Genomic DNA, 57143 nt, shown 5'->3' with positions numbered 1-57143 from the left:
CGTCCGCGACCTGTCCGTCGCGTTCACCCGGAAGGGCAGCCCCGACGTACGCGCCGTCGACGGGGTCACGTTCACCGTCAGCCCGGGGGAGACCGTCGGGCTGGTCGGAGAGTCCGGCAGCGGCAAGAGCGTCACGTCGCTGGCCGTCATGGGCCTGCTGCCGCCCCGGGGGGTGCGGGTCGGCGGTCAGGTCCTGTTCGACAGTGACGACCTGCTGACGCTGCCGCGCGACCGCATGCGCGACATCCGCGGCCGCGACATCGCGATGGTGTTCCAGGACCCGATGTCGTCGCTGAACCCGGTCGTGCCGATCGGCGTTCAGGTCGCCGAGGTGCTGGAGCGGCACCAGGACCTCAAGGGCGAGCCGGCGCGCCGGGGGGCCGAGGACCTGCTGGCCCGGGTCGGCATCCCGGACCCGCGGCGCCGGCTCAAGGAGTACCCGCACCAGCTCTCCGGCGGGATGCGTCAGCGCGCGCTGATCGCCATGGCGCTGGCCTGCAAGCCCCGGCTGCTCATCGCCGACGAGCCGACGACGGCGCTTGACGTCACCATCCAGGCGCAGATCATCGAGCTGCTCAAGGAGCTGGTGCAGGACACCGGGGCCTCGCTCGTGATGATCACGCACGACCTCGGCATCGTCGCCGGGCTGTGCGACACCGTGCACGTCATGTACTCCGGCCGGGTCGTGGAGTCGGCCGGACGGCGGGAGCTGTTCGCCGAGCCCCACCACCCGTACACAGGCGGGCTGCTCGCGTCCGTGCCCAGGCTGGACGCGCCACGCGGCGCGCCGCTGCACCCGATCCCGGGCTCGCCGACCGACGTGCTGCAATGGTCCGACGGGTGCGCGTTCGCGCCGCGCTGTCCGAACCGCATCGAGCCCTGTACCGGCGGCCCGCCGCCGCTGGAGTCGATCGGCGGCCGGTCGCTGCGCTGCCTGAACCCGCTGACGGAGTCCGAGGAGGTCCCGGCATGACGAGCGAGGCCGCAAACGCGCCGGCCCCGGAGCCGACCGACCCCCTGCTGTCGGTGCGCGGACTCGAGGTGCACTTCCCGATCAGGTCCGGCATCGTCTTCGAGCGCCAGGTCGGCGCGGTCCGGGCCGTGGACGGCGTCGACCTCGACATACCGCGCGGTGCGACCGTCGGCCTCGTGGGGGAGTCCGGCTGCGGCAAGTCCACGCTCGGCCGGGCGATCCTGCGGCTGGTCGAGCCGACCGGCGGACGGGTGTCCTTCGACGGCGTCGACCTGCGTCCGCTGGAAGGCGAGGAGCTGCGCCGGATGCGGCGGCAGATGCAGATGGTGTTCCAGGACCCCATGGCCAGCCTCGACCCCCGGCAGAACGTGCAGTCGGTCCTCACCGAGCCGCTGCGGGCGCACGGCATCGGCGGCGACCACAAGGCTCGGGTGCGCGAGCTGCTCGGCCTGGTCGGGCTGCCTGCCTCGGCGGCGTCGCGGTACCCGCACGAGTTCTCCGGCGGCCAGCGTCAGCGCATCGGGATCGCTCGTGCGATCGCGCTGGAGCCGCAGCTGATCGTCGCCGACGAGCCGGTGTCCGCGCTCGACGTGTCGATCCAGGCGCAGGTGGTGAACCTGCTGGAGGAGCTGCAGGACCGGCTCGGACTGACCTATCTGGTGATCGCGCACGACCTGGCCGTCGTCCGGCACATCGCCGACGTCGTGGCGGTCATGTACCTCGGCACCCTGGTCGAGCAGGCCCCGTCCGACGACCTCTACGCCCGGCCGCTGCATCCCTACACGAGGGCACTGATGTCGGCGGTGCCGATCCCGGACCCCGTCGTCGAGGACACCCGCGAGCGGATCCTGCTCAGCGGCGACCTGCCCTCGCCGGCGAACCCGCCGTCCGGCTGCCGCTTCCACACCCGTTGCCCGTTCCGCCAGCCGACCCGCTGCGACGACGAGCGACCGGTGCTGCGGACGGTGGCCGGGCATCCGCAGGCGCACCGGGTGGCCTGCCACTGGGCCGAGGACATCGAGGCCGGACGCATCCAGCCCGTGGCATCGGCCGTCGTGGAGCCAGACGCGCCCGCGGCGTGACGTCTCGGGCCGCGGCCTCGCCCCGTCATCATCGGGGATCGGCCCCGGTATGACGACGAGGCCGACCGCCGATGCCGATGAGGCGAGGCGAGTCACTCCGTGGTGATCGCCCGGAGCACGTCGAGCTTGGCGGCCCGGCGCGCCGGCCACACCGCGGCCAGCACCCCGATGACGGCTGCGAGCAGCACGAACACCAGCAGCTGGCCACCCGGGATGGACAGCACCTCCAGCCCGTCGTCGGCGATGGCCCGCTGCAGCGACACGCCGAACAGGACCCCCAGCGCGACGCCGAGGACGGCACCGAGCACCGCGATCGCGATGGACTCCAGCCGGATGGTGCGGCGCAGCTGGCGCCGGCTCAGGCCGACCGCTCGCAGCAGGCCGACCTCGCGGGTACGCTCCATGACCGACAGCGCCAGCGTGTTGACGATGCCGAGCACCGCGATCAGGACCGCCAGCCCGAGCAGGGCGTAGACCAGGAACAGCAGTTGGTTGACCTGGTCGCGGGACTGCTGCTTGAACTCCTCCTGGTCCTGGACGGTGACCGTGGGAAGGTCCGCGGTCGCCTCATCGAGGCTGTCGTGCAGTGCGGTGAGGTCCGCGCCGTCCTCGACCACGACATAGAGCAGGGAGTCGACCGCCGGGACGGCGCCGTCCTCCAGCGTCTGCTGGTTGACGATCATGCCGCCGGACAGCAGCGGGGACTCCGCGTAGATGCCGGTCAGCTCGATCTCCTCGTCGGAGCCGGGCAACGTCAACCGGACGGTGTCGCCGACGGAGAGGCCCTCGGACTCGGCCTGGTCCTCGCCGATGAGGAAGCCCCCGTCGCTGAGGTCGTCGCTGCCGTCCACGATCTCCAGGTCCGCGGCCCGGCTGTAAGCCACCGGGTCGAAGGCCTGCAGCGCCGTCTGGTCGCCGTCGACGAGCCCCGGCGCCGCCCGCACCGACACGACCTCGTCGACCTCGTCGACCTGGCCGACGGACTGCGCGATTGCCGGCGAGAACGGCTGGCCCACGGCGTTGGAGACGACGAACTGGGCGCGGACGCCGTCGTCGAGAGCGCGGTCGACCGTGGCGTTGGCCGACGCGCCGACGATGGAGATGGCCGTCACCAGCGCCATCCCGATCATCAGCGCCGACGACGTGGCCGCCGTCCGCCGCGGGTTGCGCAGCGCGTTCTCGCGGGCCAGCCGGCCCACGGTGCCGAACGCCGACGGGTACCACCCGGCCAGCACCCGCAGCAGCGGCGGCGCCAGGACCGGGGCGAGCAGCGCCACCCCGACGAACACCCCGAGGATGCCGCCGCCCACCAGCAGTGCCGCGTCGTCCACGCTGCCGAACAGGCCGACCGCCATGACGCCGGCGCCGATCACCAGGAGGCCGCCGCCGGCCCAGCCGTGCACTCGCCGGGACGAGTCGGGCATGACGACGTCGTCGCGCATCGCGGCCACCGGCGGCACCTTCGCCGCCCGCCGGGCGGGCACGTAGGCCGCGACCATGGTGACGACGATGCCGACCACGTAGGACACGATGACGGTGCGCGGCGCGAGCACCAGCCCGCCGCCGAGCTCGAGGCCGAACGCCCCGAAGACCACCTTGAGCAGCTGCGCCACCCCCAGCCCGAGCAGCAACCCGAGCGTGGAGCCGACCACACCGACCACGGCGGCCTCGAGCATCACCGACCGCGTGACCTGCTGGCGTCCCGCGCCCAGCGCCCGGTAGAGCGCCATCTCCTGCGAGCGCTGAGCGACCAGGATGGAGAACGTGTTCAGGATCAGGAAGATGCCGACGAACAGCGCGATCGCGGCGAACACCAGCAGGAACGTGGTGAAGAAGCCGAGGCCCTCCTCGATGGCCGACGCGGTCTCGTCGTCGACCTCGGCACCGGTGAGGGCCTCGAAGTCGCCCGGCAGGATGGCTGAGATCTCGTCGCGGACGTCCTCGGCGCTGGCGCCGCCGGCCGCGGTCACCGAGATGCGCGAGTAGGCGTCCTCGCCGTCGAGGAACAGGTCCTGGGCGGCGCCGGTCTCGAAGACGGACAGGCTGGCACCGGCCAGGCTGCCGGACTCGCCGAACCGGACCACACCGACAAGCTCGGCGCTGACGCGGGGCTCGTCGCCGGTGCTGACGAACTGGACCTCGTCGCCGATCTGGTAGCCGGAGTCCTCGAACGTGCGGTCGTCGAGCGCGACCTCGCCCGCGCCTTCCGGCAGCTCGCCGTCGACCAGCTCGAGCACCGGGTCGCCCTCGGCGTTGGGGCCGTCGTGCCAGTTGACGGCGATGCCGGGGGCGCCCTGGGTGGTCATGACGTCGCCGTCGGTGTCCAGGACGAACATGCTCTGGCTCTCGATCTCGCCGTCGGCACGGTCGACATCGGGCAGCGCGGCGACCTCGTCGACCAGGTCGGCCGGGATGGTCGTGGTGGTGCCGGCGTTGAAGCCGGACATGAGGTCGACCTCGCCGGGGAGGTCCGGCCGGACGACGACGTCGGAGGACAGGCCGCCGAAAATGTCGTCGAACGTGCGGTCGATGGTGTCGGTGAAGACATAGGAGCCGGCCACGAACGCCACGCCGAGCACGATGGCGAACGCGCTCATGGCCAGCCGCAGCTTGCGCGCGGCCAGGCTCTTGAGGGTCGCGCGGATCATGGGTGCTGCCCCACGGCGTCGAAGCCCTTCATCCGCTCGAGGACCTTCTCGGCGGTGGGGTCGGTCATCTCGTCGACGATGCGGCCGTCGGCGAGGAACAGCACCCGGTCGGAGTACGCGGCGGCGTTGGGGTCGTGCGTGACCATGACGATGGTCTGGCCGAATTCGCGCACCGACCGGCGCAGGAACGACAGCACCTCGGTGCCGGACCGGGAGTCGAGGTTGCCGGTGGGCTCGTCGGCGAAGATGATCTCCGGCTGGCTGACCAGGGCGCGGGCGCACGCCACCCGCTGCTGCTGGCCGCCGGAGAGCTGGTTCGGCTTGTGGCCCAGCCGGTCGGCGAGACCGACGGTGGCGATGACGGTGTCGAACCAGTCCTTGTCGATGTCGCGCCCGGCGATATCGAGCGGGAGCGTGATGTTCTCGCGCGCCGTCAGCGTGGGCACCAGGTTGAACGCCTGGAAGATGAAGCCGATCTTGTCGCGGCGCAGCCGGGTGAGCTCCCGGTCGTCCAGCTCGCTCAGCTCGGTGTCACCGATGAACACCTGGCCCGACGTCGACGAGTCGAGCGCGGCCATGCAGTGCATGAGCGTGGACTTGCCCGATCCTGACGGCCCCATGATCGCGGTGTACCGCCCGGCGGTGAACTCGACCGTCACGCCACCGAGCGCGACCACCTTGGTGTCACCCGTTCCGTAGATCTTGGCCAGGTCAACGGCGCGGGCCGCCGTGCGCGGCGAGCTGGTATCCGTCGTCACCGATGTGCTCCTCGTCAGCTGGTCGTTCGATCGTCTTCAACGCTATGGCCACCGCCAGGCCGGATGATCGGCGAACGGCACGGTGTGCGGGCTCCGCCGTGGGGACGACCCGGGCTCAAGGGTCGTCCGCGAGGAGTACGCCCCACCTCGGCTGGTCAGCCGGACGACCCCTGACCCGCTACGGCCACCGCGTCCCGCCTGCTGCTTCGCGTCGGGCGGCGGGGGTGACGCTCAGAGGGCGCCGGGCTGGACCAGGCCGCTCTCGTAGGCGTACACGGCGGCCTGGACGCGGTCGCGCAGTCCGAGCTTGGTGAGGACGTTGCCGACGTGGGTCTTCACCGTCGTCTCCGAGACCACGAGCTCGGCGGCGATCTCGGCGTTGGAGTACCCGCGGGCCACCAGCGTCAGCACCTCGCGCTCCCGGTCGGTGAGGTGCTTGAGGTTGGCCGGGGTGGGAGAGTCGGCGGCGGGGAAGCGGCTGGCGAACATGTCCAGGAGCCGGCGGGTGATGCTCGGCGCCACGACGGCGTCGCCCCGGGAGACGGTGCGGATGGCCGCGACCAGGTCCTCGGCCGGGACGTCCTTGAGAAGGAATCCGCTGGCGCCGGCCCGCAGCGCCTCGACCACGTACTCGTCGAGGTCGAAGGTCGTGAGCACGAGCACCCGCGGCGCGCTGGCCCGTTCGGCGCCGGTGATCAGCCTCGTCGCCTGCACGCCGTCCATGCGCGGCATCCGGATGTCCATGAGCACCACGTCGGGCTGCAGCGCGCGGGTGTCGGCGACGGCCGCCTCGCCGTCGCCGGACTCGCCGACGACCGCGATGTCGGCCTCGGCCTCCAGGATCATGCGGAAACCGGTGCGCAGCAGCGGCTGGTCGTCGACCAGCAGGACCCGGATGGGCTGGGCCGTCATCGTCACACCGTTCCCGAGTTCTCGTAGGGGATCTTGGCCCTGACCTCGAACCCTCCGCCCCGCCGCGGACCGACAGCGAGGGTTCCACCATAGAGCGCGACCCGCTCGCGCATGCCCAGCAGGCCGTGTCCGGGCCGGCCGCTCTCCAGTGCGGCGGCGACGCCGTTGCCGTCGTCGTCGATCTGGATGTGCAGCTCGGTGGGCAGATAGCGGACCTGGACGGTGGCGGCGGACGGTCCGGCGTGCTTGATGGTGTTGGTGAGGGCTTCCTGGATGACCCGGTACGCCGCCAGCTCGACACCGACAGGGACGGCGCCCGGCTCGCCCTCGATCTCGACCCGAACCGGCAGCCCGGCGGCACGCATGTGGTCGGCCAACTCGGTCAGGTCCGCGAGGCCGGGCTGCGGGGTCAGCGTGGCCAGCTGCGGGGTTTCGCGGCTGTCGGCGTCGGGGGTCCGCAACACGCCGACGACGCGGCGCATCTCGGCCAGGGCGGCCCGGCCGGTCTCCTCGATGGACTGCAGCGCGTCGGCGGTCCGCTCGACGTCGCGGTGCAGCGACCGGCGCGCGCCGGCGGCCTGCACCGTCATGACCGACACGTGGTGGGCGACGACGTCGTGCAGCTCGCGGGCGATGCGTGAGCGCTCCTCGGCGATGGCCGCCCGGACCTCGACGTCGTTGGCCCGCTCCAGGCGCCGGGCACGGTCCTCCAGCTCGGCGGTGTACAGCCGCCGGTTGCGCACGGCCCGGCCCAGTCCCCACGCGCCGAGGATCAGCAGGACGCTGATGAGGATGCTGGCCGCGTCGTACATGGACTGCTCGGGATGTCGCGACGAGCTGGCCATCGTGTAGGCGACGGACGCGGTCACGTGACAAGCCAGCACCGCCAGCGACGGCAGCAGCGCGGCGTAGTTCGCGGCGCTGTAGACGGCGATGAGCAGAACCGCGGCCGCGGTTGGCATGGCGTAGTCGACGACGGTGAAGGCCATCAGCCCGGCCGCGGTGAGCAGGCCGACGGCGACTGGCCAGCGCCGGCGCACCAGCAGCGGCAGCGTGATGCCGACGACGAGGACCAGGCCCAGCGCGTCGGGGTCGTCGAACTCGATGCCGCTGGGGTCGGTGTAGACGAACAGCGCGACGGCGGCGGTGACCGCGAGCACCCCGGTGAGGCTTGCGTCCAGCAGCCAGGGCTGGATGCGGGGGAACAGTCGCGAACGGGCCGTCACCTGATCAACGGTAGGCCGCCGGGGCGCGGCCGCAACTCGTCCGTTACGGCGAGCTCTGGCCTCCACCGGCAGGATGACTCATCGCGATCCAGTCACGCGTCGACCGGCGACGTGCGCGGCGACGGGGCCTCGTCGTCGTCACCGGCCACGACGGCGGCCGGGAGCGGCGGCGGGGTGCCGCCGTAGGCCGGGCACAGGGCCTTGTGGTTGCACCAGTCGCACAGCCGGCTCGGGCTGGGCCGCCAGTCGCCGTTGACGGTGGCCCGCTCGATGGCCTGCCACAACGCGGCCACCTTGCGCTCGGTGGCGCGCAGGTCTGCCTCGTCGGGCTCGTAGCGCAGGATCTCGCCGCTGCCCAGGTAGATGAGCTGCAGCAGCCGCGGGACCCGCCCGTGCAGCCGCCACAGGACCAGGGCGTAGAAGCGCATCTGGAACATCGCCCGCTGCTCGAAGCCGGCCCGCGGCGCCTTGCCGGTCTTGTAGTCGACGACGCGCAGGTCGCCGCTGTGGACGGCGCGGTCGAGCCGGTCGACGTAGCCGCGCAGCCGCAGCCCGGAGTCCAGCCTCGTCTCGACGTACAGCTCCCGCTCGGCCGGCTCGAGATGCTGCGGATCCTCCAGCGTGAAGTACCGCTGGATGAGATCCTCGGCGCTGCCGAGCCAGCCCGCGAGGGCCGAGCCGTCGCCGTCGTCGGCGAACAGGTCGGCCACCGCCGGCTCCAGCTCGAGCAGGGCGTCCCACGCCGGCCTCACCATGGTGCGCGCGCGGTCGGGCGTGCGCTCGGCGGCCGGCAGGTCGAACAGGCGCTCCAGCACGCTGTGTACGACGGTGCCGCGGGTGGCGTCGGCACTGGGCGGCTCCGGCAGCCGGTCGATGGTGCGGAACCGGTACAGCAGCGGGCAGGTCATGAAGTCCGATGCCCGCGACGGCGACAGGCTGAGGGCCCGCTCGTCGGCGTCGGCGCCGTCCGCGGGCGCGCCGGCACCGGGGGCGTCCCCGGCGGCGGAGCGGATGCGGATGGTCATGTTCGCGAGCGTAGAACACACCACCGACAGAGTGGCCGGCACACGCCGTAGCCTTGTCCTGTGGCGAATGGTGACGGGCGAAAGCTGAGCCTCGGGCGGATCGCGGGCATTCCCGTGCACGTCAGCCCGACGTGGTTCATCGTGGCGGCGGTGATCACCTACTGGGGCGAGCCGCTGGTCACCGACTATCTGCCCGACCTCGGCAACGGCGCCTACGTGGTCGCGTTCGGCTTCGCGGTGCTGCTCTACCTGTCGGTCCTGGTGCACGAGTTCGGCCACGCGCTGACCGCACGCGCCTTCGGCCTGCCGGTTCGCGGCATCACCCTGCACTTCCTCGGCGGCTACACCGAGATCGAGCGCGAGTCGCCCACCCCGGGCCGCGACCTCGTCGTGTCCGCCGCCGGGCCGATCCTGTCGCTCGCCCTGGGCGGGCTGGGCCTGCTGGCCACCGAGGCCGTCGACGGCGACGTCCTGCGGTTCCTGGTGTGGGAGCTGGCCGTCGCCAATGTCGTCGTCGGCGTCTTCAACCTGCTGCCGGCGCTGCCGCTGGACGGCGGGCACATGCTGCGCGCCGCGGTGTGGCGCTTCGGCGGCGACGAGAATCGCGGCACCGTGGTCGCGGCCCGGGCCGGGCAGGTCCTCGCCGGGCTCGTGCTGGTGATGCCGTTCGTGCTCAGCGGTGGCCGCCCGACACTGTTCGGCGTCATCTGGGCCGGGCTGGTGGCCGCGCTGATGTGGAGCGGGGCCACCCAGGCGCTCGCGGTCGGGCGGATGCGCGCGCGGCTGCCGCGGCTGGACACCCGCAGGTTGGCTCGGCGGGCGGCACCGGTCGCACCGGACCTCCCGGTGTCCGAGGCGCTCAAGCAGGCCAACCAGGCCGGCGTCACCTCCCTGGTCGTGGTCGACAGCGCCGGCCGCCCGACCGGGCTGGTCATGGAGGCCGCGGTGGCGGCCATTCCGGAGCAGCGGCGGCCCTGGGTCAGCGTCGCGCAGGCCGCCCGCTCGCTGGAGACGGGCATGGTGCTGTCGCTGGACGTCTCCGGCGACTCGCTGCTGCGGGCCATGCGCGAGACGCCGGCGTCGGAGTACCTCGTGGTCGACGAGCACGGCCGGGTCTACGGCGTGCTCGCCACCACCGACGTCGACGCCGCCCTCGCCGCCCGCTGACTCGCCGCCCCGGATAGCCTGCACGGCATGTCCGCGACCGAATCGTCCCGCCGAACCGGCCCGTTCCGGGTCGGTGACCAGGTGCAACTGACCGACCCCAAGGGCCGCCACCACACCATCACGCTCGAGGAGGGCAAGGAGTTCCACACCCACAAGGGGTCGTTCCGCCACGACGCGCTGATCGGCGAGCCGGAGGGCTCGGTCGTGGTGTCCACCGGCGGGACGGCGTACCTGGCGCTGCGGCCGCTGCTGTCGGACTACGTGCTGTCGATGCCGCGCGGCGCCGCCGTCGTCTATCCGAAGGACGCCGGGCAGATCGTCGCGATGGCCGACGTGTTCCCGGGCGCGCGGGTCGTGGAGGCGGGGGTCGGGTCCGGCGCGCTGACGATGTCGCTGCTGCGCGCGGTCGGCCCGGACGGGACGGTGCACTCGTTCGAGCGGCGCGCGGAGTTCGCGAAGATCGCCGCTGAGAACGTCGAGCGGTTCTTCGGCGGCGAGCACCCGGCCTGGCGGCTCACCGTCGGCGACCTGGTCGAGAGCCTGGACGACGCCGAGGCCGACCGCGTGATCCTCGACATGCTGGCCCCGTGGGAGTGCGTCGACGCCGCCGCCCGCGTGCTCGTGCCCGGCGGGGTGCTGTGCTGCTACGTCGCGACGACGACGCAGCTGTCCCGGACGGTCGAGACGATCCGCGAGAGTGAGCGGTTCACCGAGCCGGTGCCCTGGGAGACGCTGCTGCGCACCTGGCACGTGGAGGGCCTGGCCGTCCGGCCGGACCACCGCATGATCGGGCACACCGGGTTCCTGGTGACGGCGCGCCGGATGGCGCCGGGCGTGACCCCGCCGCCACGCCGTCGACGGCCGGCGCCCGGCAACACCGAGCCGACCGAGTAGGCCGCCCAGGGCCTTCGGCGCAGGTCGGAGACGGGTGGAACCCCAGGCGCGGTTCGCGAGTTGGGGCTAGGAAAATCACCGCCGGAAGACACCGGACGTCAACATCTGGTCACTACCTGATCTCCTGCGTGGCGTTCGGGCGCCGCGACTGTAGGGTCTGGCTATAGACGACCCCCTTACGAGGAGGTGCGAGATGGCTTCGTACGACGATGGCTTCGACCACGGCCGGCGGGGCTCCGGAAGGGAGCCGTCCGACATGGCCGGGGAAGTGGCTTTCCTCGAGGCACGACTGGCGTCGGTGAACGCCCAGAACGAGCGGCTGGCCGCCACGCTTCGCGAAGCGCGCGACCAGATCGTCGCTCTCAAGGAAGAGATCGACAGGCTCGCCCAGCCGCCGTCCGGCTTCGGCACGTTCCTGGTGCGCCACGACGACGGGACCGTTGACGTGTTCACCGGCGGCCGCAAGCTCCGCGTCGCCGTCAGCCCCGAGGTCGAGCTCGACGAGCTGCGGCCCGGCCAGGAGGTCATGCTCAACGAGGCTCTCAACGTCGTACGCGCCTTGGAGTACGAGCGGGTCGGCGAGGTCGTCATGCTCAAGGAGCTGCTGGCTGACGGCGACCGCGCGCTGGTCATCGGGCACACCGACGAGGAGCGCGTGGTCCGCATCGCCTCCCCGCTGCACGACACCGGCCTGCGCGTGGGCGACTCCCTGCTGCTGGAGCCGCGCGCGGGGTTCGTCTACGAGCGCATCCCCAAGTCCGAGGTCGAGGAGCTCATCCTCGAAGAGGTCCCCGACATCGACTACATGGACATCGGCGGCCTGTCGCGGCAGATCGACCAGATCCGCGACGCGGTCGAGATGCCGTTCCTGCACGCCGACCTGTTCCGCGAGCACGAGCTGCGCCCGCCGAAGGGCGTCCTGCTGTACGGCCCGCCCGGCTGCGGCAAGACGCTGATCGCGAAGGCGGTGGCCAACTCGCTGGCCAGGCAGGTGGCCAAGCTGAAGGGGAAGTCCGAGCACAAGTCGTACTTCCTCAACATCAAGGGCCCGGAGCTGCTGAACAAGTACGTCGGCGAGACCGAGCGGCACATCCGGCTGGTGTTCCAGCGGGCCCGCGAGAAGGCCAGCGAGGGCACGCCGGTCATCGTGTTCTTCGACGAGATGGACTCCCTGTTCCGCACCCGCGGCTCGGGTGTCTCCTCCGACGTCGAGAACACGATCGTCCCGCAGCTGCTGAGCGAGATCGACGGTGTGGAGAGCCTCGAGAACGTCATCGTCATCGGCGCCTCCAACCGCGAGGACATGATCGACCCGGCGATCCTCCGCCCCGGCCGGCTGGACGTGAAGATCAAGATTGAGCGTCCGGACGCAGAAGCCGCCCGCGACATCTTCAGCAAGTACCTGACGCCGACGCTGCCGCTGCACCCCGACGACGTCGCCGAGCACGGTGGTGACCCAGTGGCGACGACGGTGGCCATGATCCAGCGGTCGGTCGAGAAGATGTACTCCGAGACGGAGGAGAACCGCTTCCTCGAGGTCACCTACGCCAACGGCGACAAGGAAGTCCTGTACTTCCGTGACTTCAACTCCGGCGCGATGATCCAGAACATCGTCGACCGGGCGAAGAAGATGGCCATCAAGGACCTGCTCGACAGCGGCTCGAAGGGCATCCGGGTGCAGCACCTGCTCACCGCGTGCTTCGACGAGTTCAAGGAGAACGAGGACCTCCCGAACACCACCAACCCCGACGACTGGGCGCGGATCTCGGGCAAGAAAGGCGAGCGGATCGTCTACATCCGCACGCTCATCTCCGGCAAGCAGGGCAGCGAGGCCGGTCGGTCCATCGACACCGTGGCCAACACCGGCCAGTACCTGTAAGGAGCCGCTCGCGGTGAGAGGCGCCGTCCTGCTCGACGCATGGCGGCGCCTCCGCCGTCGCTGGCCCGCGCTGGTGGCCCTGGCCGCGGCCGGCCTGGTCGCGCGCGAGCTCATCCTCGACGCCGCGGTGTGGGCCGGCCGGCATTCCGCGGTGCTGGGGCTGCTCGTGCTGGCGCTGGTGCCGCTCGGCGCCATGCTGGTCATCGTCGCGATGCTGCTGGTCATGCGTCCGTCGACGGTGGCGGCGTCGCGGCGGGTGCGCACCGTCTTTGCCGTCCTGGGCAGCATGATCGTGCCGTTCCTCGTCGTCTACGAGCACTACGGGACTCTCGAGCAGGACCAGCGGCAGTATTACCACGAGTCCGCCCACGACGCCGTCGAACTGGTGAGCAGCGGTGTGGAGGTGGGCTCCCGGGTGCCGCAGGCGGCGTCCGCGGTGGTGCTCGGCACCGCGCTCGGCGCCCTGGCGGTGCGCTCGCTGACCGGCCGGCTGGCCCGCCGGCACGAGCCCACGTCGCTGCGCCGCGGCGTGCTGCAGGTGCTCGGCGGGTACTGCGACGTGGTGTGGATCGTCCTCGGCGTCTTCGTGATCGCGCTGGCCACGTCGACCGGCCGGGACTGGCTGGCCGGCCGGGTGGTGGCCCACCGGGTCGACGACTGGTGGACGGGCCTCACCGAGGATCTCCAGCTGCTGGACTCGCTGTCGAACGTGGCCGGACCGGTCGCGGACCTGTTGGTCGCCGGACTCTTCGTCGGCCTCGTCGTGCCCATCTCGTGGCTGGCGTTCGGCACCGTCGTGTACGGCACCCAACCCGCGGCCGTCGTGTCGGTGTCCGGTGACGGCACGTCGCGGACGTCACGGCTGGTCGGACGGGTGTCGGCGCGGGTGGGCGACCGCACGGTCGAACGCGCCTGGCAGGCGAGCCTCGACTCCGAGCGGCGGTTCGGTCCGCTGATCGGTGGCGTGGCCATGATCTGGCGGTCCGGGTGGAACTCGGCCCTGTTGTTCTGCCTGGCCTACGTCGCGGTGGGTCAGGCCGGGTACCTCGTCTGGGGTGCCGCCCGGCTCGCCGTCGGCCCGGCCCCGGTCATCGACTGGCTGGCCCTCGCCCGACCGGTGGACATGGTGACGACCATCGTCGTCCAGGTGCTGTCGGCGGCCCTGCTGGCCGCGGCGGCCGACGCGCTGGTGGGGCGGCTGACGGTGGTCGCGGCGGTACCGTCTGGCTCGGGCGGGCGGGCCAGCCCGGGCGATGCCCCCGCAAAGGTCCGGTCCGCCGGTCAGCCGGTGGGCAGCAGCCAGTAGTCCGGCAGCGTGCCGATCGACCGCACCCGAACCGCGGACGGCTCGCGATCGTCTGGCAGCATGAAGTAGACGACGCCGCCCGGCTCGGGTCCGCCGCAGGTGAGGCCGAAGGTGTCGTCGTCGAACAACGGCAGATGTCGGCTGTCGTCGCCGTATCTGGATCCCTCGGTGTCCTCCAGTTCGGTGTCGCAGTCCACGCTCTGCGTCGCGGGCGTTCCCTCGATCTCCGCCCGCCAGACGGTGTGCCCAGCCGGAAGGGGGTCGTCGGGGCCGGGTGCCTCAGCCGGGCCGAATTCGGCCAGCCGCAGCTCGATGCCGTCGACGGCGGCCCAGCCGTCGGCGCCGGGGGAGTGGACGACGTGCTCGCCGTTCGGCCACCACTGCTCGCGGGCGGGCTCCGACGCCGGCCAGGCCAGCGCCCCGAGGGCGAGCACCATGGCGGGAAGGGCCAGCCGGTTGCGCCGCCACCAGCCATGGCTCATGGGTCCTCCGTCGCCAGCTCGCGGGCACGTGGCACCAGCGGGTCCGGGCCAGGCGCCTCGACCGTCAGCGGGACCTCGGCCGCCGCCCGAGGTACGGTACGGCGCGGCGCGTCCGGACTGATCACGAGGACGACCTCGCCGACCACGTCGCCGGGCACCTCGAAGACCACCTCGCCGCGCTCGGTGATCAGCGGGTCGAACTCGCCGCCGACCATCGGGTTGGGCGCGCGGTCGGTCTGCCGGAACTCCCGGCCGTCCGCCGCGCGCAGCGCCATCTCCGCGATGGTGGCCGGCTCGGTGAGGGCGGCGGCCGACACGTCGACGGCGATCCAGATACCGGCGGAGTCCAGGTCGTCGAGGCCGTCTGAGAGCACCGTCGCGGCGCGGACGCCGTGCACCGTGACCCGGACCGGCTCGACGTCGAGCGCCGTGCCCACCGCGCCGGCGCGGACGAACGGCCCGTTCACCGGCCAGCGGGACTCGGCCTCGGAGGCCAGCGCGCCGGCCGCGACGGCGAGCAGGGTCATCGCGACCAGGCCGATCGTGGAGGGCCGGCGGCGCCGGGCGTGCCGCGCCATCACCAGTCCTCGACCAACTCGTCGCCGACGGCGTCGTCGCGGGGCACGGCGGCGGTGGCCGCGACACCGTCGGCCCGCCAGACCTGGCTGGCGTCGATGGTGCTGTCGTCCAGCCGCAGCCGGATGTAGTCGAGCGAGAGCTCGTCACTGGTGTCGTCGGCGGGCAGCTCGTCGGCGGGCAGCGGCCACAGGAGCAGGACCTGGCTCGGCAGTCCGGGCTGCAGGTCCGGGCCGGACAGCAGGTCCGGGAGCAGGACGACCTGCTCCGGCTCGTCCAGGCCCAGGTCGGCGGGCAGCGCGAGCGCCTCGGCCGGGAACCTCGTCGTCAGCTCGGTGGCCGCGGTGACCTCGGCGGCGAGCACCAGCCAGGCTTGGGCGCCGTCGATGCCTTCCAGCGCCCGGGTGGCGACGTCGTCGCGGACGGTCCAGGCCCGCACCGCCAGATCGGCCGGGCCGACGTCGACGGGCTCGCCTGCGGCGGCCGTCTGGACTGGCGGGGGAGCGGCGGCACCGAAGCCGCCGGCCGCGGCGATGGCGCCGACACCCGCGGCGGCCATCGTCCCGGTGGCAATGGCCCAGCGCAGCGACGTCCTCATCGCGGACGATCATACGAGACCTCACCCCATGATCATCAACGATTGCCGGGCCTATGACACCCGTGATCGTTGATGATCACGGGCGGGCGGTAGGTTCGGCGGGTGACCTCCGAACGCGTGATCGGGTGGGGCGTCGTCGCCACCGGGGCCATCGCCCACAACGTCGCCGGCGACCTCCGGCTGCTCGAGAACTGCCGGCTGGCCGCGGTCAGCTCCCGGCTGCTGGACCGCGCCGAGGCCTTCGCGGGCGAGTACGGCATCGACCGTGCCTACGACGACGTCCGCGCCCTTGTCGACGACCCCGCCGTCGACGTCGTCTACGTCGCCACCCCACACGCCCAGCACCCGCCCGTCGTCGAGCTGGCGCTCGAGGCCGGCAAGGCCGTGCTGTGCGAGAAGGCGTTCACCACATCGCTGGCAGAGACCACCCGCCTGGTCGGTCTCGCCCGTGAGCGCGGCGTGTTCTGCATGGAAGCGATGTGGACGCGGTTCAATCCCCTCATCGTGCGGCTGAGGCAGCTGGTGGCCGACGGGGTCATCGGCGAGGTCCGCGCGGTCACCGCCGACCTGGGGTTCGTGGCGCCGTCGGACCGTGCCCACCGGCTGTGGGACCCGGTGCAGGGCGGAGGCGTCCTGCTCGACGTCGGCATCTATCCGGTCGCGTTCGCGCAGATGCTGCTCGGCCGGCCCGAGAGCATGGCCATCGCCGGGTCCCTCAACGAGCAGGGTGTCGACGCCGAGGCCGGGATGCTGCTGCGCTGGCCGGGCGGGGTGCGCGCGCACCTGGAGGCGTCGCTACTGTCGCCGGTGCCCGGGTCGGCTCTGGTTCTGGGCACCCAGGGCCGGCTGGAGGTCCCGCCGCGCTTCCACAACGCGTCCGTGCTCCGGCACGTCGACACGCCCGAGCGCGGGGTCCAGGTTCCCGAGGAGTTCACGCTGGAACGCGAGGGCCGCGGCTACGTCCCGATGCTGCGCGCGGTGGCGCAGGCGGTCCGAGAGGGCCGCACCGAGTGCCCGGAGATGCCGCTGTCGGACACCGTGGAGATCGCCGCGATCCTCGACGAGGCCCTCGTGGCCCTGGGCGTGGAGTACCCGGAGCCGGCGCCGCTGGGCGCGGTGTACTGACCTGTTGGCCGCGCTGAGCCTTCGCCCGTCGATCACGGAGTTGGCGGGTTCCGACACCGGCGGATCATGACCGACTACATGATCAACGAAACTGGTGGAGCGGGCCGACCGGCACGCCCGCACGCACGCGGCGCCCGGATGGTCGCGGGGCGGCGGTCGTCCAGGTCGCTCATGCGGTCTGTTTGGCACAGTTGTGGCGTGGTGCGTCGCAGGTGCTGCCGTAGGCTCGGTGCATGAGTGCCCGGCGCATCATGGGAATCGAGACCGAGTACGGCATCTCGGTGCCGAGCAACCCGGCGGCCAACTCCATGCTGGCTTCGTCACAGGTGGTCAACGGCTACGCCGCGCAGCGCGCGCACGCCCGGCGGGCCCGGTGGGACTTCGAGGAGGAGAATCCTCTGCGCGACGCGCGGGGCTTCGAGCTGTCCCGCGGCGGCGCCGACCCCAGCCAGCTGACCGACGAGGAGATCGGGCTGGCCAACCTCATCCTCACCAACGGCGCCCGGCTCTACGTCGACCACGCCCATCCGGAGTACTCCTCGCCCGAGGTCACCTCGCCGCGCGACGCCGTCGTCTGGGACAAGGCCGGCGAGGCCATCATGGGCGTCGCCGCCAGCTGGGCCGGCCGGCTGCCCGGGGCGCAGCCGATTCAGCTGTACAAGAACAACGTCGACAACAAGGGCGCCTCCTACGGCTGCCACGAGAACTACCTGATGAACCGGGCGACGCCGTTCGCCGACATCGTCCGCCACCTCATCCCGTTCTTCATCTCACGGCAGGTGGTCTGCGGCGCCGGGCGGGTCGGCATCGGTCAGGACGGCAGCGGCGACGGCTTCCAGATCTCCCAGCGTGCGGACTACTTCGAGGTCGAGGTGGGCCTCGAGACCACGCTGAAGCGGCCGATCATCAACACCCGCGACGAGCCGCACGCCGACCCTGAGCGGTACCGGCGGCTGCACGTCATCATCGGCGACGCCAACCTGTCCGAGATCTCCACCTACCTCAAGCTCGGCACGACGGCGCTGGTGCTGGCCATGATCGAGGAGGGCTTCCTCGGCGGCGACCTCTCGGTCTCGCGACCCGTCGGCGCGCTGCACGAGATCTCGCACGATCCATCGCTGCGGCACGTGGTCGAGCTCGCCGATGGGCGCCGTATCACCGCCGTCCAGCTGCAGACCGAGTACGCCGAACAGGCCCGCAAGTTCGTCGAGGACCGCTACGGCTCCGACGTCGACCCGGTCACCGCCGACGTGCTGGCGCGCTGGGAGGCCACGCTGCAGGCCCTGGCCACCGAGCCGATGTCGCTCTCGGACCAGTTGGACTGGGTGGCCAAGCTGGCGCTGTTGGAGTCCTACCGCGAGCGCGACGGCATGGACTGGTCGCACCCGAAGCTGCACCTCGTCGACCTGCAGTACGCCGACATCCGGCCCGAACGCGGTCTGTACCGGCGGCTGGTCGCCAACGGCCGGATGCGCCGGCTGGTCACCGACCGGGACATCGACGACGCCGTGCACCAGCCGCCGGAAGACACCCGCGCGTACTTCCGCGGCCGTTGCCTGGACAAGTACGCCGAGTCCATCGCGGCGGCGTCCTGGGACTCCGTCATCTTCGACCTGCCCGGACGCGAGGCGCTGCAGCGCGTGCCGACGCTGGACCCCAACCGCGGCACCCGTGCCCACGTGGGTGACCTGCTCGACCGCTGCGACACCGCGGTCGACCTGGTCAGCGCGCTGACGTCGCGCTGACGGCGGGTCCACGGCGGCACCGCCGCGGCCGGCGGGCGCTTCGCTGTCGGCGTAACACCGCGATCCCGCTCGACCGGACCCGGCCCGGGGGCGGCATGATGTCACCACTCCTGGATAGGGTCGTGTGTAGGCGACCGAGGTGGAGGTTGGCGATGGCGCGTGAGACAACCGGCGGCCACAAGCAGCCGCGGAAGAACGAGGACGTCGAGGACACCGAGACGACCGAGGCGAGCGAGGAGCTCAAGGAGCGGCAGGACAAGCTCGACGACGACGTCGACACCATCCTCGACGAGATCGACGAGGTGCTGGAGGAGAACGCCGAGGACTTCGTCCGGTCGTTCGTGCAGAAGGGTGGAGAGTAAGTGGACGTGTCCCGCATCGGCAGCCTGCCGGCGGCGTTCCTGAACCCGGGGACGTCGTCGTTCACGGAGTTCCTCCGGCAGTACTCGCCCGAGCTGCTGCCCGGGAACCGCCTGCCGGCGGGCGCCGATCCGGGCGGCCTGGCGCCGCACGGCACCACCATCGTGGCCACGACGTTCACCGGCGGCGTCGTCATGTCCGGCGACCGGCGCGCCACCAGCGGCAACGTCATCGCCCAGCGTGACATCGAGAAGGTCTTCCAGGCTGACGAGTACTCGGCCGTGGGCATCGCCGGCAGTGCCGGCATCGCAACGGAGATCGTGCGGCTGTTCCAGCTGGAGCTGGAGCACTACGAGAAGATCGAGGGCACCGTCCTGTCCCTGGAGGGCAAGGCGAACCGGCTGTCGCACATGATCCGTGGCAACCTGGGCCTGGCCATGCAGGGCTTCGTCGTGGTGCCGCTGTTCGCCGGCTTCGACCGCGGCTTTGAGGGCGGCCGCATCTTCTCCTACGACGCCACCGGCGGCCGGTACGAGGAGCACCAGTTCTACTCGGTCGGCTCCGGCTCGTACTTCGCCCGCGGCGCGCTGAAGAAGCTCTACCGCGACGACCTCACTGTCGACGACGCCATCGCGGTCACCATCCAGGCGCTCTACGACGCCGCCGACGACGACTCCGCCACCGGCGGCCCCGACCTGCAGCGTCACATCTACCCGATCGTGGCCGTGGTCGACGGCGACGGCTTCCGCAAGCGCGACGAGGCCGCGGTGGCCGAGATCGTCGAGTCGGTCGTGAGCTCGCGCAACACCCGTCCCGACGGCCCGGTCGCCCCGTTGCGGTGACGGGCCGGCCCATCCAGCACTCCTGAGAACAACGTCCGTCGAGAGGACCATCGGTGTCGATGCAGTTCGGTTACGTCTCGCCCGAGCAGATCATGAAGGACCGGGCCGACTACGCCCGCAAGGGCATCGCTCGCGGCCGGTCGGTCATCGTCATCCAGTACGCGGGCGGGATCCTGTTCGCCGCCGAGAGCCCGTCGCCGTCGCTGCACAAGATCAGCGAGATCTACGACCGGATCGCCTTCGCCGCCGTCGGCAAGTACAACGAGTTCGAGAACCTCCGCCAGGCCGGCGTGCGCTTGGCCGACCTGCGCGGATACTCCTTCGACCGGGTGGACGTGTCCGGCCGGGCCCTGGCCAACGTCTACGCACAGACCCTGGGCACCATCTTCACCCAGGACCCCAAGCCGTACGAGGTCGAGCTGGTGGTCGCCGAGGTCGGGCAGACGCTCGACGAGGACCAGATCTACCGCATCACCTACGACGGCTCCGTCGCCGCCGACAGTGGCTTCTCGGTCATGGGCGGCGCCGCCGAGCAGGTCGGCCGGTATGTCAGCGAGCACTTCACCTCGGGCGCGTCGCTGGACGGGTCGCTGCGACTGGCCGTCGACGCGCTGGGCCGCGACACCGACGAGCCGCGCCAGCTGGCGACGGCTTCGCTGGAGGTGGCCGTGCTCGACCGGGAGCGGCCGCGGCGCACGTTCCGGCGCATCACGCAGCCGATGCTCGATTCGTTGCTGGACCGAGGTGCTTCGGAGGCGGGTTCCGACGGCACGGGCGACTAAGGTCGACAGCATGGATCGCCGCATCTTCGGGCTCGAGAACGAGTACGGTGTCACGTGCACGTTCCGCGGACAGCGGCGCCTGTCGCCGGACGAGGTGGCGCGCTACCTGTTCCGCCGGGTCGTCACGTGGGGCCGCAGCAGCAACGTGTTCCTGTCCAACGGCGCCCGTCTCTACCTCGACGTGGGCAGCCACCCCGAATACGCCACGCCCGAGTGCGACTCCATCACCGACCTGGTGACGCACGACAAGGCCGGCGAGCGGGTCCTGGAGGGCCTGCTGGTCGACGCCGAGAAGCGACTGGCCGAGGAAGGCATCGCCGGCGACGTCTACCTGTTCAAGAACAACACCGACTCCGCCGGCAACTCCTACGGCTGCCACGAGAACTACCTGGTCGGCCGGCACGGCGAGTTCTCCCGGCTGGCCGACGTGCTCATCCCGTTCCTGGTCACCCGGCAGATCATCTGCGGTGCCGGCAAGGTGCTGCAGACCCCGCGGGGCGCGGTGTTCGCCGTCAGCCAGCGGGCCGAGCACATCTGGGAGGGCGTCTCCAGCGCCACCACCCGCAGCCGGCCCATCATCAACACCCGCGACGAGCCACACGCCGACGCCGAGCGCTACCGGCGCCTGCACGTCATCGTCGGCGACTCCAACATGAACGAGTGCAGCACGCTGCTCAAGGTGGGCTCCACCGACCTCGTGCTGCGCATGATCGAGGCGGGCGTCGGGCTGCGCGACCTCACGCTGGAGAACCCGATCCGCGCTATCCGCGAGATCAGCCACGACCTCACCGGACGACGCAAGGTGCGCCTGGCCGGTGGCCGCGAGGCGTCGGCGCTGGAGATCCAGGAGGAGTACTTCACGAAGGCACGTGACTTCGTGGAGCGGCGCGAGATCGCCACGCCGGCCATCCGCCGGGTCCTGGAGCTGTGGGAGCGCACCATCAAGGCCATCGACTCCGCCGACCTCGCGCTGGTCGAGGGCGAGATCGACTGGGTCACCAAGTACCGGCTGATCGAGCGGTACCGCGCGAAGCACAACATGACGCTGACCCACCCGCGTGTGGCGCAGCTCGACCTCGCCTACCACGACATCCACCGCGGCCGCGGCCTCTACTACCTGCTGGAGCGGCGCGGGCAGGTGTCCCGGGTGGCCCGCGACGTGGAGATCTTCGAGGCCAAGTCGGTGCCGCCGCAGACCACCCGGGCGAAGCTGCGTGGCGAGTTCATCAAGCGAGCACAAGAACGCCGGCGCGACTTCACCGTCGACTGGGTGCACCTCAAGCTCAACGACCAGGCCCAGCGGACAGTTCTGTGCAAGGACCCGTTCCGGTCCGTCGACGAGCGGGTGGCTCGGCTGATCGAGGGGATGTAGGCGTAAGCTGCCAGCCGCGACCCGTTCAGGTAGTTCTCAGGTGCCGTGCATAAGGTTGCCGTTTCCAACCGAAGACCCCAGCCCGCGAAGAGATGAAGGACTTGTTCACCGTGCGCACAAAGCAGGCTCTGGCCGCATTGTTCGTGTCGTCCGCCCTGGCACTGACGGCCTGCGGCTCCGACGACTCCGGTGACGGCGGCGAATCCGACGGCCCCGTCACCACGACCGACATGGGCATTGAGGTGGCCGGTGAGGCTGGCGAGAAGCCCACGCTGACCATCCCGGAGGAGGACCCGCCGGCGGAGCTGCAAGTCCAGGTGCTCTCCGAGGGCGACGGTCCGGAGGTCGGCGAGAACGACGTCGTCGTGGCCGATTACCTGGGCCAGACCTGGGAGCCGCGCTCGGCCGCGGAGGACCCGGCCGCCACGGAGGACCCGGCGGCGACGGAGGACCCGGCGGCGACCGAGGGCTCGGCCGGCGGCGCGACCGACCCGAGCGCCACCGAGACGCCGAGCGAGACCGAAGCCCCGGCCGACGCCGAGCCGTACATCTTCGACAACTCCTACGACCGCGGCATGGCGGCAGGCTTCTCGCTCAACCAGGTCATCCCGGGCTGGAAGGACGGCCTGGCCGGCCAGGCCGTCGGCTCGCGCGTCCTGCTGTCCATCCCGCCGGATCAGGGTTACGGCACGTCCGATGGCCACGACCTGCAGAACGACACGCTGGTCTTCGTCGTCGACATCATCGACTCGATCGAACCGACTGCCGCCGCGTCCGGCGAGCCGGTCGCCGACCTGCCCGAGGGCATGCCGGTCGTGACCGACGGCGAGGAGGGCGCGGCGCCCACCGTCGACTTCAGCGCCGCCACCCCGCCCGAGGCGTCGGACACCACCCTCCTCGTCACCGGCGACGGGGAGGAGCTCAGCGAGAACATCGTCGTCAACATGGTGCAGGCGTCCTACCCGGACGGCGCGGACGCCATCAGCACCTGGGACGAGGGCCAGGCACCCATCGTGCTCGCCCCTGACCAGCTGGCCGGCATCCCTGGGCTCGCCGAGGCGATCACCGGACAGGCCGTGGGCACGCGGGTCATCAGCCGCATCTCCGCTGCGGACAACCCGACCGCGGAGGGCACCGAGGGCACGCCGCTCGTGCTGGTCATCGACATCATCGGGACGTTCTGATGGAGCGACCTGAGATCGACTTCGTCGGCGGCGAGGCACCCACCACGCTGCAGATCGACGACCTCACCGTGGGCGACGGCGCCGAGGCGGCGCCCGGCGCCACGGTCCTGGTGCACTACGTCGGCGTGGAGTTCGAGTCCGGCGAGGAGTTCGACGCGTCGTGGAACCGCGGCGCGCCCATCGAGTTCCCGCTGCGTGGGCTGATCAAGGGCTGGCAGGACGGCATCCCCGGAATGAAGGTCGGTGGGCGCCGGCAGCTGGTCGTTCCGCCGGACCAGGCCTACGGCCCGGCCGGCGGCGGCCACCGCCTGTCCGGCAAGACCCTGATCTTCGTGATCGACCTCCTCGCCGTGAAGTAGCCGCCGCCGGTCTACCTCGTTGATCATGGCCGTTGTGTCCCGTCTCGGCCGAGGAAAGGGGCACGACGCCCAGGATCGACGCGCCCGGGACGCATGCTGGATCATCAACGATCGCTGACATCGCCAGGATGCTGTGTGCTTCACCATGCTCGTAAGCCTGGTGTGGCGCGAGAACGCCTGGTGATGTCACAGATCGTTGATGATCATTGCGGCAACGCTGCGGGCGGATGACAGCCCCCGGAGGCACGGCGGTCGCACGCCTCGTAGGTCACACTCCCCACACGCGCCACGCACCCGTCCTGCCACTGCGGGCGGCCGGCCGCGGTGGACGGGGCCACCACGAGCATTCTGCGCGCCACACCATGCTCACAAGGGTGGTTCAGCACGAGATTTCGTGCTGAACGTGATCATTTGAGCCGGGCGATGGCGGTGCGGAGGTCAGCCGTCGTGGTGGAGCAAGGCGGCGGCGTGACGGCCTGCGGCGGCAGCGGCGAGGAAATAGGCGGTGTCGTCGTCCAGGCCGCGGCCCATGGTCGACAGGCGCACCGGCACCTCCGCGAGCGCCGCGGCCAGCCCGTCGACCGGCACCGTGACGACGTTGTGTCGCGACCCCAACCGGGTGGCCTGGCCGCGGACCTTCTCGCCGAACTCGCCGGGCAGGTCGGGCACCACGACGTCGGCGGGCGCCAGGGCGACCTTGCCGTACGCGGTGAGGCTGTGATGTGACACGCCGTGGTGGCGCGCCCGCGGATCGGCCGAGCTGACCCGCAGCGACGCCACCGGCCGGCCGCCGAGGACGACGGCGGCGTTCACGGCCTCGCCGCACGCGACCCCCGAGAAGCCCCAGCGGGTGCCGGTGCCGAGGTTGCCCGGCCCTTGTGCCACGACGGCGATGTCGGCGCCCAGGACGTGCCGGGCGGCCAACAGGCCGGTGTGCAGCGTCACGGCCTCCAGATCGCCACCGAAGGCCTGTCCGACGGTGACGGAGCCGGCCAGCCAGCCAGCCTCCTTGAGTGCCGCCACGGTCCGGCTGAACCAGACCGGGAGCGCGCCGCCGTCGGTCATCACGTACGCCACCCGGAGCTCGGCCGGGAACGCGGCCTCGGTGCTCAGCCCTGCCAGGATCGCCGGGAGGGCCGAGTGCAGGTCGGCGATCACGACGGGCATGCCATCCAGGTCGTCGGCGTCGCGCAGCTCCTCGTGCCACTCCGAGTCCTGCTCGTCCACGCCCAGGACGGTGGCCTGCAGCGGGGTGTACCTGGCCTTCACCAGGTGGCCAGGGCCCGCCGGGGGGTCGGGAGGGAGCCGGTTGGGTACGGCGACCACATGTGCGTAGCCCCCCGTGCCGAGGCCCATCGCGAGCGCGGTGGTGTTCAGGACGACGATGTCGCCCGGCTGCGGCCGTCCGACTAGGTCCACGTACGCCAGGGCGCGCAGCATCTCGCCGTCGACATCCACCCTCAGCTCCATGGCTCCCGGCCACGAGCCGTCTACTGTTTTCACCACACCGTTTCGCCAGCGGATCACGCGCAGAGACTAGCCACCGGATAATCTCGCGCTGGCAGGGGATTGGGGGTAGGCGTGTCGCAGGCGGCCAAGAGTGAGCGTTTGATGAACCTCGTCATCTGTTTGCTCGTTGCGCGCGGATATGTTCCGAAGAGCCGGATTCGCGAGGTTGTCGGCGGTTACGGCGACCAGAACGACGATGCCTTCGAGCGGATGTTCGAGCGCGACAAGGAGGAGCTGCGCGAGGTCGGCATCCCCATCGAGACCGGCTCGTTCGACCCGCTGGGTGACGAAGAGCCGGGGTACCGCATCCAGCGGCATGAGTTCGAGCTGCCCGAGATCCGCCTGGAGCCGGACGAGGCCGCCGTCGTCGGGCTGGCCGCCCGGGTCTGGCAGCACACGTACCTGTCCGAGGCGTCCAGCAACGCCGTGCTGAAGCTGCAGGCGGTGGGCGTGGAGGCCGACACGCGGTCGCTGGGCGCCGTCGAGCCGCGGGTCGGGGGAGAGGAGCCGGCGTTCTGGCCGCTCTGGGAGGCCGTGCGCGACCGCCGCCCGGTGGTCTTCGGCCACCGCAAGAGCTCGACGTCGGAGCCCATGCTGCGGCACCTGCAGCCGTGGAGCGTGCTGTCCTGGCATGGCCGCTGGTACGTCGTCGGCCTCGACACCGACCGTGGCGCCGCCCGGATGTTCCGGATGTCGCGCATCGTCGACGAGGTCCGGCCCGACGGCCCGGACGGCAGCTACGAGGTCCCGGCGCCGGAGACGGTCCGGGAGGCGGCCGCCTCGCTGGCCCCGCCGGAGCGCTCGCCGGTGCTGCACGCGAAGATCCGGGCCCGGTTCGGCAGCGGGCACGGGCTGCGCCGGCGCGCTACGTTCGTCTCGTCCGACGTCACGACCGGATGGGATGAGCTGACCGTGCCCTACACGAGCAACCAGGCGCTGGCCGAGGAGCTGGTCAGCCACGGTGCCGACGTCGTCGCGCTGGAGCCGACGGAGCTGCGCGACGCCGTCGTCGAACGGCTGCGCGCCATCGTGGCGGTGCCGGCGTGAGCGCCGCCGACGAGCGCCCGCCCGCGAAGCGCACCGGCCGCAAGGCGACGGCCCGCAAGACGACCACTCGCAAGGCACCTGCCGGCCGGGCACCTACGCGCCGCCCCGACAGCGCACAGGCCCAGGTGACGCGGCTGCTCTCGATGCTGCCGTACCTGCGCTCACACCCCAGCGCCCGGGTGTCGGAGGTGGCGGCGCTGTTCGGCGTCAGCGAACGACAGGTCGTCCGCGACCTGCAGGTCCTCTGGTTCTCCGGGCTGCCCGGCTTGCAGATGGGCGACTACATCGAGGTCGACATGGAGGCGGTCGAGGGCGAGGGCATCATCAGCATCTCCAACGCCGACTACCTCGCCCGCCCGCTGCGGCTGCACGCCGACGAGGCGGTGGCGCTGATCGTCGCCCTGCGCACGCTCGCCGCCGTCCCCGGGTCGTTCGAGCGCGGAGCCGTGGAGCGGGCCATCGCCAAGCTCGAGGACGCCGCCGGCGAGGCCGCCCAGCGCGCCGCGTCGGTGCAGGTACAGGTCGACGCGGACGCCGTGGCCGACGTCGCCGGCACGGTCCGTGCGGCGCTGGACAGCAAGAACCGGCTGCACCTGTCGTACTGGGTGCCCGCCCGCGACGAGGCCACCGAGCGCGACGTCGACCCCATGCGGCTCGTCGTCGTCGACGGCCGGCTCTACCTGGAGGGATGGTGTCACCGGGCGGAGTCGGTGCGGCTGTTCCGCCTGGACCGGGTGCTCGACGTCAAGGTGCTCGACGTGCCGGCCGAGGTGCCCAGCCAGGCCCGCCCCCGCGACCTCGACGCCGGGCTGTTCCAGCCGTCGCCGAGTGACGAGTTGGTGACATTCGAGCTGACGCCGCCCGGCCGCTGGGTGGCCGACTACTACCCGCACGAGAGCGCCGACGAGTTGCCCGGCGGCGGGCTGCGGCTGCGGCTGCGGGCGCGTGACCGCGAGTGGGTGCGACGGCTGGCGCTGCGGCTGGGCGAGACCGGCCGGGTGGTGGAGCCCGCGGACCTCGCCGCCGAGGTCACGGCCGCAGCTCGGGCCGCCCTGTCCGCCTACGACGTACAGTAGGGTCGGCTACGTGTCGACCCTCGCCGTGTTGCTGTTCGTGCTCCTCGCAGTGGCCCTTGCCGGGGCCGTTGCGTGGGTGGTGCGTGCCGTCGTGGTGCTGGTGCGCAAGGTCGGTCGTTTGAACGACGAGTTCGCTGGACTCCACGGTGACCTTGACTCCGCCATAGGATCGAGGGTGGAGTATGACCCGCACGTGTGACGGCGCAGGCCGGCATGCGGAGCGCATCGTGCCTAACAGGTACCATCGACGGGACGTCCCCCGTCAGGAAGAGGTCGACCATGGGTAGCATTGGCACTTGGCAACTCATCATCGTCTTGGCCATCGTGCTGCTGCTCTTCGGCGCCAAGCGGCTGCCGGAGGCGGCCCGTGGGATTGGCCGGTCGCTGAAGATCTTCAAGACCGAGACGCAGGGCCTGATGAACGACGACAAGGCCTCCGACGTCACGGGTGAAGGCACCCCCCAGCAGCAGCCGGCCCAGCCGCAGCAGCGCGCGGTCGAGCCCCCGGCCCAGCCGCAGCAGCCGGCACAGCCGGTGAACGATCAGACACGTCGCGACGCCTGACACCAGTAGCCGACCGACGTGGCGACCGTGATAGGCCGCCGGGGCAAGGGCTCCAAGCCCGAACGCGACCCCGAAGGCCGTATGACACTGACCGAGCACCTGCGCGAGCTGCGTTCGCGGGTGCTCAAGTCAGCCTTGGCCGTGCTGGCCTTCGGCATCGTCGGATTCATCTTCCGCGACTACATATTCGACTTCCTCGTCGGGCCGTTCGAGGACGCGCGAGAACAGACCGGCATGAACGCCGACCTGAACTTCCGCGAGATGATGGACCCGCTGGTGGTGCCGCTGCGCATCGCCATGCTGACCGGCCTGGTGTTCGGCGCGCCGGTGTGGATTTACCAGCTGTGGGCGTTCGTCACCCCGGCGCTGTACCGCAACGAGAAGCGCTGGGCGCTGTACGTGGTCGGCGCCGCCGTGCCGATGTTCGGCCTCGGCGTACTGCTGGCCATGTGGCTGATGCCGCGGGCGATGGTGTTCATGCAGAACTTCGCCCCCGACGACGTCAGCATGATCGTCGACTTCGGCAGTTACCTCAGCTTCGCCATCCGGCTGGTGCTGGTCTTCGGCATCGGCTTCCTGCTGCCGATCTTCGTGGTACTGCTCAACGCCGTCGGCGTGCTACGGCACGAGACGCTGGGCGCGGCCCGGCGCTGGGTCATCGTTGGCATCTTCGCCTTCGGCGCGGTGGCCACGCCTACCGGTGACCCCCTGTCGCTACTCGTACTCTCCACGCCGATGTGGCTGCTGTTCGAGATCGCGGTGCTGGTCTGCCGGGTCATGGACAAGCGCCGCGATCGCACCAGCGGGGCCGAGCTGGCCGACGACGAGGCCACCCCTGACGACGAGCTCGACCGGCTGGGTCGGTACGACGACGACCGGTGACGCATGGTTGGCGAGATCGCGCTCCTGGTCAATCCGGCCGCGGGCCGTGGACGCGGTGCGCGCGCGGGACGGCGCGCGGCGAGCCGGCTGAGCGGGGCCGGCCTCGAGGTCCGGGAGCTGGCCGGCCGCGACGTCCGTGAGGCCGCCGACCTCGCCCGCGAGAGCGTCCAGGACGGCGCCCGCGCGCTGGTGGTGGTCGGCGGCGACGGCATGGTCCACCTTGGCCTGCAGGCCGTCGCCGGCACCGACACCCCGCTCGGGGTCGTCCCGGCCGGCACCGGCAACGACTTCGCCAGGACCCTGGGTCTGCCGTTGCGCGACGCGCACGCCGCCGCTGACGTCGTCGCCGCCGGTCACCAGCGCGAGATCGACCTGGGCCGCACCGAGGGGCAGTGGTTCGCCGGCGTGGTGGCCACCGGCTTCGACGCCAAGGTCAACGACCGGGTCAACCGCATGCGCTGGCCGAAAGGGCCGCGCCGCTACGACATGGCGACCTTCGCCGAGCTGGGCGTGTTCCGGCCAATCTCGTACCACGTCGAGCTTGACGCGGAGGTGCTCGACGTCGACGCCATGCTCGTCGCCGTAGGCAACCTGCCGTCATACGGCGGCGGCCTGCGCATGACGCCCGGCGCGGAGCTGGACAACGGGATGTTCGACGTGGTGGTGGTCGCCCCGGTGGGTCGGATGACGCTGGTGCGCGCGTTCCGCCGGGTCAAGCGGGGCACGCACACCGTCTACCCGTTCGTGTCTGTGCACCGGGCGCGACGGGTCAAGCTCGACGCGCCCGGCATCACGGCCTACGTCGACGGCGAACGGCTCGGCCCGCTGCCCCGCACGTTCGACCTCGTGCCGCGGGCGCTGCGGGTGTACGCGCCGGCGCCGCCCGGTACGCCGTCGGCGTAGCTTCCCGGGCTGGCTACGACTGCTTCATCTGGCCCGGCCAGGACCGGCAGTACCCGGGCGAGCACCTCGGCCGCCGAGCCCAGCCCGGCCGACACGTGGATCTTGAAGCCCACGTCCGCGTCGTGCCGTTCCGTGGGGCGGTACACCGCCCAGGGCCCGTCGCCACCGTCCGCGCCGACCTGCCACCCGGCGAACGGGCCCGCTCTGCCGGCCGCGGCCGCCTGGATGACGTCGGGCCCGCTCATCGGGGTTCGGCGATCGAGCGCAGCTTGGCCAGCTGTGCCTCGAGCATCAGCCGCTCATTCCCGCCCACCGGGACGTCGAGCGTCTCCGGGCACTCGAACGGCCACTGGTCGGCCGCGCCGGCCATGACCGCGGCGAGCGCGCCGGCCAGCGCGGCGGCCCGGCCGGGCGCGCCGCGCGACAGGTCGACCCGGGCGATGTGCGACGCCAGGTAGATCCGCCTCGCGGTCAGGTAGTCGTGCTCGTAGGCATCGGCGAGGAATGCGCAAGCCGACATGGCCGAGCGCAGCCGCTCCACCGCCCGGCGGTGCTGGCCCTCGGTCCAGTCGACCAGCGCCCACGCCGGGTCGGCGGTGACCCGGAAGACGAGTGACAGTTCCGGCGTGCGCGGGTGGAACCGCTCCAGCGTGCTGAGGATGACCCGCGCCCGGGCCGGCTGGCCGCGCTTGGCCTCCCAGGCTGCGTGCTGGTGCTGGTCGGCCAGCGTGCGAACGAGCAGGAAGTCCTCGTACGGATGGCGCCGCGTGAGCACGCGGCATTGCGCGTTGAGGTAGTCGCGCAGCATCGTCTCCTCCAGCTCGTCCATGACGAGGTCGGAGTGCGCCCACCCGGCGCGGTCGGTGGTCGCGGTGAAGCCCGCTGGTGATGTACCCGTGGTGTGCACTGTGCCCCCCGTGGCAAGCGATGGTCGGCGCCAGTGCCGGTGCCGGCCAAGGAGAACGCGATGATCCGCCACGCCGTGCGCCGCGGACGACACGGCTCTGCGGGAAGCGCGTGGTGGTGACGTGTTCGTCGGCGGCTACTGCGGGCGAGACACGTGAAGCATCTGGAAATACCCCCCCCAACGCGGTTGTGACCCACGCGTTGTTCACAACGTCCTCCCGGGCCCGGGGGTTGTCAATACCCCTCAGTGGATCACTGTCGACGAATCGCCGAGCGGCACGAGGACGGTCCGCCGGGCGCGCCGTCGCGGCGTGCTCGCACGGCCCGCGGGGGCGGGATAGCGTAAGGAGCATGAGTTCGCCGGCGGAGCGGTACGCGGCAGCACACGACCGGCAGCGCGATCCGTCGCCGCACCTGCGGCACTTCCAAGGCCAGTACGGCTTCGAGTTCGACGATTTTCAGGTGCGGGCCTGCCAGAGCGTGGAAGCCGGCCGTGGCGTCCTGGTGGCAGCGCCCACCGGCGCCGGCAAGACCCTCGTGGGCGAGTTCGCCGTGCACCTAGCGCTGGAGCAGGGCCGCAAATGCTTCTACACCACGCCCATCAAGGCGCTGTCGAACCAGAAGTACCACGACCTCGTCGCCCGCTACGGCGAGGCCACCGTCGGCCTGTTGACCGGCGACAACACCGTGAACGGCGAGGCGCCGGTGGTCGTCATGACCACCGAGGTGCTGCGCAACATGCTCTACGCCGGCTCGACGACGCTGACCGGGCTGAGCTACGTGGTCATGGACGAGGTGCACTACCTCGCCGACCGGTTTCGCGGCGCGGTGTGGGAGGAGGTCATCATCAACCTCCCCGAGTCGGTGAGCGTCATCTCGCTCTCGGCCACCGTCTCCAACGCCGAGGAGTTCGGCGACTGGCTGACCACCGTCCGCGGCGACACCGACGTCGTCGTCGAGGAGAAGCGGCCGGTGCCGCTGTGGCAGCACGTCATGGTCGGGTCGCGGCTCTACGACCTGTTCGCCCAGTCCGGCGGCGAGCGGCCGGACGGCCCGCCGGAGCGGTCGCAGCGGGCTGAGCGCGTCGTCAACCCGCAGCTCACCCGGGTGGCCCGCGACGACTTCAGGGCGCCGCGACCGGGGGACCGGCGCTCCGGACGGGGCGGGCGCGGTCCGCGACGCCCGCGCGGCACCTACACGCCGGGCCGGGTCGAGGTGCTGGAGCGGCTCGAGGCGGCCAGCCTGCTGCCCGCCATCGTCTTCGTGTTCAGCCGGGCCGGCTGCGAGGCCGCCGTCCAGCAGTGCCTCAGCGCCGGCGTCCGGCTCACGACCCCGGAGGAACGGACCGAGATCCGTGCCCTCGTCGACGAGCGCTGCGCCGGCATCCCGGACGAGGACCTGCACGTCCTCGGCTTCCACGAATGGTCCGAAGGGCTGGAACGGGGCATCGCCGCCCACCACGCGGGCATGCTGCCCACTTTCAAGGAAGTGGTCGAAGAGCTGTTCGTCCGCGGGCTGGTTCGTGCCGTGTTCGCCACCGAGACGCTCGCGCTCGGCATCAACATGCCGGCCCGGTCCGTCGTCCTGGAGCGCCTGGTCAAATGGAACGGCGAGACCCACGCCGAGATCACGCCGGGTGAGTACACCCAGCTCACCGGTCGGGCCGGGCGCCGCGGCATCGACATCGAGGGCCACGCCGTGGTCCTGTGGCAGCCCGCGTTCGACCCCACGGCCGTGGCCGGGCTCGCCTCGACGCGGACGTTCCCGCTGCGCTCGTCCTTCCGGCCGTCGTACAACATGGCGGTCAACCTCGTCGACCGGGTGGGCCGGGCCGCCGCCCGTGAGATCCTGGAGTCGTCGTTCGCGCAGTTCCAGGCCGACCGCGCCGTCGTCGGGCTGGCCCGACAGCTGCGCCGCAGCGAGGAAGCCCTCGATGGCTACCGCGAGGCGATGACCTGCGACAAGGGCGACTTCGCCGAGTATGCCGCGCTGCGGCAGGCCATCCGCGACCGCGAGAACGCACTGGCCCGCGAGGGCACCGCGCAGCGGCGGGCGGCGGCCTCGGCGGCACTGGAGAAGCTGCGCCCCGGCGACGTCATCCGGGTTCCGGCCGGCAAGTTCGCCGGGCTCGCCGTCGTGCTCGACGCCGGCACACCACGCACCGGCCCGGTCGGTGCCGAGGGTCCGCGCCCGACCGTGCTGACCGAGAGCCGGCAGGTGCGGCGACTGTCGCTGGTCGACTTCCCGATGGCGGTCGAGCCGCTGACCCGGCTGCGCATCCCGCGCTCGTTCAACCCGAAGGTCCCCGCCGCACGGCGCGACCTGGCGGCGACGCTGCGCGCCAAGGCACCCGACGACGACGGTGATGGGCGGCGGCATCACGGCCGGCGCGGGCGCTCCGCCGCGGCCGACGACGACGAGCTGGCCGAGCTGCGCCGGCAACTGCGGGCACACCCGTGCCATCGCTGCCCGGACCGCGAGGATCACGCCCGGTGGGCCGAGCGGTGGTTCCGGCTACGGCGCGAGGCCGACCAGCTGCAGCGGCGGGTCGAGTCGCGCACCAACACCGTCGCCCGGCAGTTCGACCGGGTCTGCCGGGTGCTGGAGGACCTCGACTACCTGTCGGGCGACGACGTCACGCCGTCCGGGCGTCGGCTGGCCCGGCTCTACGGCGAGCTCGACCTGCTGGCCGCCGAGTGCCTGCGCACCGGCAGGTGGGACGACCTCGACCCCGCCGAGCTGGCCGCCAGCGTCGCCGCGCTGACCTACGAGTCCAGGCAGCCCGACGACGCCGTGCCGCCGCGCCTGCCACCCGGCCGGGTCCGCGACGTCCTGGGCGACATGGTGCGGCTGTGGGGCGAGCTCGACCACCTGGAAACCACCCACCGGCTGGACTTCCTGCGCGAGCCGGACCTCGGCTTCAGCTACGCCGCCTGGCGGTGGGCCAGCGGGCACCGCCTCGACGTGGTGCTGCGTGAGGCCGACCTCGCCGCCGGCGACTTCGTCCGCGCCGTGCGGCAGCTGCTGGACCTGCTCGACCAGGTCGCCGACGCCGCCTCCGGCACACCGCTGCGCGAGACCGCTCGGCTGGCCGCCGGCGCCTTGCGCCGCGGCGTCGTCGCCTACGCCACGCTGTCCTGACCCCGCCCCGAAATGATCACGTTCAGCACGAGATCTCGTGTCACACCATGCTCGCAATCGTGGTGAGGCTCGGGGGATCCTGCTGAACGTGATCATTTCGGGGCGCTCCGACCCCGTCGCGGGGGTGGGGAAGGGAGGTGTTGGGCGGGCGCCGGACATCGGGGTCGACCCCGTCGCGGCACGGGCCCTGCGACCGTCTGAGGTGCGTCAACCCGGCCCGGGCCGCCGCCGGAGGAGAGGGGTGAGTGCCGGTGACTCCGGGCGGGTTCGCAGCGTACGGGGCCCCATGGACGGCGACCGCTGTCGCGGCTTTGAGTTCTGCCAAGAGCAGACCTCGCGTGACCCGGCTGGCCGGCCGTGCGAGGCTGGCGCGATGCGACTTCTGGTGCTGGGCGGGTCGGCGTTCGTGGGACGGTGTGTGGTCGACGCCGCGGTGGAGCGAGGCTGGGACGTCACGACGTTCAACCGTGGACAGAGCGGCAACGGGCGCGACGGCGTCGAGGTCGTTCTCGGCGACCGGCTGGACCCGGCGACGCTCGCCCCGCTGCGCGAGCGCGACTGGGACGTCGTCGTCGACACGTGGACGGGCATCCCGCGAGCGGTCCGCGACAGCGCCGCCGCCCTGGCCGACCGGGCCGGCCAGTACACCTACGTCTCCAGCCGCTCGGTCTATCAGCCACCGGTGGCCGTCGGCGCCGACGAGGCCGCGCCCACGCTGGCGTCGTCGCCGGATGCCGAGGACGGCACCTACGGCGAGGTGAAGGCCGGCGGCGAGCTGGCCGCGCGAAGGGCGTTCGGCGACCGCGCACTGATCGCCCGGGCCGGCCTGGTGCTCGGACCGTACGAGAACGTCGGGCGGCTGCCGTGGTGGCTGACCCGCGCCGCCCGGGGTGGGCCGATGTTGGCGCCGGGGCCCGCGGACCTTGAACTGCAGTACATCGACGCGCGCGACCTGGCCACCTGGATCCTCGACGGTGCCGAACGCGGCACCAGCGGAGTCTTCAACGTGGTGAGCCCGCCCGGCCACACCACGATGGGTGAGCTGCTGGCGTCGGTTGTGGCCACCACCGGCGGCGTGGCGTCGCTGCGTTGGGTGGACCCGGAGGCGATCCTCGCCGCCGGCGTCGAGCCGTGGAACGACCTGCCGGTGTGGATCCCGCCGGGGCACCCGTACACGGAGTTCGGCCTGCACAGCGGCGACGTGTCCCGCGCGACGGCGGCGGGGTTGCGGCCGCGGCCGGTCGACGAGACGGTGGCGGACACCTGGGCGTGGCTGCGCTCGATCGGTGGCCAGCCACCTCACCGCGGCGACCGTCCCACTGTCGGCTTGGACCCGGAGGTCGAGGCTCGCATCCTGGAGACGGCCGGCGCCGCCTGACGGCAGCACAAGGCACCGGCGGCGACAGGGTCGTGATCATGATCTCGTCGCCACGGCTTCGGACGTGACAGGCTTTCGCCGTGCTCCGCGTCGCTCGGTCAGTCTCCCCTCGCGTCGAGTGGGCGCTCAGCGCGTGTCCGGCGGCGGCTCGGCGGCCGACCAACCAGGTAGGTACCCCGTCGTGACGACTGCTCGGGCAATGTCGTTCACCTTGATGTTGTTGTCCCTGGAGTAGCGGCGCAGAATACTGAACGATTGCTCAGCGTCGAGGCCGAACCGCTCCATGAGGATTCCCTGTGCCAGCCCGATTCGATGCCGAGCTTCCACCGCCTCTCGCAGCGTCGATACCTGGTGCGCGTTCGCGACGGCGATGGCAGCGTGGCGGGCTATGAGGGACACCATGGCCAACTCCTCATGGCCTGGCCGACCGTGGCAATCCCAGTAGATTCCCAGGGCAGCCCGGTACGGCTCGATTACCATCGGCACGACCAGCATGCTTTGAAAGCCGGCCTCGCTCGCCACCGAAGCCCATAGCGGCCATCGACATTCCCCACGCGTGTCCCGGACGAAGACGGCAGTACGCTCCTGAACGGCCCTGAGACTCGGTCCATCGCCCAGCCGGAACTGGAGGGCGTCCAGTCTCTCGGCCTCCTGCGTGGTCGACACGGCGACGTCACGCCGGAATCGGCGCGAAGTCGAGAGGACCCCGGTGGCCGCCGACCCTTCCACAGCCTCGACCGCGCGGCGAGCCGCTGCATCCATCGTCGCGACGACGCCATCCTGGACATAGAGCTGAGCCGCGACCACGGCAAGGTAGCGAGCTGCGGCCTCCGGATTCGCTGGCGCCGATCCGTCCAGGAAGCGGTCCGGACTGCTGTGATCGACGCTCACCGTGGGTAACACCTGAATCGGCGGCTGTCCCGGACACAGCAGCGAAGGGCTCGAGCGACGGCGGACGGTGCGGCGCAGGTGCGGCATGTGCGGGTCGGGGACTGGCCACGGGCGGTGTTCATAGAAGGAATGTAGAAGTCTTGAAGAGCTTATGCAAGAGCTAACCCAGATATTCGCGCGAAGCTAGGGATGTTCTGTATTAGTACTGCGTAGGTCTTGCGCGCATGGCGTAACGTGGACCGAGTGAAAGGCGATAGCAAGGGCGTCTACAGCATCGGCGCCGTGGCCCGGATGCTCGGCGTCCCTGCTCAGACCTTGCGCGCATGGGAGGACCGCTACGGTCAGATCGTGCCCGCTCGGAGTGCGGGCGGTCAGCGACTCTACAGCCGCGACCAAGTCGATCAGCTTCGGTTCGTCCGCGAGCAGCTAGACTCTGGCCTGCAGCCGGCAGATGCCCATCGCCTCCTGGCCGAGCGACGGCAGAAGCCGATGTCGCCCGGGACGGAGCGTGTGGTGACTCCAGCCGACTCCTCCACGCAGAACGACGACTCGGCACGGCTTGTCATCCTGCTCGCTGAGCGCGACACTTACGCCGCGGACTTCGCAGACTACTTCCTGCGGACGGAGGGGTACGCGGTGCATATCGTCCTCGACGCTTCGGAAGCCGGGCGGATCCTCGAGCGCAGGCCGCCGGATCTCGTCGTCGTCGATTTGATGATCTCCGGTGGCGCAGGTTTGAAGCTGTGCAGTGGTACCCGTGACCGCAGTGCCATCCCGATCCTGGCGGTATCGGCGATCGACTCCGGTGACGTCGCCCTGGAAGCCGGTGCCGACGCCTTTCTCCAGAAGCCGCTCGATCCGCTGCAGTTCGTCTCCACTGTGCGCGACCTCCTGGGAACCAGCGCCTACCTTCGACGTGGGAGTCATGTGCGATGACTGATCGACTGCTCAGCGGTTCCGAGCGTCTGGATGCCGTCCTCGGTGGCGGCTTGCCGCTCAACGGCATCACGCTGCTCATCGGGAGGCCGGGGTCGGGGAAGACGATCCTCGCGCAGCAGTACCTCTTCCACAATGCGACCGTTGATCGGCCAGGGCTCTACCTCTCGACCGTCTCCGAACCGCTCGAGAAGATCCTGCGCTACAGCCAGTCCCTCGACTACTTCGACACCTCCGCGCTCGGCGCCAGGGTGATCTACGAGGACATCGGACAGCACATGCACGACGCCGGACTGACCGGCGCGCTGGAACGCATTACCGAGCTGCTCAAACGTCTGCAACCCGGATTCATGGTGATCGACAGCTTCAAGGCACTCCAGGCATTCGCGACTGACGCTGGTGCTTTCCGCCGCTTCCTCCACGAGCTGGCTGGGCGGCTCTCGGCGATGCCCGTCAGCTCTTTCTGGGTCGGCGAGTACCAAGGCGTGGAGACCAGCGAGGCTCCCGAGTTCGCCGTCTCCGACGCGATCGTGTCGCTGAGCACAGAGCGGGAGGCCGAGCGTGAGACCCGGGTCCTTCAGGTCCTGAAGATCCGAGGCAGCGGGTTCTCCAGCGGCAAGCACAGCTACCGGCTGTCGCGCGGTGGCCTGGAACTGTTCCCTCGACTGGCCGATCCCATCGACACGTCGGCGTACGACGAGGTTCCCGAGCGCATGTCGTCCGGAGTAGCGGCGCTGGACGACATGCTGGCCGACGGGTATCAGCGCGGCGCTTCCACGCTGCTCGCCGGACCGTCAGGGGTGGGGAAAACCCTGCTCGCCCTGCACTTCGTCTTCGCCGGTGCCGAACGCGGCGAGCCCGGCGTGGTTGCGACGTTCCAGGAGAACCCAGTTCAACTGGAGCGAATACTTCGGGGCTTTTCTTGGTCCCTGGAGAATCCCAAGATCGAGCTCATGTACCGGTCGCCGGTTGACATGTATCTCGACGAGTGGGTCTATGACTTCCTCGACACGGTGGAGCGCACCGGCGCCAGGAGGGTCGCGATCGACAGCCTTGGCGACCTCAGGGCCGCGTGCAGAGACGAACTGAGGTTCCGCGAGTACATCTACTCGCTCCTCCAGCGATGCGCGCGTGCGCAGGTCAGCGTCACCATGACGCAGGAAGTCCCGGAACTGTTCGGCATCAGGCGACTGTCGGAGTACGGCATCTCGCACATGTCCGACAATGTCGTTCTCCTGCAGTTCTTGCACGGGAACTCCAAACTGAAGCGCGCGATCACGGTGCTCAAGACGCGTGGCAGCGCCCACGATCATCGGCTGCACCAGTTCGAGATCACCTCCGACGGCGTCACGCTCGGTCAGCCGTTCGGCCCCGAGCAGGACCTGATCTGATGCGAAATCCAGGCCGGACTGTGCTCTCGGGCTGCCCCTGACCGCGACGATCGTCGGATCAATCGCCGGCGGCTGCCGGACGAACGTGTGATTCACGCGTGCGTGGGTACCGCCTCAATCTTGGAGCGAGGGGGGCAATCATGGTACGCAACACGATTTCTCGGGCCATGCACGATCGCGGCTTGGCGGCCTGGTTCGGTGGGACATTCGCGAACTCGATAGCGCTGAATCCACCTGCGCCCGCGGCCGGCGCGACTGTCGGTCCTGCAGTGGGACGTGCCGGCGCTCACGGGCGCGCTCGTCGTCGTGAGCTCTTTCGCGGGTGAGCAGGAACGCTCGTCAGAAGTTGGCGCTGGGGTAGTTGGCCGTATCAGGGGTTGACCAGTCCCGACATGGCTGCCATCTCCCAGTAGGCGTGGCGCCCGCTGCCCCGATCGGCCGACGTTCGCCAGTCGTGGACTCGTCCCGTCCAGACAGAAAGGCCGCATTCACATGTCCACTCAAATCGAAAAAGAAGGAGTCACCATGGACGACAAGCAGATCGAAGACCGCCTGCGCGCGTTGGAGAGCGCCCAGGCCGCGGGCGCCGCGACGTTGGCAGGTGCTCAGACGACCCAAGCGGCGGCCCAGGCCGGTTCCAGCGCAACAATGGCGGCGATGCAGGCCGGGAATATGGCGACGATGGTCGCAGGCGGGGCCGGATTCGTCGTCGGGATCTTCATCGGTCTCGCCATCCGCTCTGGACGCTAGACCACACGCCGGCAGGCGCCATTCAATCCGAACACCTCTTCGACCGTACGGTGCCGGATGTGAGACGGTTCACGAAGGGCGGATGGTGACCGGCTCGTCCCGGCCTCCGCAACGACCGGGCGCCGGCGCCTAGGACGACCTCAGGCGTCGGCGGGTGCCGGGCTGAACGCGTTGAGCACCCGGTTCAGCGACGAATCGAGCCCCCACCGGCCGGCCAGCTCGACCAGAGCCTCGGGGTCGGCCGGGGCGGTCGGCCGCGTGTCGTCGTAGTCCGGCAACGGCACGTCGCCGCGGACGCGGACCACCTCGGGCGCGACCGCCAGGTAGCCGCGGGCGTCGGCGATCTTGCGGCGGAGTGTGGGGGAGAGGTCGGCGCCGGGGTCGTCGACGGCGGCCAGCAGGCCTTCGATGCTGCCGAACCGCGTGATCAGCGTGCCGGCCGTCTTGTCGCCGACGCCGGACACGCCGGGCAGGCCGTCGCTGGGGTCGCCGCGCAGGGTCGCGAAGTCGGCGTACGAACGGCCGGGGATGCCGTACTTGGCGGCGACGACGGACTCGTCGACGACCTCGTGCCGGCCGACGCCGCGGGCGGTGTAGAGGATGCGCACCCTGCGGGAGTCGTCGACCAGCTGGAACAAGTCGCGGTCGCCGGTGACGACGTCGACGGGGCCCGGGTCGCGACCGGCGAGGGTGCCGATGACGTCGTCGGCCTCGAAGCCCGGAACGCCGATGTGGGCGATGCCCAGCGCCGTCAGCACCTCGAGAATGACGGGGATCTGCGCCTCGAGCGCGGCCGGCACCTCCTCGATGTTCCTGGCCGCGTTGGCCAGCCGGTGCGCCTTGTACGACGGCAGCAGCGCCACCCGGAACGCCGGGCGCCAGTCGGCGTCGAGGCAGGCCACCAGCCGGGCCGGGCGGCGGTCGGCGGTGAGCCGAGCGATGAAGTCCAGCAGCCCACGCACGGCGTTGACCGGTGTGCCGTCGGGCGCGGTGATGGAGTCGGGGACACCGAAGAAGGCGCGGAAGTACAGCGAGGCGGTGTCGAGGAGCATCAGGCGGTTCTCGGACCCTGGCATGCGGGCAGCTTAGCGACGGGCGCCGACACAGGCCGCGTCACTCCCGCGCGCGGCAGTCAGCGACGATCGCCGTCGTTGACAGGTGCTGGTGGCGGTACTAGGTTCACGAGCCTCAGCTCCGGGCCTGAGGGGTGGCCCGGCGAGCGTTGACCTGGCGCGGGGCTGTGGCCGACCGGCGCACGGTCGCTCGCCACCGCGGATCGGGTCTCTGCTCCTTCGCTTGCCGGTGGCGCCGGAGCCGGGGGATGACATGACCGACTCGCGGCCCGCCTCGATCGGCGACCACAACGACAAGTTCCCACCCACCACCGCGCCGCGTCCGCGCGTTGACGATGCACCGGGCCGGCTGGCCAGCCTGGGGCGTGGCTGCGCCCGACATCCATGGCCCATCATCGTGGTCTGGCTGGTCGTGCTGGCCGGCGCGGTCGTGGCCGACCGGGTGTGGGGCGGCACCTACAGCGACGACTTCACGCTGCCCAGCACCGAGTCCGGCCAGGGCAGCGACCTGTTGACCGACCGTGGTGTCACTGAGAGCTCGTACTCCGCCCGGCTGGTCTTCCACAGCGACGGGTCACTCGTCGACCAGGAGACCCCGATCGACCAGGCCATCGATCAGGTGGAGGCGGTCGACCACGTGCTCGCGGTTTCCGATCCCCTGATGGGGGCGACCACGTCGCAGGACGGCACAGTCTCGTACGCCACCGTGCAGTTCGACGGCAACCCGGGCGGCTTCGGGCCGGACTTCGTCGACGACATCGACGACGCCACGGACGCCGCGCGCGCGGCGGGCGTCTCCGTCGACTACACCGGGGCACTGGGCCAGGCGGCCGAGCCGGTCGCCGACGACCGCCGGTCCGAAGCCATCGGCATCGGCGTCGCGATCATCGTTCTGCTGACCGCGTTCGGCAGCGTGATCGCGGCCGTCCTACCGATCGCGTCGTCGCTGGTGGGCGTGCTGACCAGCATGAGCCTTCTCGGGCTGCTGGCAAGTCGGATCGACATCGCGACGGCGGCGCCCACGCTCACCGTCATGATCGGGCTGGGCGTCGGCATCGACTACGCGCTGTTCCTGACCACGCGGCACCGCCAACAGCTCATGGACGGGGTCGACCCCGTCACCGCGGCCGGCCGGACGGTGGCCACCAGCGGCCGGTCGGTGCTGGTCGCGGCGTCGACCGTGGTGATCGCGCTGTCCGGGCTGTGGGCCACGCGGATCGACTTCATCGGTCTGCTGGGTCTCGCGGCCGCCGTCGGTGTCGTCGTCGCCGGCGTCGCCGCGATCACGCTGGTCCCGGCACTGCTCGGGTTGATCGGCCGCCGCATCGACGCGTGGCACGTGCGCCGGCCGGTGGCCGAGGAGTCTGCGACGGTGCCGAAAGACGGCGAGACGGACGACGAGAGTGACAGCGCGTCGACCTGGCGCCGGTACGCGCTGGCCCTGGAGCGTCATCCGTGGCGTTACCTGATCGTGGGCGTGGTCGTCGCCGGGGTCCTCGCGATTCCCACGCAGGCGATGGAGCTGGGCCACGTCGACGACGGCGCGTCGGCGCAGGGCAGCACGACGCGCACCGCGTACGACGCCCTCTCCGACGGGTTCGGTCCTGGCCTGAACGGCCAGTTCACCGTCGTCATCGAGCCGCCCTCCTCGGACAGCGCGGATCAGGCCGCCGACGTCGGCTCGACACTGCAGGAGGCGATGGCCGGTGCCGACGGGGTGGAGTCAGCGACGCCGTTCGCGGCCAGCCAGGACGGCACGATCCTGTTCTCGACGGTGACGCCGAGCACGCGGCCGCAGGACTCCGCGACCGACGACCTGCTGCACACGCTGCGCCAGGAGACGATCCCGCAGGCCCTCGACGGAACGGACACGACCTCCTACGTGACCGGCATGACCGCGGCCCAGCTGGACTTCCGCGACATCGTCGCCGACCGGCTGCCGGAGATCATCGCGATCGTCGTCGCGGCGGCCTTCATCGTCCTGCTGCTGACGTTCCGCAGCCCCGTGCTGGCGTTGAAGGCGGCGGTGATGAACCTCCTGTCGATCGCCGCTGCGTACGGCGTCATCGTCGCGGTCTTCCAGTGGGGCTGGGGGTCGTCGTGGCTGGGTGTCGACCAGCAGGTGCCGATCGAGTCCTACGTGCCGATGGTCATGTTCGCGATCGTGTTCGGGCTATCCATGGACTACGAGGTGTTCCTGCTGTCGCGGATCCGCGAGGCGTGGCTGGCCACCGGCGACACCCGCGGCAGCGTGGCCACCGGGCTGACGGTGACCGCTCGGGTCATCACGTCCGCGGCGCTGATCATGATGTGCGTCTTCTTCGCGTTCGTCGCATCGGACAACGTGGTGATCAAGATGCTGGCGGTCGGGCTGGGGTTCAGCGTGCTCATCGACGCCACGATCATCCGGCTGCTGATCGTGCCGTCGACGATGTTCCTGCTCGGCCGCGCGAGCTGGTGGCTGCCGCGCTGGCTGGACCGGTTGCTGCCGCACCTGGAGCCCGAGCCGGGACCGCCGCCCGCGCGCGGTGGGGTGCCGGCCGCCCGGGCCTAGCTGGTGGGGCCGCTGACCAGGAGGCCGGTGGCGTACATGCGGTGCGACGAGCCGAACCTCGGCCAGCACGTGGTCAGCGTGATGCGCCGCTGCGTCGGCTCGGTGTCCAGCGGCTCGCCGGGCACCGGGTTGACGACCCACCCGTCGTCGATGTTGATGCGGTTGCCGTCGCTGTCGCCGTCCGGGGCGTCGTCGAGCTCGTAGACGTACACGCCGTCGGCCATCTCGATCTCGATGACGTCACCGACCAGTAGCTCGGGGAAGTCGGCGAACGGCTCGAGGTGGCCAGAACGGTGCGCGGCGATGGCGAAGTTGCCCAGTTCGCCGGGGTCGGCGGAGTCGGGGTAGTGGCCGGGCCCGCGGTCCAGGTCCTCGTCGAGGACACCCTGCACGACGGTGAACTCCCAGTCGTCGCCGAACCGGGGGATGCGCAGCGTGCCGTACGCGTCGCCATCGGCGAGCTCGGACGGATCCGGAGGCGGGGCCTCAGGGGCCAGCTGCCCCCAGCGGCTACTGAGCTCGTCCTCGAGGTCGTCCTGCGCCTGAGCGGTCTGCAGGCCGGTACCCCAGAGCATGTATACGACGAAGAGCAGGACGAGGGCGCCGGCGGTGAGCATGAGCTCGCCGAGCGCCCCGACCGCGACGGCGAACGCACTGCGACGGGGTGCGCGGCGGACGCGCCGTTGCGCGTGTCGTGGCATGCCTTGACCTTAATATCCCGGTGGTGTGGTCGCACCGCCGGCTGGATGGAGACGCGGGCGGAGTGCTGGTGTGACCGCCTAGAGTCGGCGGCATGCTGATCGCGGAGGATCTCCTGCTGCTGCTCTATGACGATGAGTCGGGCAAGCCCTCGGTCGACGCGACGAAGCTCGACAACGCGCTGGCCGGTGCGGTCCTGCTGGAGCTGGCCATGCTCGGCAAGGTCGGTGTCGCCGGCCCGGGGGAGCGGGTGCGCGAGGGGCGGCTGGTCCTGCTGGATCCCGCGGCCACCGGCGACGAGGTGCTCGACGACGGGCTCACGGAGCTGTCCGACGACGAGGGCAAGAAGCCCAAGAACGTCCTCGGCGCGCTGCGCAAGGGGCTGCGGCAGCGGCTGCTGGAGACGTTGACCGATCGCGGGCTGGTGCGTCAGGAGGAGGGCCGCATCCTGGGGTTGTTCCCGACCACCCGATGGCCGGCGAGCGACGCCGAGCACGAGGCCGTCGTCCGCGACCGCCTGCACGCGGTACTGGTGGCCGGCGCCGAGCCGGACGCGCGCACGGCGGCGCTGGTGTCACTGTTGCTGGCGGTGGACGCGGTGACGCAGGTGGTGCCCTCCGACGACCGCCGTACGACGAAGCGGCGCGCCAAGCAGGTGGCCGACGGTGCCTGGGCGGCCGCCGCCGTGCGGGCTGCCGTCCAGGAGGTGAACGCGGCTGTCGCGTCCGCCATCGTCGTGGCCGGGACGACCGGCGCCGCGGGCGGCGGGATCTGAACTCCCAGGCTCAGGACCGGTCGCCGTCGCGTGGGTTCGGCGGGCCCTCGGCGAGCAGCGCGTACAGGTCGCGGGTGGCCGTGCGCAGGATCCGCCGGGCGGCTTCGACCTGTTCCGGTGTCCCGGCGCGCAGTACCTGCATGCCAGCCATCCCGAGCTGGGCGAACGTCTCGCGCAGGTCGTGGAACGAAGCGGTGTGCTCGCCGTCGAACGGCTCCCACACCCGGTCGAGCTCGGCGCGGTTCTCGCTGACGAACGTTGTACCGGTCTCGGTGAGGTGGACGACGCGGCGCCCGTCGTGCTCCTCGAAGCGCACCATGCCCTCGTCCTCCAGCAGCTGCAGGACGGGATAGATGGAGCCGGCGCTGGGCTTCCAGAGCCCGTCGCTGCGCTCGGTGATCTCCTGGATCAGCTGGTAGCCGTGCTTGGGCCCGTCGGCCAGCAGCACCAGCACCGCGGTGCGGACGTCGCCGCGACGGCGCCGCGGCCCGCGCCGGGGACCCCGGCCGCCAGAGCGCCGTTCCCACGGGCCGAAGCCACCGGGGCCGAAACCAGGCCCGAAGGCGGCAGGATCGAACGGAGGACGGTGCCGCCGGCCGTGGGCGTGTCCACGGCCGCGGTCGCGCTCCTCATTCATGCCGGCCAGCCACGCCACCTCGGCGAGGCGACGCCTACGGCCGGCGGCGCCACGCATGGAGCGGGACCCGGCGCGGCCGCGCCGGGTGGCACCGCGGCCACCGCGTCCACCTCGGTCATCGAAGGCCCCGAAGGGCAATGCATCTGCGGTCATCGTCGCGTCCTTTCGTTGTCGCTACGTTGACGACATGACGACGATATATCGTCAATGTATCGAAAACAACTGACTAGAGTGTCGGACCGTGACCGGAGCACTCGACCGCCTCGACCGCGCCCGCGCCACCGCCGCGAGGGCGGGCCTGGACGCCTTGCTCATCACGCCGGGCGCGGCGCTGCGCTACCTGATCGGCTACGACGCCATACCGCTGGAGCGGCTGACCTGCCTGGTGCTGCCGGTCACGGGGCAGGCGACACTGGTGGTGCCCGAGCTGGAGGCGCCGGCAGCCCTCGCCAGCGCAGTCGGCGACCTCGGCGTCGACCTGCGGCCGTGGGCGGAGACCGACGACCCGGTCGAGGTGGTCGCGGGACTAATCCCGGGCGCCCGGCGGGTCGGGCTCGACGACCAGATGTGGGCGGAGAAGGTGCTGCGCCTGCGCGCCGCCATGCCGGCCGTGGATCAGCGGCTGGCCGGCCCGATCATCTCCGAGCTGCGGGTGCGCAAGTCACCGGAGGAGCTCGAGGCGCTGCGCGAGGCGGGCGCCGCCACCGACCGTGTCCACGCCCGCATGGGCGAGTGGCTGCGACCGGAGCGGACCGAGGCCGAGGTGGCCCGCGACATCGCCGCGGCCATCGTCGCCGAGGGGCACGCCCGGGTCGACTTCGTCATCGTCGCCTCCGGGCTCCACAGCGCCAGCCCGCACCACGAGACCAGCGACCGCGTCATCGAGCGGGGCGAGCCGGTGGTCGTGGACATCGGCGGCACCACCGCGGCGGGCTACTGTTCGGACTCCACCCGCACCTACGCCACCGGCGAGCCGCCGGCGCAGTTCGTCGCCGCATACGAGGCGCTGGTGCGCGCGCAGGCGGCAGCGGTCGGTCACGTCGCGCCGGGCGTGAGCGCGGAGTCGGTGGACGCGGCCGCGCGGGACGTCCTCGCCGCGGCCGGCCTGGGGGAGTACTTCATCCACCGCACCGGCCACGGCATCGGCATGGAAACGCACGAGGAGCCGTACATAGTGGCCGGCAACGTCACCCCGCTCGAGACGGGCATGGCGTTCTCCATCGAGCCCGGGTTCTACCTGCCCGGACGCTACGGCGCGCGCATCGAGGACATCGTCGTCGTCACGGCCACGGGCGCCGAACGACTGAACCACCGCCCGCGCGAGCTCGTGATCCTGTGATCACCAGGAAGTTGCCGCCCCTGGGGACAGCGACTCCCTGGCGATCACCGGCCCGTCAGGACGCGGGCGGGATGTTGTGGTTGAACCGGAACAGGTTGGAGGGGTCGTAGGTGCGCTTGATCTCACGCAGCCGCTGGTAGGACTCGGGCGAGAACGCGGTCCTGACCTTCTCCGGTGTGCTGCGTGCGGGCATGAAGTTCACCAGCGCACCCGGGTGGGTGTAGCCGGACAGGGCGCCGAAACCTTCGGCGAGCCGCTCCTGGACGGCGGCGAGCTGCTCCGGCGTCGGGGCGATCGCGTTCGCGGCCGCGCTGTAGCCGGCGTCGCGGTGGGAGACGGCGCTGGGCTGGTCCGGCTCCTTCGCCGCCGCGCCGCCGAGGTGCCGGATCTCGATGCTGGGCACCGGGGAACCGGGCGCGGACATCGCCAGCAGGGTGTCGACGGCGCCGGCGGACAGCTCGCTCAGCAGGGCGCTGGAGCCCGTGGCCGGCATCGGGTCGGTGGGCTCCATGCCCGACAGTGCCGCCTCCAGGTAGGTGCAGGTGCGGAACCCGTCCATCAGCGGGACGCCGAGGGCCGAGCGCAGCCCGTCGAGCTCGGCGCCGTCGCCGCCGGCGATGGTGGCCCGGACCATGGCGACGTGCTGGCCGCGCATCGGCTCGGGCACCGTCGGCAGCGGCGGGACGGACATGACGTTGACCGCGGAGGTGACGGCGTCGGAGACGCCGCCGTTCCACTCGGCCCAGGCGCCCAGCACCTCAGCGGCCCGGGCGCCGGGGTAGACGGCCATGCCGTGGTGCACGGCGGGCACGTGGTACAGCCGCACCTGCAGCCGGGTGACGACGCCGAAGTTGCCGCTGCCGCCCTTGAGCGCCCACAGCAGCTCCGGGTTCTCCGTCTGGCTGGCATGCACCAGAGAGCCGTCGGCGGTGACGACGTCGGCGGCGACCACGCTGTCGGCGGCGAAGCCGAACCGCCGCAGCATCAGCCCGAGCCCCCCGCCCAGCGTGTAGCCGACGGCGCCGATGGTCGGGGCGGTGCCGGACAGGCCGGCCAGCTCGTACGGTGCCGCTGCCTCGAGGACCGCCCGCCAGCGCGCACCGGCGTCGAGGCTGGCGATCTTCGACTCGGCGTCGATGTCCACGCCGGTGAGGCGGGACACGTTGAGCACGACACCGTCGTCACACGGGTGCACGGCGCCGTGGCCCGACGACTGGACCGCCAGGGGCAGCCCTTGCTCGGCCGCGAGCCGCACCGTGGCCTGAACGTCGGCGACCGACTCCGCGAGCACGACCAGCGCCGGGCGCTGCTCGATGAGCAGGTTCCACGGCAGCCGCACGGCCTCGTAGCCGTCGTCGCCGGGACCGAAGGCCTCCCCGGTCAGAGCCGCACGGAAGCCGTCGAAGTGGTTCATGGGGTTCTCCATCCGTCCTGAGATCGGTCGCGCGAGTCCAGTCTGCCGTCGCGCACTGACAGGGTCGAGCGACCGCGGTGTCCGAGATGGTGACGCGCCGCGGCGGCGGAACGTGACACTGGCGGGTCAGGCGGTCAGTGCGGCCACCGCGCGGTCGACGTCGTCGGTGGTGGTGTAGAGGTGGAACGACGCTCGCAGCCGGCCGTCGCGCACGGCGGCCCGGATGCCCGCGGCTGCCAGCCGGTCCGCGGCGCCTGGCACGTCGACGGAGACGATTGCGGAGTCGCCGGGCGGCAGGCCCAGCCCGGCGCGGAACCGGTCGGCCAGCGCCAGGTCCCAGGCGTGGATGGCGTCGACCCCGACGTCGGCGACCAGTTCCAGCGCCGGCGCGGTGCCGACCCAGCTGAACCACGCGGGGGAGAGGTCGAGCCGGCGCGCGTCGGCGGCCAGCCGCAACGGCGGCCCGTAGTAGGAGTCGTGTGGGTCGTCGCCGGCCCACCAGCCCGCCTGCGACGGTACGATGCGCGCCCGCAGCTCCGGCCTCGTCACCAGGAAGGCGCTGCCGCGCGGTGACAGCAGCCATTTGTACGTCCCGACGACGACGGCGTCGAAGGCCGCCGCGTCGACCGGGAGCCAACCGCACGCCTGGGTGGCGTCGACGACGGTGATCGCGCCGGCCGCGCGGGCGGCGGCGGTGACCTCGTCGGCGTCGGCCACCTCACCGGTCGCGGACTGCACCAGGCTGAACGCGACCACGTCGGTGGCGCCGTCGACGGCGGCGGCCAGGTCGCGCGCGGGAACGGTCCGGACGGTGACGCCGCGGTGCTGCTGGGCCAGCCACGGGAACAGGTTGGAGGTGAACTCCTCGGCGGGGGCGAGCACCGTAGCGCCGTCCGGTATCGAAGCGGCGAGCTGGCCGACCAGCTGCGACACCTGCGCGCCCGCGGAGACGTCGGACACCTCGACCCCGACGAGCCGGGCGAACGCGGCGCGGGCGCGGTGGGTGGACTCGCCCCACCCCTCCCACGAGACCCGGCCGTGGCGCCACTCGTCCAGGGCCGATTGCAGCGCCTCCCACGCCGGCGCCGGCGGCAGGCCGTAGCTGGCGGTGTTGAGCCAGCCGGGCTCGGGGACGAAGAGCGGGCGTGCGGTGTCCAGATCCACCCCGCCATCGTGCCAGGGCCGCCTCCAGCGCGGCGAAAGGGCGCCGGACCAGGCGCGCCGCTAGAGTGCACCCGTGGAGGAGATCGACAGGAAGATCGTCGCGCTGTTGATGCAGGACGGCCGGATGAGCTACACCGACCTCGGCAAGGCCACCGGCCTGTCGACGTCGGCGGTGCACCAGCGCGTACGCCGGCTGGAGGAGCGCGGGGTCATCCGCGGCTACTCCGCCGTCGTGGACCACGAGGCCGTCGGCTTCCCTCTGACGGCGTTCATCTCCATCAAGCCGATCGATCCCAGCCAACCCGACGACTCGCCGGACCGGCTGGCCGGCATCCCCGAGATCGAGGCGTGCTACTCAGTCGCCGGCGAGGAGAACTACATCCTCAAGGTGCGGGTGGCCCGGCCGCTGGACCTCGAGGACCTGCTGGCCCGCATCCGGTCGTCGGCGAACGTCTCCACCCGCACCACCATCGTGCTGTCGACGGCGTACGAGAACCGCCCGATGACGGGATGACGCCCGCCCGGCCTTCGGCCGCCGCCGGAAATGATCACGTTCAGCAGGATCACCCGAGGATCACCATGATCGTGAGCATGGTGCGACACGAGATCTCGTGCTGAACGTGATCATTTCGAGCTTCCCTCCTGCTGCTTCGGCGGGTCAGGTCGGGGTGCCGCGCGGTCGCGGTGATGCTCGCGGGACTTGTTCGTACGAGGCGGCTGGCCGCGGCACCGGCGATGCTGGAGGAGCGCGGTGTGTTCGCCCCGGGCCGGTGGCACCGCGGACGACCAGGTAGACCGGTCCAGCCGGACCGAAGGCGGTCGAACCGGACCGACGGAAGCGGTGACTGGTCAGCTGAATGCCGACGTACCGGTGAGGGCCTGGCCGATGACGAGCTGGTGGACCTCGCTGGTGCCCTCGTACGTGAGCACCGACTCCAGGTTGTTGGCGTGGCGCAGCACTGGGTACTCCAGCGTGATGCCGTTGGCCCCGAGGATCGTGCGGCACTCGTGGGCGATGGCCAGCGCCTCGCGGACGTTGTTGAGCTTGCCGAGGCTGATCTGTGCCGGCTCGAGCTCGCCCGCGTCCTTGAGCCGGCCCAGGTGCAGCGCCAGCAGGAACCCCTTCTGCAGCTCCAGCGCCATGTCGGCCAGCTTGGCCTGGGTGAGCTGGAACGCCGCCAAGGGCCGGTCGAACACCTGGCGGGTGGCGGCGTAGTCGAGTGCGGCGTGCAGGCAGTCGCGGGCCGCGCCGAGCGCGCCGAAGACGATGCCGAACCGGGCCTCGTTGAGGCACGACAACGGCCCGCGCAGGCCGGTGACCTCGGGCAGCACCGCGTCCGCCGGCAGCCGGACGCCCTCGAGCACCAGCTCGCTGGTGATGGACGCGCGCAGCGACAGCTTCTTGCCGATCTTCGGCGCGGAGAAGCCGGGCGTCCCGGCGGGCACCAGGAACCCGCGCACCTCGCCGTCGTCGCAGCGTGCCCACACGACGGCGACGTCGGCGATGCTGCCGTTGGTGATCCACATCTTCGTGCCGTCGAGCACCCACGCGTCGCCGTCGGGGCGGGCGCGGGTGCGCATGCCGGCCGGGTTGGAGCCGAAGTCGGGCTCGGTCAAGCCGAAGCAGCCGATCAGTTCGCCGGCCGCCATGCCGGGCAGCCAGCGCTGCTTCTGCTCCTCGGAGCCGAACTTCCAGATGGCGAACATCGCCAGCGACCCCTGCACGGACACCAGCGACCGGACGCCGGAGTCGCCGGCCTCCAGCTCCATGCAGGCCAGCCCGTACGAGACGGCGTTGGTGCCGGCGCAGCCGTACCCGCTCAGGTGCATGCCGAGCAGGCCGAGCTTTCCGGCGTCCGACGCCAGCGACCGGGCCGACGCCTCGTCCAGGCCGACCTCGTACCAGTCGGCGATGCCGGGGCGGACGCGGTCGTCGACGAACCGCCGGACGGCGTCGCGCAGGTCGCGCTCCTCATCGCTGAGCAGGTGCTCCACACTCAGCAGCTCCAGCGGCGATGGCATGGTCACTCCTTCTCGGCCAGCTCGACGGCGGCCTTCTCGATGTCGTGCTCCCCGAGCAGGACGTGGCCCGCGGCGGTGCCCAAAGGGACGAAGCTGTCATGGCTGGCGACCCGCGCGACCCGGCCGGTGTAACCCGACTCGACCAGCGCGGCCACCACGCCTTCGCCGACGCCGCCGGCGTGGCGCGTCTCGTCGGCCACCAGGACGCGGCCGGTGAGGTTGGCCTCACGGACGATGTCTTCGACCGGCAGCGGAGCCAGCCAGCGCAGGTCGAGGACCAGGGCGCCGACGTCGCGCTCGGCCAGGCGCCGGGCGACGCGCAGGCTCATCGGGACGCCGTTGCCGAACGTCACGATGGTCAGGTCGGCGCCTGCCCCGTGCACCCGGGCGCGGCCCACCGGCACGTGCTCGCCGGAGTCGGCGGCGAGCCATCCGCCGTCGCCGTCGGAGTACAGGTCACGGGTGTGGTAGAGCGCGATGGGCTCGAGGAACGCCGACACGGTGCCGTCGACGGCGGCAGCGGCCAGGCAGGTGCGCAGCATCGCGGCGGCGTCGTCGCCGCGGGACGGGCAGGCGACCACCAGGCCGGGAATGTCGCGCAGCACCGCGACGCCGTTGTCGTTGTGAAAGTGCCCGCCGAAGCCGCGCTGGTACGCCAGCCCGGCGATGCGCACGACCAGCGGGTTGCGGTACTGGGCGGTGGAGAAGAACGACAGCGATGCCGCCTCGCCGCGCAGCTGGTCCTCGGCGTTGTGCAGGTAGGCCAGGTACTGGATCTCGGGGACGGGGAGGAGCCCGGCCAGTCCCGCGCCGAGCCCGAGCCCGAGGACGGACTGCTCGTCCAGCAGGGTGTCGAAGACTCGCGCCTGCCCGAACCGCCGGGTCAGGCCCCGGGTGACGCCGTAGACCCCGCCCTTGCGGCCGGTGTCCTCGCCGAAGACGACGACGCGGCGGTCGCGCTCCAGGGCCGCGGCGAGGGTGGCGTTGACGGACTCGGCGAGCGTCGCCGGGACGGCGGCGCGTCCCTCGTCGTAGAGCTCCCCGGCGGCGCGGGCGACGGCGTCGGGCGTACGCGGCGCGAGCGGGGCGACGATCTCGGCGGCCGAGCCGAGCGTGCGGGCGCCGCGCAGCGACTCCGCGACGGCGTCGACCTCGGCCCGCAGCTCGCGGTACCGGTCCACCAGGGCGGACGGAGTCGCGGCCCCGGCGGCGACCAGCGCGCGGGCGGTGCCGAGGATGGGGTCGCGGGCGTGGTCGGCGGCGATCTCGGTGTGCGTGCGGTAGCTGATCTCCGCATCGCTGCCGGCGTGGCCGAGATAGCGGACGGTGGACAGGTGCAGGAACGCCGGGCGCCGCTGGTCGCGGACGTGAGCGACCGCCTGCTCGGCCGTGCTCAGAGCGGCGGCCGGGTCGGAGCCGTCCGCGGCCAGGTAGGCGAGCCCGGGCCGCGCGCCGTACGCCGTCGCCACCCACCCGGCCGGAGTGGGCACCGAGATGCCCAGCCCGTTGTCCTCGCACACGAACAGGATCGGCACCGGCAGGCCGCGGTAGGCGGTGTTCAGGGCGGTGTTGACGGCGCCGGCCGCGGTCGAGTGGTTGGCCGAGGCGTCGCCGAAGGAACACACGACGACGGCGTCGGCCGGCCAGGGCACGTCGACGCCGAGCCGGTGCGCCCGGTGCAGCGCGACCGCCAGCCCGACCGCTCGCGGCAGGTGCGAGGCGATGGTCGAGGTCTGCGGGATGATCGACAGCCGGGCGTTGCCGAACACCTTGTGCCGGCCGCCCGCGATCGGCTCGTCGGCGGCGCCCATGAGGCTCTGCAGGACGTCGCGGACGGGTGTGGAGCCGGGCACCTGGGCGGCGCGGGCGGCGTAGAACCCGCCGGAGCGGTAGTGCAGCAGCGCCGGGTCCGACGGGCGCAGCGCCGCCGCCACGACGGCGTTGCTCTCGTGCCCGGCCGAGCCGATCGTGTAGAAGCCCCGGCCCGCCGCCTGCAGCTCGCGGGCCACCACGTCGAGGTGCCGGCTGGTCACCTGGGCATCGAAGATGCCGCGCAGCACCTCAGGCGAGGCCGGGCCGGGCGCCGTCGACGCCTGCCGCGTCGCCCCGGGCAGCGCCTGGATGGCGCCCAGCAAGGCCTGCTCGAGCGCCGCGGGGCCGATCTCAGCCGTCACGGGGGTCCTCAGTCGCCGAGCTGGAACCCGGTGTCGGGCTCGAGCTCGGCCACATCCATCTGCGCCTTCTGCAGCCGGCCGGAGTAGTCCCAGTTGACCGACTGCCAGCGGGTGAACTGGTCGAGCACCCACATGCCGGACTGGCGCGACCCGTTGCCGGACTTGCCGTTGCCGCCGAAGGGCAGGTGCGCCTCCGCGCCGGACGTGGAGTTGTTGATGCTGACCATGCCCGCACCGATGCCGCGCCGGAACGCGAACGCGTCGGCCGGGTCGGTGGTGTAGATCGAGCTGGACAGTCCGTAGCCGGGCACGTTGGCCAGGTCGATCGCCTGCTCGAGGGTGGAGTACGTGGTGACGCCGACGATGGGCCCGAAGGTCTCGTGGTCGAACAGCTCGTCGCCGGGCCGGACTCCGTCGACCACCACCGGGTGGTAGTAGAGGCCCTCGGCGGGGTCGCCGACGAAGCCGGCACGCGGGTTGCCGGCGGTGATGCGGCCGGTGCGGCCGTGCACCCGGTGCTGCGGCTGCACCCAGCCGAGGTACTTCTCGTACCGCTCGGCGAATTTCGCGTCGAGCAGTGGGCCCATGAGCACGTCCTGGGCCGGGTCGCCGACGACGGCGGAGTCGACGGCCGCGGTGAACCGGCGCAGGAACTCCTCGTGCAGCGACTCGTGCACGATGACGGTGCCCAGCGACGTGCACCGCTGGCCAGCGGTGCCGAAGCCGGAGAACAGCGCGCCCTCGACGGCGAGGTCGAGGTCGGCGCTGGGCGTGACGACCAGCGGGTTCTTGCCACCCAGCTCCAGGCACGCGGTCTGCAGGTGCCGGCCGGTGAGCGCGCCGATCTCGCGGCCGACCTCCGACGACCCGGTGAAGCCCACCTTGTCGACGTACCCGAGCTGCAGCGACTGCTCGAGGCCGTCGTAGGTGGCGGCGCCGTCGGCCTGCACGATGTTGAACACGCCGTCGGGCAGGCCGCCGCCGTGCACGAACAGCTCGTGGAAGGCCTCGGAGACGACGGCGGAGTACTCGGCCGGCTTCCACACGATGGTGTTGCCGGTGAGCAGGGCCGGGACGATGTACCAGGACGGAACCGCGACCGGGAAGTTGCCGGCCGTGATGATCGCGACCGTGCCGACCGGATTGCGGAACGTGAACAGCTGCTTGTCGGGCATCTCGCTGGGCACGGTCTGCCCGTAGAGGCGCCGGCCCTCGCCGAGGAAGAAGTCGCAGGTGTCGACGATCTCGCGGACCTCGCCGAGCGCCTCGGCGTAGGGCTTGCCGATCTCCCTGACGACGAGCTTCGCCAGTCTCTCGGAGTTCTGCTCGACCACGCGGCCGATGTGCGCGATGGCCCGGCCGCGGACCGGCGCCGGGACGTCGGCCCAGGCCGGCTGTGCGTTCTTGGCGACCACCGCGGCGGAGACGAAGACGCGGGCCGGCGCCAGCCGCACCTCGCCGACGACCTCGTCCAGGTGGGCCGGGTTGAGAGATTGGAGACTCGCCTGTGTTTCATCAAAGACGGCGGCGCCGTCGATGACAGAGCTGATGATGCGGGTCACGGTGGTGTGCTCCTCGACGGTGGTTCTGTATCAGGTCGCTCTCGTGTGGTCGGCTCGGCGACGGTGGCGGCCGGGGACCGCGTCAGGCGGCCCGGCGGGCGACCGCGCGACCGAACGCGGTGACGGCCAGGTCGATCTCATCATCGGACACCGACAGGGCCGGGCGGAAGCGGATCGCCCGCTCGCCGCTCGAGAGCGCGATGACGTGCTCGGTCTCGCGCAGGTCGGTGAGGACGGAGTCGCGGGTGGCGCCGTCGGGCAGGTCGGCGGCCACCATGAGGCCGCGCCCGCGCACGTTGGTCACCAGGCCGGTCTCGGCGGCGACGGCGCTCAGCCCGGCGACGAAGCGTTCGCCCTTGCGGCCGGCGGCGTCGATCAGCCCGTCCTGCTCGATGAGCTCCAGCAACCGGCGGGACCGGACCATGTCGACCAGCCCGCCTCCCCACGTGGAGTTGATGCGGCCCGACACCGCGAACACGTTGTCGGCGACCTCGTCGATGCGCCCGCCGGCCATGATGCCGCCGACCTGCACCTTCTTGGAGAAGGCGACGATGTCGGGGGTGAGGCCGAGCTGCTGGTACGCCCAGGCGGTGCCGGTGGTGCCAGTGCCGGTCTGGACCTCGTCGACGATGAACAGGGCGTCGTTCCGGTGCACCAGGCGCTGCATGGCCTGCAGGAACTCCGGGCGCATGTGGTTGTCGCCGCCCTCGCCCTGGATGGGCTCGCAGATGAACGCGGCGATGTCGTGCCGGTGCTGCTCGAAGGCAGCCCGGGCCTGGGCGAGCGCGTGCTCCTCCGCGCCGACGACCTCGTCGAGGTGGTCGGCCAGCGGGAACCGGATGGCGGGGACGTCGATGCGCGGCCAGTCGAACCGCGGGAACCGTGCGGTCTTGTTCGGCTCGGTGTTCGTGAGCGACATGGTGTAGCCGCTGCGGCCGTGGAACGCCTTGGTCAGGTGCATGACGCGGGTGCCCAGGCGGGGGTCACGCCCGTGCGCTTCGTTGTGCCGGCTCTTCCAGTCGAACGCGGTCTTCAGCGCGTTCTCGACCGCGAGCGCGCCACCTTCGACGAAGAACAGGTGCGGCAGCGCGGGATCGCCGAGGACCCGCGCGAACGTCTCGGTGAACTCGGCCAGGTGCACGGAGTAGACGTCGGAGTTGGCCGGCTTGTTGGCCGCGACCCGGGCCAGCAGGTCCATGAACGCGGGGTCGTCGACCAGCCCAGCCGGATTGCAGCCCAGCGGCGCGGAGGCGAAGAACGTGTACATGTCCAGGTAGCGCCGACCGTCACGGGCGTCGACCAACCAGCTGCCCCTGCTCGCGTCAGTGTCGAGGACGAGCTTGAACCCGTCGGTGAGCAGATGCCTGCCGAGGACGGCGTGGACTTCGTCGGCGCGGATGGTGAGCTGTTCGGCCACGTCGGTGAACCTCCTCGAACGGGATGCATGGGCGCATCAAGGCAGAAGACGTCCCTCGTGAGGCCCGCCTCAACGTAATTCTTGCGTCAACACCCCCCAATGGCAAGAAGACCTTCCGCCGGACTGGAAATGATCACGTTCAGCACGAAATCTCGTGTCGCACCATGCCTGCAACCCTGTTGATGCGCGAGATCTCCTGGTGATGTGGCGTAGCGGCCCGGATCCCTCGGGGCGCCTGGGATCGGTCGGGTGGGCGATCACCCGTTGGAATCACCAGGGTTCCCCGTGCGTCACGAGGCTTGTGAGCATGGTGCGACACGAGATTTCGTGCTGAACGTGATCATTCGGGAAGCATCAGGGGGCGCTGGAGGAGGAGGGTGTCGATCCAGCGGCCGTGCTTGTGGCCGACGTCGGTGAGGCGGCCGGCGTCGTCGAAGCCGAGGGCGCGGTGCAGGCGCTCGGACGCGGCGGAGCCGCTGTCGGCGATCACCGCGACGACTTGGCGGACCCCGGCGTCCGCGCATCGTTCCAGCAATGCGGTCAGCAGCGTCCGGCCCACGCCCCGGCCGGTGAACCGCGGATCCAGGTAGATCGTGTTCTCGACGGTGTGCTGGTACGCCGGCTTGGGTCGCCACGGCGCGGCGTAGGCGTAGCCGGCCACGGTGTCGTCGAGGTCGGCGACGAGGAAGGGCAGGCCGCGCGCGGCGAGGTCGGAGAGCTTTCGCTCCCAGTCCGCCACGGTCGGCGGCACGTTCTCGAACGTCGCGACGCTGTGCAGGACGTAGTGGGTGAAGATCGCGGCAACGGCGTCCAGGTCGCTGACGCCGGCGGCCCGGACGGTCGCAGTGCGCACGAGGCCTTCCGGCGAATTCTCTATAGTCACAATAGACGTTATTATAGCGAACCATGGACCTCGACGAGCTGGGCCGGCGCATCCAGGACGCCCGGCAGCGGCGGCGCCTGACGCTGCAGGCCATGGCCGACCGCGCGTCCATCAGCGCGAGCATGCTCTGGTCCGTCGAGCGCGGCCGGAAAGCGCCAACCGTCGTCGTCCTGGACCGGATCGCCGGCGGCCTGGGCGTTCCGCTGGCCGAGCTCGTCGCCGACGAGGGCCCACGGGTCGTCGTCCGTCGGGCGGGGGAGCAGGACGTGGTGGACGAGCCGGGCGGCTGGCGGCGAACCATCCTGACCCCGGTCGTGCCCGGGGTGAACTTCGAGTGGATCCGCACCGAGCTGCCGCCCGGTTGCGACGCCGGCACGTTCCCGGCCTACGCGCCCGGCTCGCACGAGTACGTGGTGGTGGAGTCCGGGCGGCTCCAGCTCACGCTGGGCGACCGACCGCCCTACGACCTGACCGCGGGCGACTCGGCCTACTTCGCTGCGGACGTGGCGCACGGCTACGCCAACCCCGGCGCGGTGCCGTGCGCGTACCACGTCGCCGCGCTGATCATGCGCCCTCGCGGCCGCTGATCACTCCGGCGGCGCCACCCGCACGTCCGGGTCGTCGCCGCCGGCTCCGTCTTCGTCGGCGGTTGCGAACACCACCAGCGCGCGGCCCTCGTCGACGACCGAGTCCCGCTCAGCGGGCGTCAACGGCCGGAACGGGGTCACCGTCAGCTCCGCACCCTCCAGACGCCAGCAGCC

53 protein-coding genes (2 of these 53 running past the window's edge) are annotated in these 57143 nt (G+C 71.4%); 30 read left to right on the top strand and 23 right to left on the bottom strand.

The annotated features are described in order from the left end of the window. On the top strand, window positions 1-973 hold the 3' portion of the coding sequence (locus E1269_RS14495; RefSeq protein WP_131895693.1) for an ABC transporter ATP-binding protein. The gene continues 29 nt to the left of window position 1, outside the view; only the last 973 of its 1002 coding nucleotides appear in the window; its start codon lies beyond the left edge, outside the window; the stop codon is at window positions 971-973. Next, window positions 970-2055 (top strand): ABC transporter ATP-binding protein, encoded by a 1086-nt coding sequence (locus tag E1269_RS14490; RefSeq protein WP_131895642.1) that lies wholly within the window; start codon window positions 970-972, stop codon window positions 2053-2055. Before E1269_RS14495 ends, E1269_RS14490 begins: the two co-directional genes overlap by 4 nt. 92 nt (window positions 2056-2147) lie before the next feature. Here E1269_RS14490 and E1269_RS14485 read toward each other — a convergent pair whose 3' ends face one another. The 5 genes from E1269_RS14485 to E1269_RS14465 form a co-directional block, all read right to left on the bottom strand. Continuing rightward, entirely contained in the window at window positions 2148-4703 is a 2556-nt protein-coding gene (locus E1269_RS14485; RefSeq protein WP_131895640.1) for an ABC transporter permease, read from the bottom strand. After that, the gene (locus E1269_RS14480; protein ID WP_131895638.1) at window positions 4700-5461 is read right to left on the bottom strand and encodes an ABC transporter ATP-binding protein; all 762 of its coding nucleotides are present in this window, start codon (window positions 5459-5461) and stop codon (window positions 4700-4702) included. The genes E1269_RS14485 and E1269_RS14480 overlap by 4 nt, the downstream gene beginning before the upstream one ends. Before the next feature lie 231 nt (window positions 5462-5692). Then, window positions 5693-6373, bottom strand: coding sequence for a response regulator (locus E1269_RS14475; RefSeq protein ID WP_131895636.1), 681 nt, complete (start codon window positions 6371-6373; stop codon window positions 5693-5695). Window positions 6374-6375: 2 nt separating this feature from the next. After that, the gene (locus E1269_RS14470) at window positions 6376-7599 is read right to left on the bottom strand and encodes a sensor histidine kinase (RefSeq protein ID WP_203433573.1); all 1224 of its coding nucleotides are present in this window, start codon (window positions 7597-7599) and stop codon (window positions 6376-6378) included. Window positions 7600-7691: 92 nt separating this feature from the next. Beyond that, complete coding sequence (locus E1269_RS14465) at window positions 7692-8624, bottom strand: RecB family exonuclease (protein WP_131895634.1); 933 nt, start codon at window positions 8622-8624, stop codon at window positions 7692-7694. Between the two features lie 60 nt (window positions 8625-8684). On the opposite strand from E1269_RS14465, the gene E1269_RS14460 reads away from it, so the two are divergent. From E1269_RS14460 to E1269_RS14445, 4 genes are all read left to right on the top strand, one after another. Then, window positions 8685-9791, top strand: coding sequence for a site-2 protease family protein (locus E1269_RS14460; RefSeq protein ID WP_203433571.1), 1107 nt, complete (start codon window positions 8685-8687; stop codon window positions 9789-9791). A gap of 27 nt (window positions 9792-9818) precedes the next feature. Next, window positions 9819-10685: a tRNA (adenine-N1)-methyltransferase gene (locus E1269_RS14455; RefSeq protein WP_131895632.1), complete on the top strand. Its 867-nt coding sequence runs from the start codon at window positions 9819-9821 to the stop codon at window positions 10683-10685. A 193-nt stretch (window positions 10686-10878) separates the two neighbouring features. Then, entirely contained in the window at window positions 10879-12564 is a 1686-nt protein-coding gene (gene arc / locus E1269_RS14450) for a proteasome ATPase (protein ID WP_131895630.1), read from the top strand. A 13-nt stretch (window positions 12565-12577) separates the two neighbouring features. Further along, window positions 12578-13870, top strand: coding sequence for a hypothetical protein (locus tag E1269_RS14445; protein WP_131895628.1), 1293 nt, complete (start codon window positions 12578-12580; stop codon window positions 13868-13870). Here E1269_RS14445 and E1269_RS14440 read toward each other — a convergent pair. Genes E1269_RS14440 through E1269_RS14430 form a run of 3 tightly spaced genes read right to left on the bottom strand, consistent with a single transcriptional unit; the run spans window position 13846 to window position 15526 of the window. Beyond that, on the bottom strand, window positions 13846-14352 hold the full coding sequence (locus E1269_RS14440) for a hypothetical protein (protein WP_131895626.1): 507 nt from the start codon (window positions 14350-14352) through the stop codon (window positions 13846-13848). The two genes, E1269_RS14445 and E1269_RS14440, sit on opposite strands and share 25 nt — an antisense overlap. Further along, window positions 14349-14930 carry a DUF4352 domain-containing protein gene (locus E1269_RS14435; protein WP_131895624.1) on the bottom strand — a complete coding sequence of 194 codons (582 nt, stop codon included), beginning with the start codon at window positions 14928-14930 and terminating at the stop codon, window positions 14349-14351. The genes E1269_RS14440 and E1269_RS14435 overlap by 4 nt, the downstream gene beginning before the upstream one ends. After that, complete coding sequence (locus tag E1269_RS14430; RefSeq protein WP_131895622.1) at window positions 14930-15526, bottom strand: hypothetical protein; 597 nt, start codon at window positions 15524-15526, stop codon at window positions 14930-14932. The genes E1269_RS14435 and E1269_RS14430 overlap by 1 nt, the downstream gene beginning before the upstream one ends. Window positions 15527-15628: 102 nt before the next feature. On the opposite strand from E1269_RS14430, the gene E1269_RS14425 reads away from it, so the two are divergent. From E1269_RS14425 to E1269_RS14390, 8 genes are all read left to right on the top strand, one after another. Beyond that, a complete protein-coding gene (locus E1269_RS14425; RefSeq protein ID WP_131895620.1) occupies window positions 15629-16651 on the top strand; it encodes a Gfo/Idh/MocA family protein in 1023 nt (340 codons plus the stop codon). Between the two features lie 233 nt (window positions 16652-16884). Beyond that, window positions 16885-18396: a depupylase/deamidase Dop gene (gene dop / locus E1269_RS14420; protein WP_131895618.1), complete on the top strand. Its 1512-nt coding sequence runs from the start codon at window positions 16885-16887 to the stop codon at window positions 18394-18396. A gap of 152 nt (window positions 18397-18548) precedes the next feature. Next, window positions 18549-18758, top strand: coding sequence for a ubiquitin-like protein Pup (locus tag E1269_RS14415; RefSeq protein ID WP_131895616.1), 210 nt, complete (start codon window positions 18549-18551; stop codon window positions 18756-18758). Continuing rightward, window positions 18759-19598, top strand: coding sequence for a proteasome subunit beta (gene prcB / locus E1269_RS14410; RefSeq protein ID WP_131895614.1), 840 nt, complete (start codon window positions 18759-18761; stop codon window positions 19596-19598). It begins immediately after the preceding gene. Between the two features lie 59 nt (window positions 19599-19657). Continuing rightward, window positions 19658-20380: a proteasome subunit alpha gene (gene prcA, locus E1269_RS14405; RefSeq protein ID WP_239000896.1), complete on the top strand. Its 723-nt coding sequence runs from the start codon at window positions 19658-19660 to the stop codon at window positions 20378-20380. A 10-nt stretch (window positions 20381-20390) separates the two neighbouring features. After that, the gene (gene pafA, locus E1269_RS14400; RefSeq protein WP_131895610.1) at window positions 20391-21752 is read left to right on the top strand and encodes a Pup--protein ligase; all 1362 of its coding nucleotides are present in this window, start codon (window positions 20391-20393) and stop codon (window positions 21750-21752) included. A gap of 110 nt (window positions 21753-21862) precedes the next feature. Continuing rightward, on the top strand, window positions 21863-22936 hold the full coding sequence (locus E1269_RS14395) for an FKBP-type peptidyl-prolyl cis-trans isomerase (protein ID WP_131895608.1): 1074 nt from the start codon (window positions 21863-21865) through the stop codon (window positions 22934-22936). Then, on the top strand, window positions 22936-23295 hold the full coding sequence (locus E1269_RS14390; protein WP_131895606.1) for an FKBP-type peptidyl-prolyl cis-trans isomerase: 360 nt from the start codon (window positions 22936-22938) through the stop codon (window positions 23293-23295). The genes E1269_RS14395 and E1269_RS14390 overlap by 1 nt, the downstream gene beginning before the upstream one ends. Window positions 23296-23733: 438 nt before the next feature. Here the strand turns inward: E1269_RS14390 and E1269_RS14385 are convergent, their stop codons facing one another. Further along, window positions 23734-24765, bottom strand: a complete 1032-nt coding sequence (locus tag E1269_RS14385; protein WP_131895604.1) for a DUF3866 family protein — start codon at window positions 24763-24765, stop codon at window positions 23734-23736. A gap of 141 nt (window positions 24766-24906) precedes the next feature. On the opposite strand from E1269_RS14385, the gene E1269_RS32900 reads away from it, so the two are divergent. The 6 genes from E1269_RS32900 to E1269_RS14360 all read left to right on the top strand — a co-directional run bounded on the left by E1269_RS32900 (window position 24907) and on the right by E1269_RS14360 (window position 29276). Next, on the top strand, window positions 24907-25851 hold the full coding sequence (locus E1269_RS32900; protein WP_203433569.1) for a helix-turn-helix transcriptional regulator: 945 nt from the start codon (window positions 24907-24909) through the stop codon (window positions 25849-25851). Next, window positions 25848-26927: a helix-turn-helix transcriptional regulator gene (locus E1269_RS32895; protein ID WP_239000895.1), complete on the top strand. Its 1080-nt coding sequence runs from the start codon at window positions 25848-25850 to the stop codon at window positions 26925-26927. Before E1269_RS32900 ends, E1269_RS32895 begins: the two co-directional genes overlap by 4 nt. Window positions 26928-26937: 10 nt before the next feature. After that, window positions 26938-27126, top strand: coding sequence for a hypothetical protein (locus tag E1269_RS14375; protein ID WP_131895602.1), 189 nt, complete (start codon window positions 26938-26940; stop codon window positions 27124-27126). Between the two features lie 80 nt (window positions 27127-27206). Further along, entirely contained in the window at window positions 27207-27491 is a 285-nt protein-coding gene (gene tatA / locus E1269_RS14370) for a Sec-independent protein translocase subunit TatA (RefSeq protein WP_131895600.1), read from the top strand. Between the two features lie 18 nt (window positions 27492-27509). Further along, entirely contained in the window at window positions 27510-28373 is an 864-nt protein-coding gene (gene tatC, locus E1269_RS14365; protein ID WP_131895598.1) for a twin-arginine translocase subunit TatC, read from the top strand. 3 nt (window positions 28374-28376) lie between these two features. Further along, window positions 28377-29276: a diacylglycerol kinase gene (locus E1269_RS14360; protein ID WP_131895596.1), complete on the top strand. Its 900-nt coding sequence runs from the start codon at window positions 28377-28379 to the stop codon at window positions 29274-29276. On the opposite strand, the gene E1269_RS34550 is transcribed toward E1269_RS14360, so the two are convergent. Together E1269_RS34550 and E1269_RS14355 are read right to left on the bottom strand one after the other, a co-directional pair. Beyond that, window positions 29171-29521 (bottom strand): class III lanthionine synthetase LanKC N-terminal domain-containing protein, encoded by a 351-nt coding sequence (locus E1269_RS34550; RefSeq protein ID WP_476702866.1) that lies wholly within the window; start codon window positions 29519-29521, stop codon window positions 29171-29173. The two genes, E1269_RS14360 and E1269_RS34550, sit on opposite strands and share 106 nt — an antisense overlap. Continuing rightward, a complete protein-coding gene (locus E1269_RS14355) occupies window positions 29518-30183 on the bottom strand; it encodes a hypothetical protein (protein ID WP_131895594.1) in 666 nt (221 codons plus the stop codon). Before E1269_RS14355 ends, E1269_RS34550 begins: the two co-directional genes overlap by 4 nt. A gap of 350 nt (window positions 30184-30533) precedes the next feature. Between E1269_RS14355 and E1269_RS14350 the strand changes: the two genes are divergently transcribed. Both E1269_RS14350 and E1269_RS14345 read left to right on the top strand, forming a co-directional pair. Beyond that, entirely contained in the window at window positions 30534-33323 is a 2790-nt protein-coding gene (locus E1269_RS14350; protein ID WP_131895592.1) for a DEAD/DEAH box helicase, read from the top strand. Between the two features lie 373 nt (window positions 33324-33696). Continuing rightward, the gene (locus tag E1269_RS14345) at window positions 33697-34701 is read left to right on the top strand and encodes an NAD-dependent epimerase/dehydratase family protein (RefSeq protein ID WP_131895590.1); all 1005 of its coding nucleotides are present in this window, start codon (window positions 33697-33699) and stop codon (window positions 34699-34701) included. A 126-nt stretch (window positions 34702-34827) separates the two neighbouring features. Here E1269_RS14345 and E1269_RS14340 read toward each other — a convergent pair whose 3' ends face one another. Then, window positions 34828-35592, bottom strand: coding sequence for a GAF and ANTAR domain-containing protein (locus E1269_RS14340; protein ID WP_162606417.1), 765 nt, complete (start codon window positions 35590-35592; stop codon window positions 34828-34830). A gap of 243 nt (window positions 35593-35835) precedes the next feature. Between E1269_RS14340 and E1269_RS14335 the strand changes: the two genes are divergently transcribed. The 3 genes from E1269_RS14335 to E1269_RS14320 all read left to right on the top strand — a co-directional run bounded on the left by E1269_RS14335 (window position 35836) and on the right by E1269_RS14320 (window position 38669). Beyond that, window positions 35836-36528 (top strand): MerR family transcriptional regulator, encoded by a 693-nt coding sequence (locus E1269_RS14335; protein WP_131895586.1) that lies wholly within the window; start codon window positions 35836-35838, stop codon window positions 36526-36528. Further along, window positions 36525-37919, top strand: a complete 1395-nt coding sequence (locus E1269_RS14330; protein WP_131895584.1) for a DUF7125 family protein — start codon at window positions 36525-36527, stop codon at window positions 37917-37919. Before E1269_RS14335 ends, E1269_RS14330 begins: the two co-directional genes overlap by 4 nt. Before the next feature lie 525 nt (window positions 37920-38444). Beyond that, window positions 38445-38669 carry a hypothetical protein gene (locus tag E1269_RS14320; protein ID WP_131895582.1) on the top strand — a complete coding sequence of 75 codons (225 nt, stop codon included), beginning with the start codon at window positions 38445-38447 and terminating at the stop codon, window positions 38667-38669. Window positions 38670-38809: 140 nt separating this feature from the next. On the opposite strand, the gene E1269_RS14315 is transcribed toward E1269_RS14320, so the two are convergent. Beyond that, window positions 38810-39745: a 5'-3' exonuclease gene (locus E1269_RS14315; protein WP_131895580.1), complete on the bottom strand. Its 936-nt coding sequence runs from the start codon at window positions 39743-39745 to the stop codon at window positions 38810-38812. 250 nt (window positions 39746-39995) lie between these two features. On the opposite strand from E1269_RS14315, the gene E1269_RS14310 reads away from it, so the two are divergent. Then, entirely contained in the window at window positions 39996-42296 is a 2301-nt protein-coding gene (locus E1269_RS14310) for an MMPL family transporter (protein ID WP_131895578.1), read from the top strand. Here the strand turns inward: E1269_RS14310 and E1269_RS14305 are convergent. After that, window positions 42293-42997 (bottom strand): class E sortase, encoded by a 705-nt coding sequence (locus tag E1269_RS14305; protein WP_131895576.1) that lies wholly within the window; start codon window positions 42995-42997, stop codon window positions 42293-42295. The genes E1269_RS14310 and E1269_RS14305 overlap by 4 nt on opposite strands. Before the next feature lie 92 nt (window positions 42998-43089). Between E1269_RS14305 and E1269_RS14300 the strand changes: the two genes are divergently transcribed. After that, window positions 43090-43770 carry a GOLPH3/VPS74 family protein gene (locus E1269_RS14300; protein WP_131895574.1) on the top strand — a complete coding sequence of 227 codons (681 nt, stop codon included), beginning with the start codon at window positions 43090-43092 and terminating at the stop codon, window positions 43768-43770. 10 nt (window positions 43771-43780) lie between these two features. Here E1269_RS14300 and E1269_RS14295 read toward each other — a convergent pair whose 3' ends face one another. After that, a complete protein-coding gene (locus E1269_RS14295) occupies window positions 43781-44560 on the bottom strand; it encodes a PadR family transcriptional regulator (protein ID WP_203433567.1) in 780 nt (259 codons plus the stop codon). Between the two features lie 88 nt (window positions 44561-44648). Between E1269_RS14295 and E1269_RS14290 the strand changes: the two genes are divergently transcribed. Further along, the gene (locus E1269_RS14290; RefSeq protein ID WP_131895572.1) at window positions 44649-45746 is read left to right on the top strand and encodes a M24 family metallopeptidase; all 1098 of its coding nucleotides are present in this window, start codon (window positions 44649-44651) and stop codon (window positions 45744-45746) included. Between the two features lie 55 nt (window positions 45747-45801). Here E1269_RS14290 and E1269_RS14285 read toward each other — a convergent pair whose 3' ends face one another. Continuing rightward, window positions 45802-47160, bottom strand: a complete 1359-nt coding sequence (locus tag E1269_RS14285; protein ID WP_162606416.1) for an FAD-binding oxidoreductase — start codon at window positions 47158-47160, stop codon at window positions 45802-45804. A 126-nt stretch (window positions 47161-47286) separates the two neighbouring features. Then, the gene (locus E1269_RS14280) at window positions 47287-48324 is read right to left on the bottom strand and encodes an aminotransferase class V-fold PLP-dependent enzyme (RefSeq protein WP_131895568.1); all 1038 of its coding nucleotides are present in this window, start codon (window positions 48322-48324) and stop codon (window positions 47287-47289) included. A gap of 73 nt (window positions 48325-48397) precedes the next feature. On the opposite strand from E1269_RS14280, the gene E1269_RS14275 reads away from it, so the two are divergent. Next, entirely contained in the window at window positions 48398-48838 is a 441-nt protein-coding gene (locus tag E1269_RS14275) for an Lrp/AsnC family transcriptional regulator (RefSeq protein WP_131895566.1), read from the top strand. Window positions 48839-49173: 335 nt separating this feature from the next. On the opposite strand, the gene E1269_RS14270 is transcribed toward E1269_RS14275, so the two are convergent. The 5 genes from E1269_RS14270 to E1269_RS14250 all read right to left on the bottom strand — a co-directional run bounded on the left by E1269_RS14270 (window position 49174) and on the right by E1269_RS14250 (window position 56352). After that, window positions 49174-50346: an acyl-CoA dehydrogenase family protein gene (locus E1269_RS14270; protein ID WP_131895564.1), complete on the bottom strand. Its 1173-nt coding sequence runs from the start codon at window positions 50344-50346 to the stop codon at window positions 49174-49176. A gap of 2 nt (window positions 50347-50348) precedes the next feature. Next, on the bottom strand, window positions 50349-52520 hold the full coding sequence (locus E1269_RS14265) for a thiamine pyrophosphate-dependent enzyme (protein ID WP_239000894.1): 2172 nt from the start codon (window positions 52518-52520) through the stop codon (window positions 50349-50351). A gap of 8 nt (window positions 52521-52528) precedes the next feature. Then, window positions 52529-54082 (bottom strand): aldehyde dehydrogenase family protein, encoded by a 1554-nt coding sequence (locus E1269_RS14260; protein ID WP_203433565.1) that lies wholly within the window; start codon window positions 54080-54082, stop codon window positions 52529-52531. An 82-nt stretch (window positions 54083-54164) separates the two neighbouring features. Next, window positions 54165-55499, bottom strand: coding sequence for an L-lysine 6-transaminase (gene lat / locus E1269_RS14255; RefSeq protein WP_131895562.1), 1335 nt, complete (start codon window positions 55497-55499; stop codon window positions 54165-54167). Between the two features lie 340 nt (window positions 55500-55839). After that, a complete protein-coding gene (locus tag E1269_RS14250; protein ID WP_131895560.1) occupies window positions 55840-56352 on the bottom strand; it encodes a GNAT family N-acetyltransferase in 513 nt (170 codons plus the stop codon). Window positions 56353-56405: 53 nt separating this feature from the next. On the opposite strand from E1269_RS14250, the gene E1269_RS14245 reads away from it, so the two are divergent. Continuing rightward, window positions 56406-56969 (top strand): helix-turn-helix domain-containing protein, encoded by a 564-nt coding sequence (locus E1269_RS14245; protein WP_131895558.1) that lies wholly within the window; start codon window positions 56406-56408, stop codon window positions 56967-56969. Here E1269_RS14245 and E1269_RS14240 read toward each other — a convergent pair whose 3' ends face one another. Beyond that, window positions 56970-57143, bottom strand: the end of a protein-coding gene (locus E1269_RS14240; protein ID WP_131895556.1) for a winged helix DNA-binding domain-containing protein. It continues 939 nt past the right edge of the window; 174 of the gene's 1113 nt are visible here — the last part of the coding sequence; its start codon lies off the right edge, out of view; its stop codon occupies window positions 56970-56972.

This window comes from Jiangella asiatica (genome assembly GCF_004349065.1).
GTDB lineage: Bacteria > Actinomycetota > Actinomycetes > Jiangellales > Jiangellaceae > Jiangella > Jiangella asiatica.
Note: the sequence above shows the minus strand (reverse complement) of the source record. Positions and strands in the feature narration are given on the sequence as shown.

Bases quoted from the DNA above. Each gene is read 5' to 3' on its own strand.
- E1269_RS14310 (WP_131895578.1), top strand. From the start codon at position 39,996: ATGACCGACTCGCGGCCCGCCTCGATCGGCGACCACAACGACAAGTTC.
- dop (WP_131895618.1), top strand. From the start codon at position 16,885: ATGAGTGCCCGGCGCATCATGGGAATCGAGACCGAGTACGGCATCTCG.
- E1269_RS14430 (WP_131895622.1), bottom strand. From the start codon at position 15,526: ATGAGGACGTCGCTGCGCTGGGCCATTGCCACCGGGACGATGGCCGCC.
- E1269_RS14465 (WP_131895634.1), bottom strand. From the start codon at position 8,624: ATGACCATCCGCATCCGCTCCGCCGCCGGGGACGCCCCCGGTGCCGGC.
- E1269_RS14435 (WP_131895624.1), bottom strand. From the start codon at position 14,930: ATGGCGCGGCACGCCCGGCGCCGCCGGCCCTCCACGATCGGCCTGGTC.
- E1269_RS32900 (WP_203433569.1), top strand. From the start codon at position 24,907: ATGAACCTCGTCATCTGTTTGCTCGTTGCGCGCGGATATGTTCCGAAG.
- E1269_RS14415 (WP_131895616.1), top strand. From the start codon at position 18,549: ATGGCGCGTGAGACAACCGGCGGCCACAAGCAGCCGCGGAAGAACGAG.
- E1269_RS14475 (WP_131895636.1), bottom strand. From the start codon at position 6,373: ATGACGGCCCAGCCCATCCGGGTCCTGCTGGTCGACGACCAGCCGCTG.
- E1269_RS14490 (WP_131895642.1), top strand. From the start codon at position 970: ATGACGAGCGAGGCCGCAAACGCGCCGGCCCCGGAGCCGACCGACCCC.
- E1269_RS14295 (WP_203433567.1), bottom strand. From the start codon at position 44,560: ATGACCGCAGATGCATTGCCCTTCGGGGCCTTCGATGACCGAGGTGGA.
- E1269_RS14300 (WP_131895574.1), top strand. From the start codon at position 43,090: ATGCTGATCGCGGAGGATCTCCTGCTGCTGCTCTATGACGATGAGTCG.
- E1269_RS14315 (WP_131895580.1), bottom strand. From the start codon at position 39,745: ATGCCAGGGTCCGAGAACCGCCTGATGCTCCTCGACACCGCCTCGCTG.
- E1269_RS14345 (WP_131895590.1), top strand. From the start codon at position 33,697: ATGCGACTTCTGGTGCTGGGCGGGTCGGCGTTCGTGGGACGGTGTGTG.
- E1269_RS14440 (WP_131895626.1), bottom strand. From the start codon at position 14,352: ATGAGCCATGGCTGGTGGCGGCGCAACCGGCTGGCCCTTCCCGCCATG.
- E1269_RS14305 (WP_131895576.1), bottom strand. From the start codon at position 42,997: ATGCCACGACACGCGCAACGGCGCGTCCGCCGCGCACCCCGTCGCAGT.
- E1269_RS14245 (WP_131895558.1), top strand. From the start codon at position 56,406: ATGGACCTCGACGAGCTGGGCCGGCGCATCCAGGACGCCCGGCAGCGG.
- E1269_RS14385 (WP_131895604.1), bottom strand. From the start codon at position 24,765: ATGGAGCTGAGGGTGGATGTCGACGGCGAGATGCTGCGCGCCCTGGCG.
- arc (WP_131895630.1), top strand. From the start codon at position 10,879: ATGGCTTCGTACGACGATGGCTTCGACCACGGCCGGCGGGGCTCCGGA.
- E1269_RS14390 (WP_131895606.1), top strand. From the start codon at position 22,936: ATGGAGCGACCTGAGATCGACTTCGTCGGCGGCGAGGCACCCACCACG.
- E1269_RS14330 (WP_131895584.1), top strand. From the start codon at position 36,525: ATGACTGATCGACTGCTCAGCGGTTCCGAGCGTCTGGATGCCGTCCTC.
- E1269_RS34550 (WP_476702866.1), bottom strand. From the start codon at position 29,521: ATGAGCGGGCCCGACGTCATCCAGGCGGCCGCGGCCGGCAGAGCGGGC.
- E1269_RS14360 (WP_131895596.1), top strand. From the start codon at position 28,377: ATGGTTGGCGAGATCGCGCTCCTGGTCAATCCGGCCGCGGGCCGTGGA.
- tatA (WP_131895600.1), top strand. From the start codon at position 27,207: ATGGGTAGCATTGGCACTTGGCAACTCATCATCGTCTTGGCCATCGTG.
- E1269_RS14350 (WP_131895592.1), top strand. From the start codon at position 30,534: ATGAGTTCGCCGGCGGAGCGGTACGCGGCAGCACACGACCGGCAGCGC.
- E1269_RS14320 (WP_131895582.1), top strand. From the start codon at position 38,445: ATGGACGACAAGCAGATCGAAGACCGCCTGCGCGCGTTGGAGAGCGCC.
- E1269_RS14285 (WP_162606416.1), bottom strand. From the start codon at position 47,160: ATGAACCACTTCGACGGCTTCCGTGCGGCTCTGACCGGGGAGGCCTTC.
- E1269_RS14270 (WP_131895564.1), bottom strand. From the start codon at position 50,346: ATGCCATCGCCGCTGGAGCTGCTGAGTGTGGAGCACCTGCTCAGCGAT.
- E1269_RS14455 (WP_131895632.1), top strand. From the start codon at position 9,819: ATGTCCGCGACCGAATCGTCCCGCCGAACCGGCCCGTTCCGGGTCGGT.
- prcA (WP_239000896.1), top strand. From the start codon at position 19,658: ATGCAGTTCGGTTACGTCTCGCCCGAGCAGATCATGAAGGACCGGGCC.
- E1269_RS14485 (WP_131895640.1), bottom strand. From the start codon at position 4,703: ATGATCCGCGCGACCCTCAAGAGCCTGGCCGCGCGCAAGCTGCGGCTG.
- pafA (WP_131895610.1), top strand. From the start codon at position 20,391: ATGGATCGCCGCATCTTCGGGCTCGAGAACGAGTACGGTGTCACGTGC.